The organism is Dyadobacter sp. AC419 (assembly GCF_979253085.1).
Map to the genome: position 1 here is coordinate 1 of NZ_CEEDCD010000025.1, position 57,671 is coordinate 57,671.

Annotated in this window: 49 protein-coding genes and 1 pseudogene; 40 read left to right on the plus strand and 10 right to left on the minus strand. The window is 45.2% G+C overall.

Annotated features, from left to right (window positions below; translation table 11 throughout):
* From AC0IYG_RS23835 to AC0IYG_RS23950, 24 genes are all read left to right on the plus strand, one after another.
* The coding region (locus tag AC0IYG_RS23835; RefSeq protein WP_471713571.1) for a TolC family protein at nucleotides 1-969 on the plus strand (969 nt) is incomplete at its 5' end.
* A 42-nt stretch (nucleotides 970-1,011) separates the two neighbouring features.
* Entirely contained in the window at nucleotides 1,012-2,061 is a 1,050-nt protein-coding gene (locus AC0IYG_RS23840; RefSeq protein ID WP_471713572.1) for an efflux RND transporter periplasmic adaptor subunit, read from the plus strand.
* Between the two features lie 21 nt (nucleotides 2,062-2,082).
* Nucleotides 2,083-2,529, plus strand: a complete 447-nt coding sequence (locus AC0IYG_RS23845) for an efflux RND transporter permease subunit (protein WP_471713573.1) — start codon at nucleotides 2,083-2,085, stop codon at nucleotides 2,527-2,529.
* A complete protein-coding gene (locus tag AC0IYG_RS23850) occupies nucleotides 2,483-5,230 on the plus strand; it encodes an efflux RND transporter permease subunit (RefSeq protein WP_471713575.1) in 2,748 nt (915 codons plus the stop codon). The genes AC0IYG_RS23845 and AC0IYG_RS23850 overlap by 47 nt, the downstream gene beginning before the upstream one ends.
* Nucleotides 5,231-5,679: 449 nt before the next feature.
* Nucleotides 5,680-6,885 carry a serine palmitoyltransferase gene (spt, locus tag AC0IYG_RS23855; protein WP_471713576.1) on the plus strand — a complete coding sequence of 402 codons (1,206 nt, stop codon included), beginning with the start codon at nucleotides 5,680-5,682 and terminating at the stop codon, nucleotides 6,883-6,885.
* Nucleotides 6,882-8,003: a hypothetical protein gene (locus tag AC0IYG_RS23860; protein WP_471713577.1), complete on the plus strand. Its 1,122-nt coding sequence runs from the start codon at nucleotides 6,882-6,884 to the stop codon at nucleotides 8,001-8,003. Before spt ends, AC0IYG_RS23860 begins: the two co-directional genes overlap by 4 nt.
* Nucleotides 8,000-9,016, plus strand: coding sequence for an NAD-dependent epimerase/dehydratase family protein (locus tag AC0IYG_RS23865; protein WP_471713578.1), 1,017 nt, complete (start codon nucleotides 8,000-8,002; stop codon nucleotides 9,014-9,016). The genes AC0IYG_RS23860 and AC0IYG_RS23865 overlap by 4 nt, the downstream gene beginning before the upstream one ends.
* Before the next feature lie 101 nt (nucleotides 9,017-9,117).
* A complete protein-coding gene (locus AC0IYG_RS23870; protein ID WP_471713579.1) occupies nucleotides 9,118-9,387 on the plus strand; it encodes a carboxypeptidase-like regulatory domain-containing protein in 270 nt (89 codons plus the stop codon).
* Between the two features lie 28 nt (nucleotides 9,388-9,415).
* A complete protein-coding gene (locus AC0IYG_RS23875) occupies nucleotides 9,416-11,686 on the plus strand; it encodes a DUF5686 family protein (RefSeq protein ID WP_471713580.1) in 2,271 nt (756 codons plus the stop codon).
* A gap of 27 nt (nucleotides 11,687-11,713) precedes the next feature.
* On the plus strand, nucleotides 11,714-12,427 hold the full coding sequence (locus AC0IYG_RS23880) for a nucleotidyltransferase family protein (protein ID WP_471713581.1): 714 nt from the start codon (nucleotides 11,714-11,716) through the stop codon (nucleotides 12,425-12,427).
* A gap of 63 nt (nucleotides 12,428-12,490) precedes the next feature.
* Nucleotides 12,491-13,360 (plus strand): hypothetical protein, encoded by an 870-nt coding sequence (locus AC0IYG_RS23885; RefSeq protein ID WP_471713582.1) that lies wholly within the window; start codon nucleotides 12,491-12,493, stop codon nucleotides 13,358-13,360.
* Nucleotides 13,360-14,331: a CDP-alcohol phosphatidyltransferase family protein gene (locus AC0IYG_RS23890; RefSeq protein ID WP_471713583.1), complete on the plus strand. Its 972-nt coding sequence runs from the start codon at nucleotides 13,360-13,362 to the stop codon at nucleotides 14,329-14,331. Before AC0IYG_RS23885 ends, AC0IYG_RS23890 begins: the two co-directional genes overlap by 1 nt.
* Nucleotides 14,312-15,328 (plus strand): lysylphosphatidylglycerol synthase transmembrane domain-containing protein, encoded by a 1,017-nt coding sequence (locus AC0IYG_RS23895; RefSeq protein WP_471713584.1) that lies wholly within the window; start codon nucleotides 14,312-14,314, stop codon nucleotides 15,326-15,328. The genes AC0IYG_RS23890 and AC0IYG_RS23895 overlap by 20 nt, the downstream gene beginning before the upstream one ends.
* A gap of 94 nt (nucleotides 15,329-15,422) precedes the next feature.
* The gene (locus AC0IYG_RS23900; RefSeq protein WP_471713585.1) at nucleotides 15,423-16,136 is read left to right on the plus strand and encodes an HAD family hydrolase; all 714 of its coding nucleotides are present in this window, start codon (nucleotides 15,423-15,425) and stop codon (nucleotides 16,134-16,136) included.
* A gap of 51 nt (nucleotides 16,137-16,187) precedes the next feature.
* The gene (locus AC0IYG_RS23905) at nucleotides 16,188-17,099 is read left to right on the plus strand and encodes a PfkB family carbohydrate kinase (protein WP_471713586.1); all 912 of its coding nucleotides are present in this window, start codon (nucleotides 16,188-16,190) and stop codon (nucleotides 17,097-17,099) included.
* A gap of 24 nt (nucleotides 17,100-17,123) precedes the next feature.
* Nucleotides 17,124-17,696 carry a DUF4833 domain-containing protein gene (locus AC0IYG_RS23910; RefSeq protein WP_471713587.1) on the plus strand — a complete coding sequence of 191 codons (573 nt, stop codon included), beginning with the start codon at nucleotides 17,124-17,126 and terminating at the stop codon, nucleotides 17,694-17,696.
* A 156-nt stretch (nucleotides 17,697-17,852) separates the two neighbouring features.
* Nucleotides 17,853-18,599: a carboxy-S-adenosyl-L-methionine synthase CmoA gene (gene cmoA, locus AC0IYG_RS23915; protein WP_471713588.1), complete on the plus strand. Its 747-nt coding sequence runs from the start codon at nucleotides 17,853-17,855 to the stop codon at nucleotides 18,597-18,599.
* A 1-nt stretch (nucleotide 18,600) separates the two neighbouring features.
* Nucleotides 18,601-19,329, plus strand: coding sequence for a methyltransferase family protein (locus tag AC0IYG_RS23920; protein WP_471713589.1), 729 nt, complete (start codon nucleotides 18,601-18,603; stop codon nucleotides 19,327-19,329).
* Nucleotides 19,330-19,430: 101 nt separating this feature from the next.
* On the plus strand, nucleotides 19,431-20,717 hold the full coding sequence (locus AC0IYG_RS23925) for an NAD(P)/FAD-dependent oxidoreductase (RefSeq protein ID WP_471713591.1): 1,287 nt from the start codon (nucleotides 19,431-19,433) through the stop codon (nucleotides 20,715-20,717).
* A gap of 84 nt (nucleotides 20,718-20,801) precedes the next feature.
* Nucleotides 20,802-23,198, plus strand: coding sequence for a GAF domain-containing protein (locus tag AC0IYG_RS23930; protein ID WP_471713592.1), 2,397 nt, complete (start codon nucleotides 20,802-20,804; stop codon nucleotides 23,196-23,198).
* A 36-nt stretch (nucleotides 23,199-23,234) separates the two neighbouring features.
* Nucleotides 23,235-24,464, plus strand: a complete 1,230-nt coding sequence (locus AC0IYG_RS23935) for a Pycsar system effector family protein (protein WP_471713593.1) — start codon at nucleotides 23,235-23,237, stop codon at nucleotides 24,462-24,464.
* Nucleotides 24,465-24,470: 6 nt separating this feature from the next.
* Nucleotides 24,471-26,507 carry a polyphosphate kinase 1 gene (gene ppk1 / locus AC0IYG_RS23940; protein WP_471713594.1) on the plus strand — a complete coding sequence of 679 codons (2,037 nt, stop codon included), beginning with the start codon at nucleotides 24,471-24,473 and terminating at the stop codon, nucleotides 26,505-26,507.
* Nucleotides 26,508-26,514: 7 nt separating this feature from the next.
* The gene (locus AC0IYG_RS23945; protein WP_471713596.1) at nucleotides 26,515-27,375 is read left to right on the plus strand and encodes an SdiA-regulated domain-containing protein; all 861 of its coding nucleotides are present in this window, start codon (nucleotides 26,515-26,517) and stop codon (nucleotides 27,373-27,375) included.
* Complete coding sequence (locus tag AC0IYG_RS23950; protein WP_471713597.1) at nucleotides 27,372-31,160, plus strand: metallophosphoesterase family protein; 3,789 nt, start codon at nucleotides 27,372-27,374, stop codon at nucleotides 31,158-31,160. The genes AC0IYG_RS23945 and AC0IYG_RS23950 overlap by 4 nt, the downstream gene beginning before the upstream one ends.
* Nucleotides 31,161-31,233: 73 nt before the next feature.
* Here the strand turns inward: AC0IYG_RS23950 and AC0IYG_RS23955 are convergent, their stop codons facing one another.
* From AC0IYG_RS23955 to AC0IYG_RS23965, 3 genes are read right to left on the minus strand one after another with little or no spacing between them, the layout of a single operon-like run.
* On the minus strand, nucleotides 31,234-32,295 hold the full coding sequence (locus AC0IYG_RS23955) for a YsnF/AvaK domain-containing protein (protein ID WP_471713598.1): 1,062 nt from the start codon (nucleotides 32,293-32,295) through the stop codon (nucleotides 31,234-31,236).
* 47 nt (nucleotides 32,296-32,342) lie between these two features.
* Nucleotides 32,343-32,726: a DUF2382 domain-containing protein gene (locus AC0IYG_RS23960; RefSeq protein WP_471713599.1), complete on the minus strand. Its 384-nt coding sequence runs from the start codon at nucleotides 32,724-32,726 to the stop codon at nucleotides 32,343-32,345.
* Between the two features lie 13 nt (nucleotides 32,727-32,739).
* Entirely contained in the window at nucleotides 32,740-33,270 is a 531-nt protein-coding gene (locus AC0IYG_RS23965) for a DUF4142 domain-containing protein (RefSeq protein WP_471713600.1), read from the minus strand.
* Nucleotides 33,271-33,470: 200 nt separating this feature from the next.
* Here AC0IYG_RS23965 and AC0IYG_RS23970 point away from each other — a divergent pair, with 200 nt between their 5' ends.
* The 5 genes from AC0IYG_RS23970 (at nucleotide 33,471) to AC0IYG_RS23990 (ending at nucleotide 39,710) form a co-directional block, all read left to right on the plus strand.
* Nucleotides 33,471-34,694: a PAS domain-containing protein gene (locus tag AC0IYG_RS23970; protein ID WP_471713601.1), complete on the plus strand. Its 1,224-nt coding sequence runs from the start codon at nucleotides 33,471-33,473 to the stop codon at nucleotides 34,692-34,694.
* Nucleotides 34,695-34,816: 122 nt separating this feature from the next.
* Nucleotides 34,817-35,236 carry a response regulator gene (locus tag AC0IYG_RS23975; RefSeq protein ID WP_471713602.1) on the plus strand — a complete coding sequence of 140 codons (420 nt, stop codon included), beginning with the start codon at nucleotides 34,817-34,819 and terminating at the stop codon, nucleotides 35,234-35,236.
* Between the two features lie 120 nt (nucleotides 35,237-35,356).
* Nucleotides 35,357-37,123, plus strand: a complete 1,767-nt coding sequence (locus AC0IYG_RS23980; RefSeq protein ID WP_471713603.1) for an ATP-binding protein — start codon at nucleotides 35,357-35,359, stop codon at nucleotides 37,121-37,123.
* A gap of 247 nt (nucleotides 37,124-37,370) precedes the next feature.
* A complete protein-coding gene (locus tag AC0IYG_RS23985) occupies nucleotides 37,371-39,020 on the plus strand; it encodes an ArnT family glycosyltransferase (protein WP_471713604.1) in 1,650 nt (549 codons plus the stop codon).
* A 75-nt stretch (nucleotides 39,021-39,095) separates the two neighbouring features.
* Nucleotides 39,096-39,710 (plus strand): hypothetical protein, encoded by a 615-nt coding sequence (locus tag AC0IYG_RS23990; protein WP_471713605.1) that lies wholly within the window; start codon nucleotides 39,096-39,098, stop codon nucleotides 39,708-39,710.
* Between the two features lie 333 nt (nucleotides 39,711-40,043).
* Here the strand turns inward: AC0IYG_RS23990 and AC0IYG_RS23995 are convergent, their stop codons facing one another.
* Nucleotides 40,044-40,340, minus strand: coding sequence for a hypothetical protein (locus AC0IYG_RS23995; RefSeq protein ID WP_471713606.1), 297 nt, complete (start codon nucleotides 40,338-40,340; stop codon nucleotides 40,044-40,046).
* A 159-nt stretch (nucleotides 40,341-40,499) separates the two neighbouring features.
* Here AC0IYG_RS23995 and AC0IYG_RS24000 point away from each other — a divergent pair, with 159 nt between their 5' ends.
* On the plus strand, nucleotides 40,500-41,546 hold the full coding sequence (locus tag AC0IYG_RS24000; RefSeq protein ID WP_471713607.1) for an aldo/keto reductase: 1,047 nt from the start codon (nucleotides 40,500-40,502) through the stop codon (nucleotides 41,544-41,546).
* A 34-nt stretch (nucleotides 41,547-41,580) separates the two neighbouring features.
* Here the strand turns inward: AC0IYG_RS24000 and AC0IYG_RS24005 are convergent, their stop codons facing one another.
* The gene (locus AC0IYG_RS24005) at nucleotides 41,581-42,219 is read right to left on the minus strand and encodes a response regulator transcription factor (protein ID WP_471713608.1); all 639 of its coding nucleotides are present in this window, start codon (nucleotides 42,217-42,219) and stop codon (nucleotides 41,581-41,583) included.
* A 643-nt stretch (nucleotides 42,220-42,862) separates the two neighbouring features.
* On the opposite strand from AC0IYG_RS24005, the gene AC0IYG_RS24010 reads away from it, so the two are divergent.
* The 4 genes from AC0IYG_RS24010 (at nucleotide 42,863) to AC0IYG_RS24025 (ending at nucleotide 46,752) form a co-directional block, all read left to right on the plus strand.
* Nucleotides 42,863-45,238, plus strand: a complete 2,376-nt coding sequence (locus AC0IYG_RS24010; RefSeq protein ID WP_471713609.1) for a putative Ig domain-containing protein — start codon at nucleotides 42,863-42,865, stop codon at nucleotides 45,236-45,238.
* A gap of 169 nt (nucleotides 45,239-45,407) precedes the next feature.
* Nucleotides 45,408-45,908 (plus strand): hypothetical protein, encoded by a 501-nt coding sequence (locus tag AC0IYG_RS24015; RefSeq protein ID WP_471713610.1) that lies wholly within the window; start codon nucleotides 45,408-45,410, stop codon nucleotides 45,906-45,908.
* A 101-nt stretch (nucleotides 45,909-46,009) separates the two neighbouring features.
* Nucleotides 46,010-46,384 carry a hypothetical protein gene (locus tag AC0IYG_RS24020; RefSeq protein ID WP_471713611.1) on the plus strand — a complete coding sequence of 125 codons (375 nt, stop codon included), beginning with the start codon at nucleotides 46,010-46,012 and terminating at the stop codon, nucleotides 46,382-46,384.
* A 158-nt stretch (nucleotides 46,385-46,542) separates the two neighbouring features.
* The gene (locus AC0IYG_RS24025; protein WP_471713612.1) at nucleotides 46,543-46,752 is read left to right on the plus strand and encodes a hypothetical protein; all 210 of its coding nucleotides are present in this window, start codon (nucleotides 46,543-46,545) and stop codon (nucleotides 46,750-46,752) included.
* Nucleotides 46,753-47,031: 279 nt separating this feature from the next.
* Here the strand turns inward: AC0IYG_RS24025 and AC0IYG_RS24030 are convergent, their stop codons facing one another.
* Nucleotides 47,032-47,604, minus strand: a complete 573-nt coding sequence (locus tag AC0IYG_RS24030; RefSeq protein ID WP_471713613.1) for a YfbU family protein — start codon at nucleotides 47,602-47,604, stop codon at nucleotides 47,032-47,034.
* A 134-nt stretch (nucleotides 47,605-47,738) separates the two neighbouring features.
* On the opposite strand from AC0IYG_RS24030, the gene AC0IYG_RS24035 reads away from it, so the two are divergent.
* Complete coding sequence (locus AC0IYG_RS24035) at nucleotides 47,739-47,957, plus strand: hypothetical protein (RefSeq protein WP_471713614.1); 219 nt, start codon at nucleotides 47,739-47,741, stop codon at nucleotides 47,955-47,957.
* On the opposite strand, the gene AC0IYG_RS24040 is transcribed toward AC0IYG_RS24035, so the two are convergent.
* From AC0IYG_RS24040 to AC0IYG_RS24055, 4 genes are all read right to left on the minus strand, one after another.
* Nucleotides 47,954-49,225, minus strand: coding sequence for a replication-associated recombination protein A (locus AC0IYG_RS24040; RefSeq protein ID WP_471713615.1), 1,272 nt, complete (start codon nucleotides 49,223-49,225; stop codon nucleotides 47,954-47,956). The two genes, AC0IYG_RS24035 and AC0IYG_RS24040, sit on opposite strands and share 4 nt — an antisense overlap.
* Before the next feature lie 102 nt (nucleotides 49,226-49,327).
* Nucleotides 49,328-49,909 (minus strand): RNA polymerase sigma factor, encoded by a 582-nt coding sequence (locus tag AC0IYG_RS24045; RefSeq protein WP_015815162.1) that lies wholly within the window; start codon nucleotides 49,907-49,909, stop codon nucleotides 49,328-49,330.
* Nucleotides 49,910-50,072: 163 nt separating this feature from the next.
* Nucleotides 50,073-51,716, minus strand: coding sequence for an adenine deaminase (gene ade, locus AC0IYG_RS24050; protein WP_471713616.1), 1,644 nt, complete (start codon nucleotides 51,714-51,716; stop codon nucleotides 50,073-50,075).
* Entirely contained in the window at nucleotides 51,713-52,615 is a 903-nt protein-coding gene (locus AC0IYG_RS24055; protein WP_471713617.1) for an AraC family transcriptional regulator, read from the minus strand. Before AC0IYG_RS24055 ends, ade begins: the two co-directional genes overlap by 4 nt.
* Before the next feature lie 156 nt (nucleotides 52,616-52,771).
* On the opposite strand from AC0IYG_RS24055, the pseudogene AC0IYG_RS24060 reads away from it, so the two are divergent.
* From AC0IYG_RS24060 to AC0IYG_RS24080, 5 genes and pseudogenes are all read left to right on the plus strand, one after another.
* Nucleotides 52,772-54,425: pseudogene (locus AC0IYG_RS24060) on the plus strand (UxaA family hydrolase).
* A 152-nt stretch (nucleotides 54,426-54,577) separates the two neighbouring features.
* The gene (locus AC0IYG_RS24065; protein ID WP_471713618.1) at nucleotides 54,578-55,351 is read left to right on the plus strand and encodes an SDR family NAD(P)-dependent oxidoreductase; all 774 of its coding nucleotides are present in this window, start codon (nucleotides 54,578-54,580) and stop codon (nucleotides 55,349-55,351) included.
* Nucleotides 55,352-55,450: 99 nt separating this feature from the next.
* Nucleotides 55,451-56,314, plus strand: a complete 864-nt coding sequence (locus AC0IYG_RS24070; protein WP_471713619.1) for a fumarylacetoacetate hydrolase family protein — start codon at nucleotides 55,451-55,453, stop codon at nucleotides 56,312-56,314.
* A gap of 3 nt (nucleotides 56,315-56,317) precedes the next feature.
* On the plus strand, nucleotides 56,318-57,148 hold the full coding sequence (locus AC0IYG_RS24075) for an amidohydrolase family protein (RefSeq protein ID WP_471713620.1): 831 nt from the start codon (nucleotides 56,318-56,320) through the stop codon (nucleotides 57,146-57,148).
* 9 nt (nucleotides 57,149-57,157) lie between these two features.
* Nucleotides 57,158-57,493 carry an L-rhamnose mutarotase gene (locus tag AC0IYG_RS24080; RefSeq protein ID WP_471713621.1) on the plus strand — a complete coding sequence of 112 codons (336 nt, stop codon included), beginning with the start codon at nucleotides 57,158-57,160 and terminating at the stop codon, nucleotides 57,491-57,493.
* Nucleotides 57,494-57,671 lie beyond the last annotated feature (178 nt).

A 57,671-nucleotide genomic window follows, 5' to 3' on the forward strand; every position in this document is an offset into this window, starting at 1 on the left:
ATGTTATGCCCTGTACTTCGTTCAGTTATGCAGCCGATATTAACCGAGCCTCTCATTGTCCGTTCTCTAGTTTTTCGCATTTATCGTGAAACACTTTCGCGTTTTTCGTGCGCCGCTTCAGTAACGGTGGTTCAGCAAATGGCTTTTCTGGATAGCAACCTCATTTCGCTGGATCGCATGTATAAAGTTTCAGACCTCCTCTATCAGAATAAATTAGGCCAGCGCGTGGATGTTGACAGGATCCTGATCAATAAAACCACAACCGAAACCCAGCTTGCAACATTGCGGGACAATTACAGCCAGCTTGTTAATCTTTTGAAATATTACACCGGAACGCCGCAATCAGATTCGATCCGTATAGCGGTTAACGTTAGCAATGTAACATTGCCTTCCCAGTCCGGAGATTCAGAAACAAGGCGGACGGATGTCGCTCTTTTGCAGAAACAGCGTGATTTGAACGAATTGCAGGACAAGAATATCAAGGCAGGATTTATTCCGACTGTAAGTGCTTATGGGACAGCGAATATGGCTTTTTATGCCAAAACGGGTGACAACTCGACATTCCAGGATGTGCCGGGTTACTGGGCGGGATTAACGCTTAACTGGAGTGTTTTTGACGGATTGGCCAGAAGGGCGAAAAGAAGTCAGAATCAGATCGATAATGAAAAACTGAATGTCCAGCTTCGCCAGGTGAAGGAATCCATTGCGATGGAAGAAGCGAATGCTAGGAACAAGTTCGCCGTAGAGCAGAGAAATATCAATGCTAAAAAAGACCAGGTTGCATTGGCTTCAAAGGTTTACAACCAGATCCAGTTGCAATTTAAAGAAGGAACTGTCTCATTAACAGACGTAATCCAGGCAGAAAACAGCAATCTCGACGCGCAAAGTAATTACCTGACTTCCCTCGTGCAGTTGCTGAAAGCAGAATTGGAATGGAAAAAGGCAACCGGCTCATTAATTCAAAAATAACATCACTCATTTACTCTCGTAACTACTATTAACATCAAGATTATGAAACGCTTACTTATATTTTTAGCCGTGATTGTGGTGATTGGGCTCACTGCTGCCAAGCTGCTTGATAACAAAGAAAAGACAGCCGAAAAAGTTTATGTGCCGGATGCAGACCCAAAAGTGGGTGTGAAAGTGGCAGTTGCCGAAATGCGTAAATTAGCGCAGGACGTTTCATTCCTGGGATCATTTACACCAAACAGAAAAGTGGAGATCAGACCACAGGCTGGCGGCGAGATTATCCGTCTGAACATTCAGGAAGGTCAATTTGTGAAAGCAGGCCAGCTGATTGCAAAGATAGATGATGAACAATTGCGCTATCAGGTTGAAGCATTGCAGGTTACATTGGAAGGTTATCAGAATGATCTGAAACGTTTTGAAGTGCTTGTAAAAGGTGATGCCGTTCCCGCAGTGAATCTGGAACGCACACAATTGAGCATCCGAAGCACAGAAGCACAGATCAAACAATTGCAAAAACAGATCAGCAACACGAGCATTATCGCGCCTTTTTCGGGCATAGTAACGGCTAAAATGGTAGAAAAAGGCTCAGTAGTGAGCGTAGGAACGCCTTTGGCAGAAATCACCGACATTTCATCACTTAAACTGGTGGTGAACATTCCTGAAAAATCTGTAAACGAATTCCGCAACGGCAAGTCGATCGCGATTAAAACGGACGTTTATCCCGAAGCGAACTTCAACGGAAAAGTGACAATGGTAAGCGCAGAAGGCGATGAAGCGCACAATTATCCGGTTGAGATCACGGTTCAGAATTCACAGAAAAATCCATTAAAAGCGGGCATGTATGGCACCATTGCCAATGCATCCGAAGTGAAAGGCGAAGCACTTGCCATTCCACGCCAGGCGATCACGGGTTCCGCAAAACAGCCCCAGATTTATGTGGTTGAAAATGGAAAAGCGATCCTGCGCGACGTGGCCATTGGAGCGACAACAAACGAATATTATGAAATTACAAAGGGCCTGAACGCGGGTGACAAAGTGGTTACCAGCGGCCAGATCAACTTACAGAACGGGACTTCAGTTATCGCGCAATAACCCACATTAGCCTGAGAAATCATGAAATTTATTGAAACCATATTAAAGCGCCCGTCCCTGATCATTGTGATGTTCGCGGTGCTCGTGTTGGGCGGACTGGTGTCTTACACGCAGCTCAATTATATGCTGCTGCCGGAATTTTCAGTTCCAACGATCACCATTACAACCGTTTACCCTGGCGCGGCTCCAACGGAAGTTGAGTCAGAAGTGAGCAAGAAAATTGAAGACGCGGTTTCCGGATTGGACAACATTAAGGAAGTCACTTCCAAATCTTTGGAAAGTGCGTCGCTGGTAATTGTCGAATTCAAAGCGGGAACAGACATTGACAAAGCATTGGAAGACGCGCAACGTGATGTAAATAACATGCTGAGCGACTTGCCTGACGATGCGGAAACGCCTTCGCTTTCCAAAATATCGCCCAGTGATCAGCCGATTATGCAGTTACTGGCGACTTCAGCTCTTGCCTAATGAAGTTTTTTATCAGCAGGTTGAAGACAAATATCTGCCCGTTTTGACGCAGATCGAAGGTGTTGCAGAAATTACTATGACCGGTGGCGATCAGCGTGAGATCCGTGTGAATGTGAATAATGATAAGCTGAATTTTTACGGATTATCACTTTTACAGGTTTCGCAGGCCATTAACCAGGCTAACCTGGATTTTCCAACGGGTAAAGTGAAAAGCACGAGCGAAAACATGACTTTGCGTCTGGCAGGAAAATTCACTTCGCTGGATGACATTCGTAATCTGGTAATTTCTTCGCCTGTAACCGGCAGCCCCATCCGCGTTGGAGACGTCGCAACAATAACCGACGGATTGACTGACGCAGAGAGTATTAGCCGTTACAATGGTGTGAATGGAATTGGTTTATTTGTGAAAAAACAATCCGATGCCAATGCGGTTGAGATCAGTAAATCCATCCAGGAAAAACTGGCTGAAATCGAAAAGACGAATGCAAAGGACAAAGTGAAATTTGCGATTGCTTACGACAGCAGCATTTTTACTTTGGAATCGGTTGAAGCCGTAACGCATGACTTGATCATTGCCGTGATCCTGGTTGCAGCTGTTATGTTGCTGTTCCTGCATAGTTTCCGAAATGCATTTATTGTCATGGTTTCGGTGCCGGCGTCGCTGATTGCAGCCTTCCTGTTTATGAATCTGATGGGTTACTCGCTGAACCTGATGACATTGCTGGCACTTTCGCTGGTGATCGGGATCCTGGTCGATGACTCGATTGTAATCCTCGAAAACATTCAGCGACACCTTGAAATGGGTAAAAATCGCTGGGATGCAACCATTGAAGGCGTTACCGAGATCGGTTTTGCTGCGCTTGCGATCACACTTGTAATCGTAGTGGTTTTCGTTCCGATCACTTTTGTAAACTCGGTTATCGCCGATTTGCTGCGCCAGTTCAGCTTAACCGTTGCATTTGCAACAATGGTCAGTTTGCTGGTAAGTTTTACGCTTACGCCCTGGATGACGGCCAACATGGCGCGCATTGAGCATCTTGATCCAAAAAATCCGGTTCAGGCGTTTCTGTTATGGTTTGAAAATGGCCTTACGAAGCTGACAAAATGGTATCACGGCAGTTTGCAATGGGTTTTGGGTCATAAGCTTGCATTCTCGGGCATCCTGATCGCCATTTTTGGAATGACGGTCTGGGTAATGAGCCTGGGAATCATTGGATCTGAGTTCGTTGCGGAAGGTGATCAGGGCAAATTCCTTTTGACCATGAAACTGGATAAAAGCGCTTCTTTGCAGCAGAACAACCTCACTTCCAGACAGATTGAAGATTATTTGAGGACAAAACCGGAGGTTAAGACGATTTTTGCAAACGTCGGCGGAGCCAGCACAGGACTTAACAGCTCGGGCCGTGGCGAAACAAACCGCACTGAGCTTACCGTAGAGTTGATCCCTGTTTCCGAACGCAAGAATGCGCAGCCTACGGAAGATTATATGCTTGCAGTTCGCAAAGAGCTGGAAAGGAAATTTGCGGGTGTCGAATTTAACTCGGCAGCGGTCGGAATGGTAAACTCAGGCACATCGCCGATTGAGATCTTCCTGAGCGGAGACGATCTGGACAAGATCCTGGTTTCCGCCAATGATCTTGCAAACAGGCTAAGAAAAACGCCGGGAGCGAATGACGTGAATGTGTCCGTAGAAGCTGGTAATCCGGAGGTTAGGGTTGAAATTGACCGCGAAAAAATGGCTAAGCTCGGACTGGACATTCAGACCGTGGGTGCAACCATGCAAAACGCTTTCGCAGGAAATGACGATTCGAAATACCGGGACGGCGGCGAAGATTATGAAATCCGCATTATGATGGACGCATTCGATCGCAAGAATCCGGACGACGTGAAGAACATTACTTTTTACAGTCCTACGGCCAAAAGATCCGTGCGCCTCGCAGAGTTCTCGAATGTAAGTCTGAGCAACGGGCCTTCTATTGTTGAGCGGAAAAACCGTCGTTCATCCGTAACAGTGACTGCAAATACTTTGGGCATCGGATCGGGAACATTGGTGAGCAACATTCAGGCAGGTCTGCTTGAAAAGCCGCTTCCTTCAGACGTGATCCTGACCTGGGGCGGTGACGCGAAAAACCAGAGCGAAGGCTTCGGATCGCTCGGTCTGGCCATGCTTGCAGGGTTAATTCTGGTGTACTTTATCATGGTGCTGCTTTACGACAGTTTTGTGTATCCCCTCGTCGTGTTGTTCTCAATTCCGGTGGCAGTAATCGGAGCGCTCTTGGCCCTCGCATTGTCGTCATCTAACATTGGTATTTTCGCCCTTTTGGGTATGCTGATGCTGATCGGTCTGGTGGTTAAAAATGCAATTCTGATCGTCGATTTTGCCAACCAGCAAAAGGAGGCAGGGGTGCCCTTCAGAAAGGCGATCTTGATAGCAGGTGAAGAACGGTTAAGACCGATCTTGATGACGACAATTGCGATGGTTATCGGTATGATCCCGATCGCAACTGCAACCGGCGCCGGCGCTGAATGGAAGAATTCACTGGCATGGGTTTTAATAGGTGGATTGACCAGTTCGATGATTTTAACCATCTATCTCGTGCCAATGATGTATTATCTGGTGGATAGAGCAGGAGAAAAGTGGGCATCTTTCAGATCCCGCTCTGGCACGACTTCCCGGCGTGTCGTAGTTGAGGAAGTTTAGCACCAATAAACGTTAACATGAAAAAATACCTGTTTTGTAGCTGCACCCTTTTAGGAATACTGAAATCAAAGTTGGCCAGAACTTGACATTTTAGCGACTGAGCAGGCAAAAAGTACAAAATAAATTTTTTCATGTTAACGGTAAAATGCAAAATGAATAGGGTTTTTGATGAACTAGTAATGCGGGTATCGGGTTTACCTTTTAACTTTGTTTACCGGTTGATCAAATCCGACCTTTTTTCTGATCGGGATAGTAATTTAGGAACAGGGTAATTGAAGGCGCATAAGGCGGAAACTGACAATTTTATCAAACTCAAAGTTCTAAAAAACATTAGCATGGAAGATAAAAACTACAATACCAACTGATCGCTCTGATCCCTCATCAAGCCCAGGCTTGAAGCCAACAGGCACCCCACTTAAAGAAGCTGTTGATTCTGACATTAATTACTTATGGGTAAAAAATTAAATAAGCGCATCGCCGAATTTAAAGACGCGGCCATCATTCGATCCAAAGGTCTTTATCCTTATTTCCGTCCCATCGAATCCGGGCAAGACACGGAAGTTATCATCAACGGTAAGCCGGTCCTTATGTTTGGATCCAACTCGTATCTGGGACTTACCTCGCATCCATACATTATCGAGTCTTCGCAGAAGGCCGTGCAAAAATATGGAAGCGGCTGTGCAGGCTCCCGTTTTCTGAACGGAACACTGGACATTCACGAGGAACTGGAAAGAAGACTGGCACAATACACCGGAAAAGAGGCTTCTGTGCTTTTCAGCACGGGTTACCAGGCTAACCTCGGTGCATTGTCGAGCCTAACCGGTCGGAATGATTACCTGATCCTGGACGAAAGCGACCATGCTTCCATCATCGACGGATGCCGCCTGTCTTTCTCGAAAGTGATCAAGTATGCGCATAATGACATGAAGGACCTGCGGAAGAAACTGAGCCTTTTGCCAGAAGAAGCCGTTAAGCTCATTGCGACAGATGGGATTTTCAGCATGGAAGGCGACATTGTTAAGCTTCCCGAATTAAATGCGATTGCAGCAGAATTTGATGCATCGGTTTTGGTTGACGACGCGCACAGCCTTGGCGTAATTGGCAAGAATGGTGCGGGAACGGCTTCCTACTTCGGCTTAACCGAAACGACCGACCTTATCATGGGAACATTCAGTAAATCGCTCGCATCATTGGGTGGCTTTATTGCCGGAGATGCAGCAACGATCGATTATCTTAAACACCGCGCACGTTCATTAATGTTCAGCGCAAGTATGACGCCGGCAGCCGTTGGCAGCACATTGGCAGCATTGGACATCATTGAATCAGAGCCGCATCACATTGAGCGCCTTTGGGCTAACACCAGATATGCGAAAGAATTGCTGCTCGTAAATGGTTTTGACCTGGGTAACACAGAAAGTCCGATTTTGCCGGTTTACATCCGCGATAATGAGAAGACTTTCCTGATGACCAAGTTATTGCAGGAAGACGGCGTATTTGTGAATCCTGTGGTGTCACCAGCAGTTCGTCCTGAACATTCATTGATCAGGTTCTCGCTTATGGCGACGCATACTTTCGGACAGATTGAGGAGGCGGTCGATAAAATGGCCAAAATATATCGTCAAATCTGCCCGGAGGCAATTACAGAAAAACTATGAAGCGCATTGCCCACGTAAACTCTCCCAAAGAACTGGAATTATTTATCGATTTTCCCCACGAATTATATAAGGAAAATCCCAATTATGTTCCGGAACTCTTTATCGCTCAAAGAGACATGCTTTCACCGAAGAAGCATCCTTTTTATGAACATTCGGAAGTGAAACTGTTTCTAGCGTACGACGGAGATAAGATTGTGGGTAGGGTTGCGGCGATTGATAACCGCAATCACAATGCTTTTACAGGAAGAAAAGACGGTTTCTTTGGTTTTTTTGACACAATCAATGACCAGGAAGTTGTAGATCTGCTGATAGGGCAGGCGGCAGAATGGGTTAAATCAAAAGGCGCTAACAACCTGATCGGGCCGGTTAACTTGTCTACAAATGACACCGTCGGCTTGCTGATTGAAGGTTATGACAAGCCTCCGATGGCCATGATGCCTTACAATGCACCTTACTATGTGCCTTTGCTTGAAAACACAGGACTTGTAAAAAAGACGGATCTGCTTGCTTACGAGATCAATGTTAATGAGGCAAATGACAAATCGGTGCGGCTGATTGAAGCATTGGAAGCAAGGCTGAAAAGAAGCGGCATTACGATTCGCAAGATCAACCTCAAAGATTTCAAAAACGAGGTTGTCAAGATCAGGGAAATCTACAACAGTGCCTGGGACAAGAATCTGGGCTTTGTTCCGATGACCGAGAAGGAGTTTGATTATCTGGCCAACGATTTGAAATTGGTCCTTGACCCGAACTTTTGCCTCGTTGCTGAGAAGGATAACAAGCTGGTTGGTTTCGTTTTGGGCATTCCGGACGTGAACCAGATCCAGATCAAGATCAAGCGCGGACGTTTGCTGCCAACCGGAATTTTCAAATTGTTGTTTGGCAAGAAAAACATAACCCGCATCCGCGTACTCACACTGGGCGTGATCGAAGGTTATCGTAAAATGGGTATTGAGGCGTGTTTATACGGCCACATTATCAAAAATACCTACGGAACAAAGGTCACAGGCGGAGAATGCTCGTGGATGCTGGAAGGAAATTACCTGATGAACCACGCCATTGAGCAGATCAATGGAAAGCTGTACAAACGGTACAGATTGTTGGAAAAAGCAATATGAAAGAAAGGGTATTCATTACGGGGGCAAGCGGCTTTATCGGGTTTCACCTGGTGGAAGCAGCATTGGAAGCAGGCATGGAAGTGCATGCCGCCGTAAGGCCAACCAGCGATCTCACTTTCCTGAAAAAGCTGCAAAGTGATTCAGAAAAGAAAAGCCAGGGCCCGCTGTCGTTTGTGAATACCAATTTTGAATCAAGAGATGCATTGACCGAGTTGCTGGAAGTTGGAGGTTACACTTACATAATCCATGCAGCTGGCATTACAAAGGCCAAAAAGCCCGCGATATACAACAAAGTGAATGCCGAATACACATTGCATTTGGCACAAGCAGCGATGTCGGCTAACATTCCTTTGAAGCGGTTTGTTTTCCTGAGCAGTCTGGCCGCTATTGGCCCGCTTGCTTACGCAGAACAGCAGCCGATTACGGAAAATACATTGCCGATTCCTGTGACCGATTATGGAAAAAGCAAATTGCTTGCAGAAAAATCTCTGGAAGAAGTGAGCGGCCTGCCATTGACGATCATCCGTCCGACGGCGGTATACGGCCCGGGCGAGAAGGATTTGTTTATTCTTTTCAAGACGCTGAGTAAGGGACTGGACGCTTACATTGGCAAAGGTCCGCAGCGGTTGAGTTTTGTTTATGTAAAAGATCTGGTGGCCGTTACCATGGCTGCCATGCGCGAAAATCAGCGCGAAACGGCGATTTATAATATTTCGGACGGACAGGCTTACGACCGTTATGCATTTGCAGACCGGTTCCGGGAAATCAGCGGTAAAAATATTTTCAGGGCACATTTGCCTCTGGCTTTGGTAAAAACGATGGCGACCGTTCTGGACTTCATCTATGGCTTTACTTCTGCTACCCCGGTTTTGAATAGGGAAAAATTGAAAAGAGCTCACAGCTTCAAACTGGATTTGCAGCATCGACGCCGCCAGGAACAGCTTGCAATACAAGCCGCAATACGATCTGAGGCAGGGAATGCAGGAAACGCTGATGTGGTACAAGGAGAATAAGTGGCTTTAAATATAAGAATGCAGATTTGATCATTATGCAGGGGTTCCGGCGTAAATGATACATTCATTAGGCATGAAAAAACACGTTATGAGTATCAAAAATGAAAAAGATATCTAAGTCGTTATGGTTTAAAGTTTTGCTGATAATCTGTCTCGTACAGGCTGTATCAGTAACTGCCAGAGCGCAAAGCACCACGATTAAAGGAACTGTTACCGATGCAAAAACAGGCGAAACATTGCCATTTGTATCAATCCTCATTCCCGGGACTACAATGGGAACTGCCTCCGATGCCGATGGAAAATACGCACTTACATTACGCGAAGAATACAAAACCGTCAAATTCACCTACGTAGGATATTTTAAGCATTGAAAAACCCATCACGCCCGGAATTGATCAGGTGATCAATGTTAAGCTGGCGGTGGATGCTTCGATGCTGAAAGAAGTTACCATTAAAGGAAGAGGCCGTTACAGAAACAAAGACAATCCGGCTGTTCAGCTGATCCGCGAGGTTATCGCACACAAGGATCAGAACAAAATGGCTGCCAACGACTTTGTGGAATACGAGCAGTATGAAAAGATCTCGTTCGCGCTAAGCAACCTTTCCGACAATTTTAAGGAAAAGCGCATTTTCAGGAATTACCAATTCTTGTTTCAGGATCAGGATTCAACGGCGATGGGTGGCAAGAGCTTGCTGCCGGCTTACATTCAGGAAAAGCTTTCACAGATTTACTTCCGCAAAAATCCATATACTAAAAAACAATGGGTGCTTGCCAACAGAAGAGCTGAGTTCGACGCGAAGTTTATTGATAATGATGGGTTAAGCGCCTATTTCAACAGACTTTACGAAGATGTAAATCTTTACGAAAATGACATTTCAATCGCGACAAACCTGTTGCTGAGCCCGATTGCGAATACAGCACCGACTTTTTACAAATTCTTTATCCGCGATACAATCAAGACAGAAACGCCTTGGTTGGTTGAACTTGGTTTTGTGCCAAGAAACAAAACAGACATGCTTTTTGAAGGCAAGCTGTTTATCACATTGGATGGAAATTATGGTGTGCAAAATGCTTATCTGACCGTTAATAAAGACATTAACCTCAACTTCATGCGTGACCTGGAAGCGCGCCTCGAGTATGAGAAAGGGCCAGACGGTCGTTACCACCCGGTTAAGACCACATTGGGAATGGAATTTGCGTTGGGTGAGAAAAATGCAGGATTTTACGGACAGCGCGTCGTTAATTTCAAAAATTACACGGTTAACCAAAGCCGGCCGGACAGTGTTTACAGAGGCCCGTCGGAGCAAATTGTTTTGACACCAAGCGCAAGTGCCGGAGAGGCTTTCTGGGCAAGCAAGCGGCACATGCCTTTGGAACCGATGGAGCAAAATATTTACAGGAATGTGGACACATTGCAAACCATTCCGTCATTCCGCAGGACCATGGACATTGCAACATTGCTTTTGTCGGGTTACAAGTCATTTGGCAAAGTGGAAGTGGGGCCGGTGAACACATTTTATAGTTTCAACCCGGTGGAAGGTTTCAGACTGCGTTTCGGCGGAAGAACGACGACGGATTTCAGCAAACGCGTTTATTTTGAAACTTATGCCGCTTATGGTTTCAAGGATCAGAAATGGAAATACTTTTTGAGCGGGACTTACTCATTCAATAACAAGTCTGTTTACCATTTTCCACTGAATTATATCCGCGCAAGTTACCAGCGCGACACCAAGATTCCGGGTCAGGATTTGCAGTTTGTGCAGGAAGATAACTTCCTTTTATCATTCAAAAGGGGAGATAACAACCGCTGGCTTTACAATGATGTTTACAAACTGGAATATGTCCGCGAATTCGAAAGCCGCTTTTCTTACAAAATCGGATTTACACAATGGCATCAAACACCTGCGGGCATCCTGCGCTACGAAAGATTGGGCAGGGAAGGTGAATTGGAGAATGTAGGTGGATTAAGCAACACCGAAACAAACCTCGAACTCCGTTATGCGCCGCATGAGCAATATTATCAGGGGAAATTGTATCGCACGCCGATCATTAACAAATATCCGATCTTCACATTCCGCTATAATGCAGGTTTGAAAGGCGTTTTTGAAGGCCAGAACCGTTACCATAACCTTTCGCTCAACATTGCGAAGCGTGTTTATCTGTCGCAGTTTGGTTATGCAGACGTGACGGCTGAGGGAAGCTATATTTTGGGTAACAAAATCCTTTTCCCGCTGCTGACGGCACACCGCGCCAACCAGACTTACGCTTACCAGCTCAACAGTTACAACTTGATGAACTTCCTGGAATTTGTCAGCGATCATTATGCGAGTCTGGACGTGCAATATTATATGAATGGGTTTTTGTTTAACAAAATCCCTTTACTGAAAAAACTGAAACTGAGAGAAGTGTTTAGCTTCAAAGGGCTGATGGGCGGGCTCAGGGATGAGAATAACCCTGCCAATAACCCGGGGCTTTTCCGCTTCCCGGTGGATGAGACCGGCAAACCGATCAGTTACACATTGTCGCGCGAGCCTTACATTGAAGGAAGCGTGGGTATAGCAAACATTTTCAAGCTGTTAAGGGTCGATCTGGTAAAACGTTTCACCTATCTCGACAACCCGAATGTTTCCGAATGGGGCATAAGGGCACGTTTCAGGCTTGATTTTTAATACAAATATAACGACACGAATTACGATATGAATTACGCAATCATTGCGGCTGGCGAAGGTTCACGTTTGGCAAAGGAAGGCTTCAAACTTCCAAAGCCAATGGTGAGTCTGCACGGTGAAATGCTGATAGACAGGCTGATAGGCATTTTCATGCGGAACAATGCTGAAAAGATCATGGTCATTATCAATGAAGAATCCGCTGCGTTGGAAAGTCATTTGCAGGAGCTTAGCCAAACATTGCCTATTAATATTGTGAAAAAGTCGACGCCAAGTTCATTGCACAGCGTGTATGAACTGCTGCGGACCGATCCGGAACTGGAAGCAGTTTGCCTCACAACAACGGACACAGTTTTCAAAGAAGAGGAGTTCGCAACATACATTAACACATTTGAAGAAAACAATGATCTTGGCGGGCTGATGGCGGTTACAAGTTTCATTGACGACGAAAGTCCATTGTATGTTACCGCAGACGAGCATGCCAACATTACTGCATTCACCGACGAAAACAGCACGCAAACGCGCTTCGTTTCAGGCGGCATTTACTGCCTCAGAAAAGATGCGATTGCACTCGTAAGTGAAGCGGTGGAAGGCGGTGTGAGCCGGATGCGGAATTTTCAGCGGCAGTTGCTGGAAAGTGGCATTGCGCTCAAAGCATATCCTTTTTCGAAAATTGTTGACGTGGACCACGTTCAGGATATCCGGACAGCCGAGCTGTTTCTGAGCCCTGAGGCTGCGGTCTGATTTTAAATAAATTGATTACTGACACCAATTAAAGGCAGGAAAGTTTGGCCTGCCGCCGCGTAAATGAGTGATTTGAACATATTGGGCGTACACCGAAACAAAAAGTTTTCGCCTAACCACATTGGAAACGACGATGCGATTTTTTCCCTGACGGCGAAGGAGCTGGAAAAACTGGGATGTAATGTGACGATTTGCTGCGAGGACGATTTCCTGGCGATGGAAGATGTTTCCCAGCAGAAAATTTTCACAATGGCCCGTCAGAAGGAAGTCGTGAAAAAGTTGCAAAAACTTGAATCACAAGGTGTTCAGGTGATTAACTCAGCATTTGGAATTGAAAACTGCTTTCGCACCAACCTGACCAATGCATTGAATTTGAACAACATTCCCGTTGCCGAAAGTTACATCGTGCCCACAAATTACAAGGACGACGAAGTTTTTGACAACATAAAAGGAAAAGGTTACTGGATCAAACGCGGCGATTTTCACGCCATTCATAAAGAAGACGTGTCGTTTGCAATGTCCAGGGAAGAAGCGAAGGAGATTTTGCGTGAATATGCATTGCGCGACATTCCTGATGCGGTGATCAGCAAGCATTTGATCGGTGACCTGGTTAAGTTTTACGGCGTGCGCGGAACGGACTTTTTCTTTTGGTTTTACCCATATGACAACAATCACCACAAATACTCGGAATACCAGAGCATTAACGGCGATTCGGTTTATTATCCTTTTGACGCGGTTCGTTTGAAAGACGTTGCAACGGACGCAGCAGGCGGGGTTGGAATAGATATTTATGGTGGAGACGCCATTGTAGGCAAGGACGGTAACTTCCACATTATCGACCTCAACGACTGGCCAAGCTTTGCGCCATGCCGTGATAAAGCGTCAGGACACATTGCCGCAATGATATTTGAGAAATTTACTAAAAGCAATTAATGGATCCAGTTTTAAAAGGTAACCCCAAGCCCATCTCAGAACCCGAGATTTCGACATTCGAAGCCTCACTCAAATCGAACGATACGGAAGAGCAGATTGACATCTGGTTTTATCGTCCGATTGGTTATCAGATTGCATTGTTTTGTGCCAAAATAGGGTTGAGGCCCAATCCGGTCACAATCATCAGCATCTTTTTTGGTGTGGCCGCAGGGATTCTTTTTTACTATCAGGAATTGTGGATCAATGTGATCGGAATGCTGCTGCTCGTGTTCGCCAATTCGCTTGACAGCGCAGATGGACAGCTTGCGCGGATGACCAATGATAAAAGCCGGTTGGGGCGCATTCTGGACGGCGCAGCGGGAGATTTCTGGTTTATCGCCATTCACATTGCCATCTGTCTCCGAAGCATGGAAGAAGGATGGAGCGCGTTAATATGGGTTCCGGGTGTGCTGGCGGGTGCTTCGCACGTGGTGCAGTCTGCTATGGCTGATTATTATCGCAATGTGCATTTGTATTTTATCAAAGGAACCTCTGGAAGCGAGCTGGATAACAGCCGCGACCTGCAAAAAGAATATGACAGCCTGAGCTGGAAATCGAACTTCGGTATGAAGTTCATCGCCCGCACTTATCTGAATTATACGAAGTTGCAGGAAAGCTTTTCACCGCATTTGCAAAAATTGCTGACGCTGGTTCGCGAAAAATATCCGAATGGTCTGCCCAAAGCATTGGTTACTGATTTTCGTGCGCATAACAAGCCATTGATGAAGTATACTAACATTGTCCAGTTCAACACGCGGGTGATTTTTCTGTTCCTATGGTTGTTTCTGGATCAGTCGTGGATCTATTTCTTCTTCGACATATTTGTTCTCAACCCGATCCTGATTTACATGATCGTGAACCAGGAAAAAGTGAGCCGTTATTTTTATCAAAAGATTTTGACTGAAAAAACGAATGAGTACCAAGGCGTATAAAGCCATTTTCATGGCAATCGGGATTATTTCACTGGGCTATATGATCTATGGCACAGGACCGATGGTCATTTGGGAAAATATCAACAGGACGGGAATCTGGTTTATTCCCGTGATAGGAAGCTGGCTGGTGATTTATTTGCTGAATGCGCTTGCTTTCCGGGCCATTATCAGAGAGCCGGGCTCGCCTGAAACAAACCTTTCGTTCTGGTCCGTTCTGAGGCTTACGGTTTCAGGTTATGCGATCAATTACATTACGCCATTTGTGGCATTAGGCGGCGAGCCTTACCGGATTTTAGAGCTGAAACCAGCATTAGGCATTCAAAAAGCCACTTCGTCGGTATTGTTATACAGCTTAATGCACATGTTTTCGCATGTTCTTTTCTGGCTGGCGTCTATTGTGCTGATCGTGGCAGTTGTGCCTTTGAACAATGTCATGCTGGCGGGTTGCGGCTTGCTGCTGATCACGGGTTTGGTGTTAGGTTATTGGTTTATCAATGTTTATAAAAAAGGATTTACCGTAAGCACTTTTCGGTTGCTCGGGAAGATTCCTTTCATCAAAGCCAAGGCGAATGCTTTTGCTGAAAAGAACGCTGAAAACCTGTACGAAGTCGACGAGCAGATCCGCATTTTATACGCAGAAAGGCGAAACATTTTTTACATCTCATTGTTCTATGAATTCACGGCACGCGTCATTGGCTGCGCCGAGATATTCTTCACAGCACACGCTATCGGCTTAGGCATGACATGGCCCGAAGCACTCATTGTCAGTTCCGGATCTTCGCTGTTTGCGAACCTGATATTCTTCTTCCCGATGCAGCTGGGAACCAGAGAAGGCGGCTTAGCGCTTGCATTGGCCAGCGTTGGATTTGCACCGGTTCAGGGGGTTTTTATCGGAATTGTCATGCGCATCAGGGAAATTGTCTGGATCATTATCGGATTAGCATTGATTAGTAAGAAGTCGAAAGTGAAGGAAGAAGTCGTTTTGGAGGAGCATTAGCATGTGGCTTTCGGCGGTCGGCTTTCGACGGATTGATTTAATATTTTAAAAATTACAAAGGGCCGACAGCTGAATGCCGAAAGCCGAAGTATCTATGATTAAAGGAATTTTATTTGATTACGGTGGTACGATCGATACCAACGGCCTGCATTGGGCCAATGTTTTATGGGAAAGTTACCAGAATAATCAGGTAAATGTGGATAGAGAGGCATTTTCGGGTGCGTACAAATATGGCGAGAGAGCCCTGGCGATCAAACCGATTATTGAACCGCAGCATGTATTTTATGATGTTTTGTTTCTGAAAATCCAGCAGCAGTTCAGTTTTTTGAAAGAGAACGGGTTCAGTTTAGACGAAGCAGGCATTGAATCCATAGCACGCGAATGCGACCTTTTTGCACGCACTAATGTTGAAAAAGCAGCGCCTGTTCTGGCACAGCTGGCGCAAAAATACCCGCTCGTGATGGTTTCCAATTTTTATGGGAACATCAATCATGTCTTGCAGGACTTTGGCATTGGAAGTTACTTCCAGGCTGTCGTTGAATCTGCTGTCGTTGGCGTCCGGAAGCCCGACCCGCAAATTTACCAGCTTGGCATTAACGCACTGGGCTTTGCTCCTGAGGAATGTGTGGTCATCGGAGATTCTTACTCCAAAGACATTCAGCCGGCCCGATCATTGGGTTGCAAGACAATCTGGCTGAATGTAAAAGGGTGGGAGGATGCCGGTGAAACGAAGATGGAAGTTTCGGACGCGGATGTTGAGATTACCGATTTTGCCCAAATAGCGGAAACAATAACGATTTTGGGTTAGTTGTCAACTTTTACCGGGCACTGACACAAGCCTTGGTAAAATTAAATTAAAATGAAGATGTACGACATTTGTACCATAGGGCACATCACATTGGATAAAGTGGTAACCCCTCAGTCTGTCAAATACATGCCTGGAGGCACATCGTTTTATTTCTCCAAAGCGCTGCGGCAGTTCGATGTGAACTATGTGCTGGTAACAGCTTTGGCAGAATCAGAAAACCACATTTTATCCGCATTAAGGGAAGAAAATATCGAGGTGTTCTCTCAGCCGAGCGAGCATACGGTGTATTTTGAAAATATCTACAGTGCCAACCAGGATTACCGCGAACAGAATGTGCTGCACAAAGCAGCGCCATTCACCACCGCGCAGATGCCTGACGTTGAATCGAGGATATTTCATTTGGGTCCGTTGCTTTCGGATGATATTACGGTTGATCTGTTGAAGTCGCTTGCTGAAAAAGCCACGGTTTCACTGGACATCCAGGGATTTCTCCGTTATGTGAAGGATCAAAAGGTTTTGTATAAAGACTGGGCCGATAAAAAAGAAGCGCTTCCGCATGTTTCTATACTCAAAGCAAACGAGTTTGAAATGGAAGTGGTTACCGGCACCAGCGACGTGCGCAAGGGCGCAGCATATCTCGCGGACCTTGGTGTAAAGGAAGTGATTATAACCTTGGGCAGCAGAGGCTCACTGATCTATAAAAACAATGATTTTTTCAGAATTCCGGCTTACAAGCCAACGGCGATCGTGGATGCGACCGGCTGCGGTGACACTTACATGGCCGGTTATCTGAACAAAAGAATACAGGGAGCAGGCGTGCAGGAAGCAGGTGAATTTGGTGCGGCCATGGCCACATTGAAAATACAGTCGTCCGGACCATTTTCGGGAAATGCCGCAATGGTTGAAGAAGTGCTTCAATATGGTGAATGTGACCGAGAAATGATTGCCCAGGCAATTTATTAATAGTAGTATTACTCAACAAATTTTATGAAAAACGCAGTCAGTATCATGTTGGCGCTAAGCCTGCTGCTGTGTTCGTATTCAGAGAGCCATTCTGCAGATAAAAACTCAATCGCGGCCGTTGCTGAGCCCGACGAGTTTCCCGTACCAAAGAATATCCCCGGATTACTTTTCTACATTCAGCGTGACCCCAATGCGAATACAATCATTTACCATCTTAACGTGGATGCACAGGGCCAGTTAAGCCGTAAGAATCCTGTTGATGCGTTCTGGATCAAGTATGCCGACGGCGGCAAAAAATCGGATCTCAATTATCTGCAGCGCAAGTTTGCTTACGGGATCAATTCCAAGTCAATCGGCAATTCCGCATTCGAACTGCGGTCGGTGGCTTATTCCAAATTGCCGCTTTTATTAAAAAAAGACAGCAAGAACGAGTATCACGTTTACGCCAATATTGATAAAAAGGAATGCATCCTGAGCCGGGTTTTTATCCGGATCGACGGTGGAACGTTCTGGTCTCCCAATGTACTTTATATTGAACTGAAAGGAGTCGAAACGGCGACCGGCAAAACGGTCGTGCAGCGGATTAAACCTGTGTAGATTGCAAAAATCTTCGGGTAATGCTTTTAGCGGCTGGATTTTGTGTTTTATTTGTCAAATGATAAAGACGAATTCCGTGTCAGTGCTTTAATGGGCTCATGGCAGGGTTTTTGATCAGACGAAATAAAACCATATCCCGAAAAACCTAACCCAAGCATGGCCGAATCACCGCATCCCGAACAGGACAATGTTTTCAAAGATGAGATTACCAAAGTATCGGATTTCAAATTCGGTACGACAGTTGTAAAGGTTTTTGACGACATGGTCAGCAGATCCGTCCCGTTTTATAATGAAATGCAGCGTATGCTCGGGGAGATTGCAGCGGACCACGTCAAGGAAGGAAGTTCCCTTTATGACCTCGGTTGCTCAACTGGCACCACCATGATAGAAGTGGACAAGCTCATCCCGTCCGATATCCGGTTCATAGGGATAGATGAGTCCACCGAAATGCTTGACAAATGCGATATCAAACTTAAAGAGGCAGGTTTTGTTCGCCCTTACGAGCTGGTGACCGGTGATCTGCACGAGCCGCTTCCAATTAAGAATGCGTCGGTTGTGATCCTTTGTCTCACATTGCAATTTGTAAGGCCGCTTTACAGAGAACGGCTTTTGCGCAACATTTACGAAGGATTGAATCCGGGAGGAGTTTTATTGCTGGTTGAAAAAGTGCTTGCGGAAAGCACCGTATTCAACCGGGACTTTATCAAATATTACTATAATTATAAGCGCCGTAACCATTACAGCGAAATGGAAATTTCGCAAAAAAGGGAGGCTTTGGAAAACGTTCTGATCCCTTACAAGCTGTCCGAAAACTTGCTTCTGTTGAAGGAAACGGGTTTCGGAGACTGTGAGACTTTCTTTAAATGGTATAACTTTTCAGGACTAATCGCTTATAAAAAATAAAATGGTAACTATCGGTAATTTCTTTTTCAGGTTCAGAAACATCTTATTCATTTTTCTTTATCTGTTGCTTTTCCTTCCGTCGCCGATGTTGTTCAAGCCAGAGCATTTCGGAGAAAAATATTACTTGTTTCCAATCATTCTGGGTTTGCTGGTAACATTCTCGGGAGAAATTATCCGCGGGATCACGATCGGGCTCGCTTACATTATCCGCGGCGGGCGCGACAGAAGGGTTTATGCAGAAAAGCTTGTGACCGAAGGGATTTTTAAACATTGCCGCAATCCGCTTTATGTAGGCAACATTCTCATGCTGCTGGGTGTAGGAATTTTGTCCAATTCGTTGGTATATGTGGGCATTGTTATGCCATCTTTCTTGTTTATATATCAGGCGATCGTGCTTGCAGAAGAAAACTTTTTGCGCAACAAGTTCGGGGCCGATTTTGACAATTATTGTAAAAGAGTAAACCGGTGGCTGATCAATTTTAATGGCATGTCTGAGACATTTAAAGACATGCGGTTTAATTATAAGCGATGGATTTTAAAGGAATATAACACTTTGTTCGTCTGGTTAATGGGGATCACGGCGATCATTTTGTTCAGATACCCGGAACTTACGCCTGACAGCGATACGCGTGTGAAGCTTTTTATAGGCATCGGCGTATTTCTTGGCCTGGTTTATGGATATATCAAATATTTGAAAAAATCCGGAAAAATGACCGACAGCCTGGCCTAGCGTGCCTCTTGAGTTTCTTACCGGGGAAAAGCTAGCAGTCAGTTGCCGACACATTTCGGAGCGAATAACTAATGATAACCCCCTATAAAAAGTAAGAAATTATGAAGATCGTAATCGTTGGAGGCGGCTTTGCTGGCGTCAATCTCGCAATTGACCTCGCTAAAAACAGCAAGTTCGAAATAACACTGGTTGACAAAAACAACTATAACTTTTTTCCACCACTGATTTATCAGGTTGCCACGGCTTTTCTTGAGCCGTCCAGCATCAGCTATCCGTTCCGCAAGCTTTTCAGAGGCAAGCAGAACTTTACGTTCCGCCTCGGCGAGCTGCAGCGTGTCGTAACCAACGAAAACAAGATCATTCTTTCGAACGGGGAACTCGAATACGACTTCCTGGTTTTTGCCACCGGCGCAGAGACAAATTTCTTCGGCATGGAAAACGTGAAGCGCAATGCCACGCCCATGAAAACGCTCGAAGATGCCATCGGCATGCGCAATAAAATGCTGCAGCAAATGGAGCTTGCCACGATTTCCGAAGATCCCGACGAAGTGAGAAAGCTCCTGACCGTTGTCATAGCAGGCGGCGGGCCAACCGGCGTTGAGATCTCCGGAATGTTTGCCGAGATGCGCAACGGCATTTTAAGAAAAGAGTATCCGCAGCTTGCCGGAAAAGGAAGCGAAATTTATCTCGTGGACGGCGGCGACGCATTGCTATCTCCCATGAGCGAAGCTTCCCAAAAGGATACTTACGAGGCCTTGAGAAAGCTCGGCGTCAAGATAAAACTGAACACGCACGTTTCTGATTTTGTTGATGATAAAGTATGTTTCAGCGAAGGCGAATGCATTGAGGCAAAGACATTGATCTGGGCCGCGGGCGTAACAGGTAAGGTGTTCGAAGGCGTTCCGCCGGAAGCTTACGGACGTGGACGACGCATGCTCGTGGACGCACACAACAAACTGATCGGCACTTACAACATTTATGCAATCGGCGACGCAAGTCTCCAGCAAACCGACCCGAATTTCCCGAACGGACATCCGCAGGTGGCGCAGGTGGCGATTCAGCAAGGCAAGCTGCTCGCTGCCAACTTCTCACGGATTGCAGAAGGTCAGCCTTTGAAGGCATTTACCTATAAAGACAAAGGCTCGATGGCCATTATCGGTCGCGCGAAGGCCGTGGTGGACATGCCGGCACCGAAAGTGCATTTTAAAGGAGTAATTGCATGGCTTGCTTGGTTGTTTATCCACCTTGTTTCGCTGATTAACCACCGCAACCGGATCACGACGCTGTACAACTGGATGGTGGCCTATTTTACCAAAGACCAGTCTTTGCGTATGATCATCAAGCCATCTGTCACCGAAAAGGCCAAAGAAGTGATATTAAAAGAGTAACTTAAAGATTTAACATTGGAGTTTAACAAAAAACGCGGACTTTTGATGACCGTCAAAAGTGAGCGCGTTTAACAAAAAATAATAATGGAACCGACTATTATTGATGTAATCCAAGATGCACCATACGGTCTCCAACAAATCGATTCTTCCATCTCTTTCAGAAATTTTATCAACTTTCTGGAAGAGAAAGCAGAACAGGAAAAAACAGTCAAAAAAACATTCTTCTCCATGGTGCTGGACCGGCTTCGGTCTAATCCGGCATTCTCCGCAGACATTGAAATTAATAATATCTCGGACTTCAAAGAGGAACTAAGTTTGGTGTATGGCATGCTCATGCCACCCGTTACGAACGAAGATGACGTTTTTTGGGCACTCAGTACACCCGTTAGCCCAGTTGTATTTTACGGAACGTCAGGCTTTTACAAGCTGATGACGGATAATTCGGGCTGTGTCCGGTGCGAGATCGCAGATAAAACTGTGGTCAATGTAAAGCAGAAGATGAAAAAGATCTATTCGTTTATCCTCGAACGGCTTTATCATTTTCCGCCTTTGCATGAAAGTGACATGATCATCGGGCTTAATGACGAAAGGACAGGCCTGAAAAGATTTTACCGGGCCAATCTGGACACGCGTTTTGCTGACGTATATGCCAAAGGAAGTCTTCCCGAACTCGACCTCGAAGAGATTCGGAAAGAGTTGCAGGAATCGAACGATATTTCCGTGCTTACGCGCCTGCTGCCTTTATCGTTGTTCCGGTTTGAGGGCTTTTCAGTCATCACATTCACCGATGTAACAGCCGAACACGCTGTAGATAACATTAAAAGTGCGATCCTCGATCGTGCTTCCCAGGATTCCGGTTCTTATTTCCGAAATGTAACGGATGCGCTTAAAATGCTGGCGTGCAATGCCGACATTGATTTCGGCTTGCTTCCCGTTTTGCGCGTGAACAATAAGCTTGTATTTGACCGGAGCACCGTGCTTTTCAGTAAGCTGATGACCGCCGCACTGAAAGATGACAAGGCGGAAGACATGTATTTGTCAATGGCAAATCAGTATTTTCAGGCGCCTAAGATCGTTTTCATGCGGAATCTGGCAATCGAAGATGAAACCAAGCAGGATTTTATCCGCGTACTCAAAGCCGATGGCGTTGAATCGTATGCATTGCTTCCTGTTTATTATGATAGCAAAGCCATTGGTGTGCTGGAAGTTTATTCCAAATCTCAGAAGGCGATTGACGAGCGCGTGCTGACGAGGCTCGATGCGGCCCTTCCTTTTATCGGCCAAATGATGAAATACTACATTGACGAGTTCAATGTGGAGATCGATAATGTGATCAAGGATAAATTCACCTCGCTGCAACCAGCCGTCCAATGGCGGTTCCGGGAAACGGCATGGCATTATCTACGCGACAAATCACCTGCTATGCCTTCGCCCACAATTGAAAACATCCAGTTCCGCAATGTATATCCGCTTTACGGAGCCATTGATATCCGGAATTCCACATTAGAAAGAAATGCAGCATTAAGAGATGATTTGCACATTCAATTTGACTTATTGATTGAAACCTTTACGATTTTAAAGCAGAAACTGGGATTCGGGCTTGCCGATGAAATGATCTACAAATGCAAAAAGTGGATTGAAGAAATCAACAACGACAGCACTGATAATGATGAAGTCCGCGTGCGTGATTTCCTGGAAAACGAAGCGCATCCGTTTCTGATCCATTTTAAGGAAGCTCGGGCATTTCAGATGGCGTCAGACATTGACGATGATGAGAGTGAGGAACTGGTGGATGTGATCGACCGGTATTTTGAAATTACAGACGAGCAAAACGGCGCCGCTTACATCAACAGAAGGGCGCTGGAAGCTTCTATGCAAAAGATCAATTCATCCGTCAATCTTTATCTTGACCTTTTCAGGAAAGAAATCCAGCAATCGTATCCCTGCTATTTTGAGAAATTCCGCACCGACGGGATAGAATACGACATTTACATTGGTCAGTCCATTGAACCGGAGAAAAAATTCAGTGAGCTTTATCTGAAAAATATCCGGCTGTGGCAATTGACTTCCATGGCCGCCATCGCAAAAATCACCAATTCGCTGATTCCGCAGATGGATAAGCCACTGGAAACAACGCAGCTGATCTTTATCCATTCCAGCAGCATTGACATTAGTTTCCGCGACGATGAACGCCGTTTTGATGTAGAAGGCGCGTATAACATTCGTTACCAGGTGATCAAGAAAAGGATTGATAAAGTCCACATCAAAGGCACCGGCGAGCGGCTTACCCAGCCTGGAAAGATTTCGTTGGTTTATTTTAATAGTAAATCCGCCGAAGAATATGTGGGTTATATCCGGTATTTGCAGGAAAAAAAGACTTTAAATGATGATCTTGAATTCCTTGACCTTGAAGAATTGCAGGGAGTTACCGGATTGAAAGCCCTGCGGATAGGAGTGAACCTCGAATCCGAATGGAGCTGATATAATAAGAAGCGCTACTCAAAATTTGATCATTATATGAATTACAACCATCGGCTCGACAAGGTAAAGCATCATGTGCACCATTTTTTTGGAACGAAAGAACTGGCGCAGCTTAGTTACCACAATCTGGTGCATACCGAGGCCGTCGTGTCGAATGCTGTAAAAATTGCCAATCATTACAGGCTGGAAGATAAGGAGACATTCATTGTTGTAACGGCTGCATGGTTTCATGACACGGGTTACAGCAGCGGCGACGCTCCGGGTCATGAGCAGCGCGGTGCCGAGCTGGCAGGCGCATTTCTTGAATCCGAAGGCATTGATGAAAGCGTTATCGCAGAAGTCAAAGGTTGTATACTGGCCACCATATGGCCTCAGAATCCCAAAAATTTTTTGCAGCAGGTCGTTTGTGATGCCGATCTCTTCCATTTTGGAACATCCGAATTTTCGGATTGGAACAAGCTCGTTCGTAAAGAAGCCGAGCAGCGTTCGGGTCGGAAAATTGACAAAGCCGAGTGGCGCAGAAGCACCATTGCCTTGCTGGAATCGCACCGTTTTCACACCGATTACTGCCGCGATCTGCTGGATAAGCAAAAGCAGAAAAACCTTGACAAGCTGAGGGAAAAAGAGGTGGAAACTGCTGAGGTTAAAGAGCATGCCGTAAGTCCGGCAATGGCAGAATCTGTTTTGGAACTGGCCGCTCCCGAAATAATGGAGGCCCGAAAGCCAAAAAATGACCGCCCTGATAAAGGAATCGAAACCATGTTCCGGATCAGTTCCAATAACCATCAGCGGTTAAGTGATATGGCTGATAATAAGGCACATATCATGATCACCACGACATCGATCATTATTTCCGTTTTGCTGAGTATCCTGATCCGGAAACTGGAAGACAATACATATCTGATCATTCCGACCATGTTGCTGCTGACCGTTTGTATGGTCACAATGGTGTTTTCCATATTATCGACGCGTCCCACCATTCCGCACGGCACATTTACGCAGGAAGACATTGATACGAAAAATGTGAACCTGCTCTTTTTCGGTAATTTTTACAGAATGTCATTTACCGATTATTCCAACGGCATGCAGCGCATGATGAACGACCGCGATTTTCTTTACGGAAGTTTGACCAAAGACGTTTACTCGCAAGGCGTGGTGCTGGGCCGGAAATACAGGCTGTTGCGCATTGCTTATAATGTCTTTATGTTCGGGATCGTGGTTTCGGTGCTTGCTTTCCTCATTGCCTCCATTGTAGTCGAGCATTGATCAGTCATGGAAAAATACCGCTATTTTAACCGGGACATCAGCTGGCTCACCTTCAATGGCCGGGTTTTGCAAGAGGCTGCCAATGAAGCGGTTCCGCTGATGGAGCGTATCCGGTTTCTTTCCATTTACTCATCCAATCTGGACGAATTTTACCGGGTAAGGATGCCTTATCTTCGAAAAAAATCTATTCAGGATGCCAATGAAGATGCATATAGCAAAGCCAGTGACATGATTGATGGACAGCTCGATGCATTCGGGGAGATTTTGCGCGAATCGGTGATTCCGGAATTGAGCCTCTTGGGTGTTAATTTCTGTTACACCAATGGCATTCCAGCCAGCATATTAAGCTTTGTCAATCAGTATTTTTTCGCGCAGGTTGCGGGTTTTCTGCAGCCTATTTTTTTAACCAAAAACGCGCCTTTCTTTCCTGAAAACAATCAGCTTTATCTGGTCGTCATTCTCCGTTTTCCACCTGACGAGGAGCACGTTGCGTTGGTTAATGTGCCCACTGGCAATCTCAACCGCTTTTTGAAAATCAAGCAGGAGAATCAGGATCACATTGTTTTCCTGGAAGACATTATCAAGCATAATCTGAAAAGTCTTTTTCCCGAAGCCATCGAAATCCAGTCTTTCAACATTAAAGTTACCCGTGATGCGGAGCTGGATATGATGGACGAGGATGGTGAAGATGTGGCAGAAAAATTTGAAAAGCAATTGCAAAAGCGCGACCTCGGATTTGCAACCAGATTGTTGTTCGAACCGGGTTTGCCCCTGCGTCATCTGCAAAACATTGTAACAACATTTGATCTCAAAAGTGCTTCTGTGGTTCAGGGAGGGCATTATCATAACCTGAAAGATCTGGCCTCACTCCCCGTAAGTCCACCCGCGCAAACCTATCCTGCATGGCCGCCTGTCCCAGCAACAGCAAGCATTAATGAAAATACGACCCTTTTTGACGCATTAACAAAGGAAGATTTGATGGTGCATGCTCCTTACCAGAGCTATGACACCATTTTGCGGTTTTTTAATGAAGCGGCCATCAATCCCATGGTGGAGGAGATTTACACGACCATGTATCGTGTTGCGCATGACTCTAAGATCGCTTTTGCATTGATCAGCGCTGCCAAAAATGGGAAAAAAGTGACTGTGCTGGTTGAGTTAAAGGCCAGGTTTGACGAAGCTAATAACATTCGTTGGGCTAAAAAAATGAAGTCGGCCGGTGTCAAAATCGTTCATAGTGTGAATGCGCTGAAAGTGCATGCAAAGCTTGCATTAATAAAACGAAAACACCCTGAATTTCCCTATCTGGGCCTTTTAGCAACGGGAAATCTTAATGAAGGCACCGCGCGATTTTACACAGATCATATCCTGCTAACCGCACATCAGCCCATGCTTACGGAAGCGGAAACGCTTTTCCGGTTCCTTAGCAAAAAGAAAAAACCCGACGCTTCGGACCTCATTGCATTCCAGCATTTATTGGTCGCGCAGTTCAACTTGCAGGGAAAATTTTTACAGCTTCTGGATCGGGAAATAGCCAATGCCCGCAACGGCTTGCCGACCGGCATTACCATCAAGCTGAACAATCTGGAAGAAGAAGTGCTGATCAACAAACTTTACGAAGCTTCCAATGCGGGCACTAAAATCAATCTGATCGTCCGCAGCATTTGCAGGATTGTGCCCGGCGTTCCCGGACAAAGTGAAAACATCACCGTAAAACGGATCGTCGATCGCTTCCTTGAACACGGCCGCATTTTCATCTTCCATAACAACGGCCAGCCCGAAGTTTTTATGGGCTCGGCAGACTGGATGAACCGCAACATTTACCGGCGAATCGAGGTTTGTTTCCCGATTTATAACCAAAAATTAAAAGACAAGCTGATCGAGATCATCGCGCTGCAATGGCAGGACAATGTGCAGGCCGTGTACATTGACAGTGCATTGAACAATGTGCCGGTTGAAAAATCAGTGCCATTAGTCCGCTCCCAGGAAGCAATTTACAGGCTGTTGTCTCAACCAACGGCCGAATTAAACACCACATTTTAACAACATTATGGCCACATTTTTACAGCAACTATGCTTTCTGGCTCTAATGGGTTTCTCCCTGACGGGGTGTGACTCAACGAAAAAAGAAAAGGTAGTTTACAAAGATTACGACCTCACTAATCCCGACAAATTTAACATGCCCGAAAGCCTGTTTGAAATCTCCGGAATCGCTTTCAACCAGCACAATGCGGACACCGTATATGCCGTGCAGGACGAAGATGGGAGACTATATCGGCTGGGCTGGGATAATCCCAAGCAGCATAGCGCAAAATTCGCTAAGAAAGGTGATTACGAAGATGTTGCGATTTTTCGTGACAAAGTAGTCGTCCTTAAAAGCAATGGTTTTTTATACACTTTTCCCTTGTCGGAAGCCATTTATGAAGATCCCGAGCAGATTCTTGAATACAAGAAAATCCTGCCGAAAGGAGAATATGAAGGCATGTTTGGCGAAGAAGAATCAGGGAAGATATACATTCTTTGCAAAAACTGTCCGCAGGACGATTCCAAGATCAGCGTAACGGGTTACATTGTTGAGCTGGACAAAGACTCGACGCAGGCAACGGGCACATTTGCCATCAATGTAGACGAAATCAAGGCGCTTACGGGCAAAGTTGCGCGCGGTTTCAAGCCATCCGGTCTAGCCAAAAATCCAGTGACCAATGACTGGTATATTATATCCGCAGTGAATAAAATGATGGTGGTTACGGACAGCAAATGGAAGGTGAAAGAAGTTTTTCCGCTAAACGGAAATATGTTTATCCAGCCCGAAGGAATTGCATTCGACAAAGCCGGAAACCTGTACATTTCAAACGAAGGTGATGATTTGTTCTCAGGAAATATTTTGAAGTTTAAAAAGATGAGCCGATGAAAAAAGTGCTTTCTTACATTGCAATCGGCCTTTTTGCAACATTCAATTTCTCTTGTGCGAGTTATAAGACGCAGTTTTCAAAAGAAAGCGCAAATTGGGAAAAAGACGCGCCCTCGCCCGACCTGGTGTTGAAACACACCATGTATTTGATCGGTGACGCAGGAAACGATTCCCCAAAAAGCCGCGCTCCGGTTTTGGAATATCTCAAAACCAAGCTTGAAACAGAGAGTAAAAACAGCTCAGCAATATTTCTTGGTGATAACATTTATGAATATGGGATGCCGCCAGCCGAAGATTCATCGGACCGGGAAGTGGCGGAATTCCGGATAACGTCGCAGCTGGAAACGCTCGATAAGTTCAAAGGAAGGCCTGTGTTCCTGCCTGGCAATCACGATTGGCGTGGCTGGGGTGTGAAGGGTTTGAAGCGGCAGGAAAAGTTTGTAGACAAGTATATCAATGAAAAGCGGGGCGTAAAAGAGAAAGAGGATTACGAAAACTATTTCTTGCCGCTGGACGGTTGCTCAGGTCCCGAAGTGATCGAACTTAATGATAATGTGGTGATTATCGTTGTTGATTCGCAATGGTGGCTTACGGACTGGGACCGCGATTCCAAAATAAATGACGGTTGCGAGATCAAAAACCGGGAGCAGTTCCGATTTGTTTTCGAAAATGTGGTGCGGAAATACCGCAACAAAAATGTGGTGTTCGCCATGCACCATCCGCCTTACACGTACGGCCCGCACGGAGGCCGCTTCACGATCAAGCAGCACATTTTCCCGCTCACCGAGCTAAATCCGGACCTTTGGATTCCGTTGCCCGGTTTGGGAAGCATCAGCGCATTGTTCAGGGCGACGATTGGTTCCAAGCAAGATATGGCCAATAAGCATTACAAAGACCTTCGCACAGCCGTGATGGCAGGCGCAAAGAAAAATGGCAAATTTATCTTCGCAAGCGGTCACGAACATGCATTGCAGTTTATAGAAAATGATGGTCAAGAGTTTATTGTAAGCGGCAGCGGCTCTAAAAACAGCCCCATCAGCCTCGGAAAAGGCTCTCAATTCGCATCTCCCAAATTGGGTTACTCGACATTAAACTTTTACGAAGGCGGCGAAACCTGGACCAATTTCTGGGAAGTGACGCCTGACGGGAAGGATGTTAAATTGATTTTCCGAAAAAAAATTAAAGACAAACAGACCATCGAAATTCCCGATTCGAGCATTGCTTTTACAGAACATAACGAGCATAGGGACTCCTCGACACATTATGTGACCAGTAATGTGGTCAAACCGGTCGGCAGTTTTCACAATTTCCTGTTTGGGAAGCATAACCGTGCTTTATATGTTGAAAAATATCCTTTTCCGGTTCTGGACCTCGATCAGTTCAAAGGCGGTGTTATTCCTGTAAAGCAGGGTGGGGGCAACCAGACCAACTCATTGCGATTGCGGGACAGCGAAGGAAAGGAATATGCATTGCGCGGGCTTACCAAAGATGTGAGCCGGTTTCTGCCGTTCCCATTTAATCAAATGATTGCCGCAAAATATCTGGTTGAAGACAATTTCCTTTCAACCAATCCCTTTGCGCCACTTTCGATGCCGGTGCTAGCCGAGGCTGTGAAAGTTTACCACACCAATCCAAAGCTTTATTATGTGCCCGCGCAACCTGCCCTGGCGACTTACAATGCACTTTTTGGCGGAACAATGAACTTGCTAGAAGAGCGCCCGGATGGCAAAAAATGGAAGCAGGCGGCGTTTTTCGGTAATCCGGATAAAATTGTGAGCACACCGGAACTGGTCGAAGAAATGCTCGAAAATGCCAAGAATAAAGTGGACGAACCTTGGGCGATCCGGACACGGCTTTTTGATTTTGTGATTGGGGATTGGGATCGGCATGATGACCAATGGGCGTGGTCGTCGGTCAAACAAAAGGACGGCACGACGCTTTATCGTCCGATTCCAAGAGACAGAGATCAGGCTTTTTCAATGTATGACGGCGTGCTGACGGGCGTTGCGCGACTGACTTTGCCGTTTTTAAAACAATTACAAAGTTTTAGTCCGGAGATTCAAAGCATGAAATGGACGACTTGGAGTGCGCGGCTTTTTGACCGGACTTTTCTAACGCAACTCAGCTGGGAGCAATGGGAAGAGCAGGCCAAATTTATCCAGCAAAACCTGACGGACGAGGTCATCAGCAATGCTTTCGCCAGCTGGCCCGACAAGGCGAGGGAAATATCCTCACCGGCGTTGATCCAAAATATGAAAGTCCGCAGGGATGATCTGCTGAAAATTGCCAGGACACATTACGAATTCCTGAGCGCGCATGTCAATGTGATCGGCACAGAAGAAGAGGAGCGCATTGTTGTAGAAAGGCTTGATGAGAAGCGCACCAAAGTTTCTGTTTATGAAAAGGGAAAAGATGGCAAGATTAAGCACCTGAATTATGAACGCACCTTCGATTCGGACATTACCAGGGACATTAACATTTACGGAAATGGTGACGATGATGAATTTATCGTAAAAGGCGATGTCAAAAAAGGCATTAAACTCCGGCTGATCGGCGGATTGGGAACCGATGTGTTTGCAGACAGTTCGCGCGTAAGTTCAGGCGGGAAAAAGACATTTGTTTACGACGACCTGCGCAATAACACAGTAATTTCCGGCCCGGAAACAAAAGATAAACGCTCGGGACTTTATCGTTACAATGTATATGATCGCAGAAGTGCGGATAGCAACTACGATATAACCATTCCGTTCCCCATTTTGGGGGTTAACCCGGACGACGGCTTCCTCATTGGTGCCAGTGCCAGCATGACACGTTATGGTTTTAAGAAGGAACCTTATGCATCCAGTCACATATTCGGTGGCAGCTATGCCTTTGCAACAAAGGGATTTAAGCTGAATTATACGGGTGATTTTATCAATGCATTCAAAAAGTTTGACTTTTATCTGGACACTTATTATCACGGCCCTACTTATGCATTCAACTTCGCGGGCATTGGCAATACAACCGAAAGAGTTGTAGATGATGCGGACTTTTATCGCGTGCGGCAAAGCGCTTTTCACATTTATCCTGCGATCAAAAAGCGCTTCGGAGGCAATGCTGGCTTTATTTCGCTCGGTCCATTCTTTGAAATCTCTGACATTCAGCCAACAGGCGGAAGATACATTACCAGCCCTGAGAACGGATTGCCGGGTGATATTTTCAAAACCAAATCGTTCACCGGCGCAAAATTGCTGATTGATTTCAACAGTGTCGACAATATTTTTTCGCCGCACACGGGAATTCGCTTCAGCGCAGGATTTAACTGGACGACGAATCTCGACAACAAGCAGGATTTCAGGTCATTAAGGGCGCGTTTTGCTTTCTATAATAGTCTGGATGCTAATGAGAACATTATCCTGGCGTCACAAATTGGGACAGGAATTAATTTTGGCAATGGTTATGAATTTTTCCAGATGCCTACTCTGGGTGGAAAGCAGGGGTTGCGCGGTTACAGGACGGAACGCTTTTACGGAAAAAGCACACTTTGGCACGATACGGACTTGCGAATCCGCCTAGGAAGCAGTTATAACCCAACATTGCCGCTAACTTACGGCGTGTTCGGAAGCTTTGATTATGGACGCGTATGGCTGGAAGATGATCCGTCAAAAAACTGGCATTACAGTTATGGCGGCGGCGTTTGGCTCGCCCCTGTGGATATTCTGACATTTGCCGTAGGCGCGTTTATTCCAAAAGAACAAAAGGAGGAAAAGCCTCGTATTGCATTTCAGATCGGTTTTTGGTTTTAGAAATCATTGGCCAACAAACGAAAAAGGCCCTTATCGCATTGACAAGGGCCTTTTTTATATTATTAACTTATTCTCACCAAGCATCTCTTTCTCTTGATGTAAGTCTTTCTCTGTCGTCATCCACATCCAATGTGCGGTCTGTCACATCTTCACTGGTAACCTCTGTGCTGCGCACTGTATCGCGGATAATTTCATCCTTTTCCTCCACATTGCGGTTCACGCTTACTTCTTCCACTACACGTGCATCTTTGCTGACCATTGAAACTTCGGCGTGTTCCACCATTTCAATGGTGCCTTCTTTGAAATTTGCAAAATCAGCTTCTGTTGCCTCACGGTTCACAGGTCTGCGGTTAACATCAATGTGTTCTTCACGCAGACGGATTGTTTCCTCCACCGGCCTTTCGATAATGCGGCTTCTCAGGCGCACGCCACCCGTTGTAACTTCGCGTTTGCCCACATTAAGCGTTTCTTCAATTACCGGAATAGAATCAGATGTATTAATATCCGCATCCGCTGTTGTGCTATAATCAGCCGTCGTGCGGTATTCATCTGTGTCGTCATAATTTCTCGTTCTGTTCAATCTTTCCAGATCATCCGCATCATCCCTCACCGCCGAAGCTGTGCCAGGATTGTTTGTTGGTGTGGAATAGACTTTATCAGGCAGAAAAGATGAGTTGCCGGAAGTGTAAAGCGGATCCACCGTGCCGGTTTCTGCGCTTGAATAAGTGTCCGTGCCTAATGTGCCAGCTTGTGATCCTGTGTATGAATCAACATCCGAAATGCCCGATTGTGATCCTGCAAATTCATTTACATCCACTGCGCCGCAATCGTCCAGAATGTCCGCTGCTGCTAATGCTTCCTGTTCAGTTACTGCATGCACCGTAACAATCGATCCGCGGCTTCCTGCTCTTGTATATCTGTCAGACTCGTCCTCGTCATCGAAAAGACGGGAGAAGAAATTGCTGATCTTTCCACCAGTTTCCGTACGCTGCCCGTCCGTAGTGCGGTCATCATCTGCGTCTACATTATGGTTTACATCTATCTGGCTCAGATCAAAGCCATTTGAAATCAAAGTTTGTTTCGCTTCCTGCGCGTCTGCACTTTTTTCAAAGATTCCTATTACTGTCTGTGACATGGTTTCTAACTTTTAATGGTTTAAAAATAGTTGTTGATAAAGTGTAATTATTCTTCCGGATCCAGCTTCTCAATTCTATTGATGGTCACTTTCTCCTTCCTTACTGTATGCTTGCTTGAATGCATTTCCTGTGAAGTGTTGCGGGTAACATGCAATTCCTCCACCAGAACGATCTTTTTAACAATCACTGCTTCTTCGCGCACTACGGAGATGATCATGGTGTCTCCTTCGTAGCGCACTGCGGGCGGCGCCGTCTCGACATATTGATTGATTTCTTTCTTTTCAATGTTAATGTGCTCCCGGTTTAGCGGTAATTCCAGCAAAACCTCTTCTTCTGTGACTTTTTTGTCAAATGTGTAGCGGGCTTTTTCGATTACTTTTTTATCGACTTTAAGCTGCTCCTCAATTACCGGGATGACGGTCTCTTCCATAGCAATGCTTGGTTTAGTTACCCGTGGAGTCCTTCAAAGAACGTGCCATTTCAAGGTGATCCCTTAGAGCCGGCAATTTATCCGATGCCCAGCTTTTCAGTTCCGTATTTCTTCCGCTGGTCGCCTGTGTTTCAAAAAGATTCACCGTTTCCATGTGCGAGGTAACCATCATGTTTACATAAGTTGAATCAAAAGCCACTCCCGAAAGTCCGGAAAGTGAATCGAGCCTCTGCTGCATTTTATTGGAAAGTGTTGTTGGTAAATCAACATTGTTCTTGTCAGCAAGCGACATCAGTTCTTTATTCACATCTGTGTGATCATCGACCATTTCCTGGCCATAATCCTTGATTGCGTCAGTCGTTCCTTTTGCAGAAGCAACTTGTCCTGCATTCACCTCAAACAATCCGCCATCTGCGGCGGATAGCATAAACTGCTTGTCCAATTCGGCGACAACATCTACACTGCCGTTGTCATCATTGTCGTCGCATGCGGCGGCAGTTAACATCATTGCCGCAAACAAAAAATAAATTCCTCTTCTCTTCATAATGGTGTGTTTAAGGTTTTAGCGTTTGTTGATGAAGTTTTCCGGGGATGAATAATAATTATGCCAGAAGCGTTTCGAGAATCCGGCGACATTACCATCAGGTTTGACAAATATTTTTGGTAATATTAATTCTACGATATTGGAAAATTATATTAGATTGCCGTTTTTACGGTTGAGAACCGGACAAATTAATCCCCTTCATGAGTATTTACGAACAGGCTGGAAAGGAGAAGAGTGGCTTTGGTTCTTCTGAGGTGTCATATCGGGATTTGTTTCAGTATAATCCGCAGCCCATGTGGGTTTATGATGTGGAAACTTTTCAAATATTGGATGTGAATGAAGCAGCAGTTCGTCATTACGGATATGGCAGAGACGAATTTTTGCAGTTGACGATCAAAGACATTCGCCCCAGCAACGATGTTCCGATGGTGGAAGCGGCTGTGGAAGCGGTGCGGCAGCATGACAAACTTTACACGTCTGGTGTTTACCGGCACAAGAAAAAGGACGGCTCCATTATCTACGTCACATTGCAAAGCAATATCATTTATATAAATGGACGGAAAGCCGAGCTCGTGCTGTCAAATGATATCACAGAAAAGCGCAAGGCCGACGAGAAATTCAAAGCGATCTTTGAGCACACCCGTGATGCGATCTTCATTTGTGATGACGGCGGCAATTGCATGGATTACAATGATGCAGCGCTGGCGCTTTTCGGTTATTCCAAAGTTGAGCTGAGCAGCATGAGCATTTTTGACTTTGTCGTTTTCCGCGAAGGGCAAAACTCATGCGAAGTGTGGCAGCAGTTTTTGAATGGGGAAATATTAAATGGCTTGATGCAGGTGCGGCATAAGTCGGGTAACATCATCATTGGCAGCTTTAATGCGCAACCGAACATTCTGCCGGGCATGCACCTTTGCATACTGACCGACGTGACGGACCTTAAACTGAGCAACGAACGTTACCGCCTGATTTTGAATGCAGCGAACGAGGCGATTTATGACTGGGACATTCAGCAGGATAAAGTTGAATGGGGAACCGGATTTAAAGATATCTTTGGCTACGATCTTGACGTGTACAACAACCATCTCTGGTCGGACAACATTTACGAGGAAGACAAGCTTCGGGTTATCGATGAAATTCTGACTGCAAGAAGCAATCCTGAATGTGAAATGTCTGTTACGGAATGCCGTTATGTGCGTTGTGACGGAAGCGTGGCGCTGGTGGAGCACAGGATCATTTTTTTACGTAATAATAATGGGGCGGCGATCCGGGCAGTAGGCTCAGTGCGGGACATTACAGACTACAAGCAGAACTTACATCGGATTCAGCTTCAAAACGAGCAATTGAGGGATATTGCATGGATTCAGTCGCATGTGGTGCGCGCACCATTGACGCGGATGATGGGTTTGGTAGAGTTACTTTAAGATTGGGGAATATGGGGATTTGGGGAAAGAAGCGATCCTCAACCTCGTCCATGAGTCAGCCGCTGAGCTGGATACGGTTATAAAAGACATAGTGAGTAAGGCAGATAAAGTTCAGATGAGACATGAAGAGTGAACTGAAAATTCTTTTGGTGGATGACGATAAGATCATGCTCTTTCTGCACGAAATGTTTCTCAGAAAAAGCGGGATCTATTATGACACCGTCTTATGCTATAATGGATTGGAAGCCCTGGAATATCTGGACGCAAATGCTTCGGAGGAAACAATTTTTCTGATCCTGCTGGACATTAATATGCCCGTTATGAACGGATGGGAATTCCTAAATGCGATAGGTGACCGGTCATATCTGGATCGTGTTAATGTGGTCATGGTCAGCTCCGCAACCGAGGAATCAGAGATGCGTAAGGCGCACGCATATCAGCAGGTGATCGATTATCAGCAGAAGCCGTTAAGCGTTGAAATGTGCAAGAAGATGATGGAATGTGAAATGTTAAAGCAATTTTTTCAGGATTTAACCGCTTAATAAATAAATTAAGTTTATCCGAACATTTGCTGTAAGCCGGACAGACACGTTGAAGACAATGTGCCTGTCGTTTGCTACATTTAGTCAAGCAAATTAACGGTCCAGAAAACATTTCCATTTTTGAAAAACATCGAATACACAGAGTCTTTTGAGCGGCTTTGGGAAAGTGAAGTCGAAGCGGGAGGCACCTTTAATAACAAGCTTTTTTGCATTACTTTCCTGATTTGCAACCCCGCTTCCTGCATCGGTTTTTACCTTGCGGAAGATCCATTCTTTTTTACGCTGCTCTGCACGCATTTTATTTCCAGCAGCATTATCCTTTTCCTTTTAGTTTTAAATCATAAAAAGCTGATTTCGGGTCAGCGCATGAGCTTTTATACGCAGGTCGTGCTCATCGGTTTTTATTCTTACTTGCTTGCGCAACCGCATGTTTCTTATGCCCAATCGTGCCTTAACCTTACATTAGGCGTCATTTTTGCAGGGTTAATTTTGCGCTGGCCACTTCGATATGCGCTGATATGCAGTGCTTTAAGCATTGTGCTTTATCCGCTGGCCATTTATACGGGCGCGACCACTTCCTTAAAGGCCTTTTTTGAAGACGGCGGCATTTTTCTGCTCATCACGCAAATACTTTTTCCTTTTGTCATGAAGCTGAGCGTGGCAAAGGATAAGCGGGAGTTTTACTATCGCTATAATCTCGAACAGCAAAATGAAAAACTGGAACGCCAAAAAACCATAGCAGAGAATGCTATGCGGGCAAAATCCGATTTCCTATCCATTATGAGCCATGAAATCCGCACACCGTTGAACGGGATTGTCGGCCTTGTGCACATTATGATGGAAGATTCCGGTAAGGCGGAAAACCAGCAAGAGCTTTTGCAAACCTTGAAATTCTCTTCGGACCACTTAATGAGCGTCGTTAATGATGTGCTGGATTTTAACAAGATTAACTCCAACCATGTGCATCTCGATCCGGTGCCATTTGACCCGGGACTGCTCTTTGAAAATCTGCGCAAAACGTTTGTTCCCCGCGCTGATGAAAAAGGCCTCGCACTCATTTTCGACATTGACAACAAGCTGCCCGCGCGCATCACCGGCGACGCGATCCGTCTGAACCAAATTCTTAATAATCTCATCCATAATGCAATCAAATTCACTTCCAGGGGGCATGTGAAGCTTACTGTGAGAGAAAAACGGAGAAATGATGCTTTGATACAACTGCACTTTGCAGTGGAGGACACGGGGATCGGGATCGCCAAAGAAGAACAGAAAAGTGTTTTTGAAATTTTCACCCAGGTCAAACCAAAAGTGCAGCAGGATAACACCGGAACCGGGCTCGGACTGGCTATTTCCAAAGAGTTGCTCCGGCTTTTCGGAAGTGAAATCGTGTTAAGAAGCGAAGCCGGCAAGGGTGCCGTTTTCTCATTTGATCTGAGTTTGGCTTATTCAAACCATGCGGTGGTTTCCAAACCTTTGCAAAAACACATTGTTACTGCGGTGGCTTATCCGCAGCCAAAAGTGCTCGTAGCGGACGACAACAAGACAAATCTGACGCTCGCAACGATGCTGCTGCAACGCCGAAACATTCTTTTTGAGATAGCCGGCAATGGGCAGGAAGCTTACGAAAAATTTGCCGAAGGCGGCTTCAATCTGGTGCTCATGGATTTGAGAATGCCCATTATGGATGGTTTCGAAGCCACCGCGCTTATCCGCGAAATCGACCAGGAAATTCCGGTGATCGCATTGACTGCTTCTGCCTTTGAAGACGAAAAGGAGCGTGCAATGGCCAGCGGATTTACAGGTTATCTGACCAAACCATTTATTCCCGAAGATTTTTACAATTACATTTTCCCATTCCTAGGCATTCAGACGGCGAAAGTCCATTAACTATCAGGCAATTGGGCTGGACGCAATCAAAATCCTTATGCCGTTCAGGTGTCTCAATGATAGAGGTTTGCTAACGTTTATTGCTGACCGTTCCAATGTGCATATCCTTCTCGAAAAGCACCTCACTGCCTTTTTGTTTGGCACTTAAAATCGTTTTGATATTCTGGTCACAAATAAGCCGGTGTTTTGTAAGTTTGCCCCATCCCCTGAAACGCGAATTAGGCAGGGTTCATGAAAAAGTAAGGATATGCATGATGTTGAGCCGGGATTGAAACATTATTTTCCATGGTTGTTGCTTTTAGGAATTGCATTGAACCTGCCCGGATTATGGCTGGAAATCATTGAGCCCGACGGAGCACTTTACGCCACCATTGCCAAGCATATGGTGCTTCATCATGATTATAGCAACTTATGGCGCGACGGAGAGGACTGGCTCGATAAGCCACATTTTCCGTTTTGGATGGCCGCATTCAGCTACAAAATATTCGGCATCACAAGTTTTGCCTACAAGTTTCCCTCATTCCTGTTCTGGCTCCTCGGGCTTTATTACACGTATCTGACAGCCCGCGACCTTTTCAATATTTCCGTTGCCCGCATTTCAGTATTGATTTCAGCCGTTGCGCTGCACAGCACATTAGCGAATTTCGATGTGCGCGCCGAGCCATATCTTACCACTTGCATTGTGGCCGCCGTGTGGCATATGCTTTGTGTTTATCAAAATAAGCATTGGATCCACATTGTTGCAGCAGCCTTTTTTGCGGCTTGCGCTATCATGACAAAAGGCATTTTTGTGTTACTCACCATTGCCGGTGGCTGGGTGCTTTTCTGGGTTTTTACAACGCAATGGAAGCAGTTTGTCAATTATCGCTGGTGGTTAATGCTGCTGCTCTGTTTCATTTTTATCCTGCCCGAATTGTACAGCTTGTACACTCAGTTTGACTTGCATCCGGAAAAAATAGTATTCGGAAAAACAGGCGTTTCGGGCTTGAAATTCTTTTTCTGGGACAGTCAGTTCGGCCGCTTTTTTAACACCGGGCCTATTAAAGGAAGCGGAAATGTGACCTTTTTCATGCATACGACGCTTTGGGCATTCTTACCCTGGTCTCTGGGCTTGGTTGCAGGCATTGTTTATCTCATTCGTTTTGATACAAACAGAAATCCCATCCGCTGGATCATTTACGGAAGTACATTGCTGACATTTGTTCTCTTTTCACTTTCGCGGTTCCAGCTGCCGCATTACATTGTGATCCTGTTTCCTTATTTTTCTATCATAACAGGTTATTTTTTATTCCAACAGGCAAAACACATTAAGCTCGGTTGGCTGGCAAGGATCCAGCAAGTGCTCGTCGTGTTATTCGCATTGCTGGTGATCGGGCTGCTTTATTTTATGGGTTTGCCAAATGCGTTGTGGGCCATTATCGCGACTGTTATACTCGTTATCGCCGTTAATGTTATTCCAAATCAAAGTCCTTTACAGCGGATCTTGTACAGTGGTTATGCGTCGGCCGCAATCATGTATGTCTTCCTTTTTTTCTATTTTTATCCATTCCTGTTGCATTATCAGTCGGGCCGCTATGCAGCGAAGACAATCTCGACGACCAATGCCGGTGCACCGGTTACAGTCTACAAATCGTTATCTCACTCATTGGAATTTTACGCACCAGGTCACGTGCAACTCACGAATACAAGCGAACAGCTGGACACATTTTTGGAAAAAAAGCCCTGCTTCATTTACACTTCTCCCGAACTGGCGGACAGCCTGCTAAAAGCCGGGTTGCCCGGAAAAGTTATTGCAACGCCCGACTATTTCCGCATTACCAAACTGAAAGGGAAATTCTTAAACCCAAAAACGCGGAGCAGCGTTACTGAGAAGCGGTCGCTATTATACGTTCAGTAGCAAGCATTAGGGGAAATCGGCTGGAACAATTATTGATATAATGGTGACTATCATCATCAACGAAAAATCAATAATATGAAAAAGCTAAAAATTACTGCTGCTGCATTGATGTTTGCATTATGCGGCACAGCATATGCCCAGACGACCAATCAAAGTTCGAAACCATCAACTACGGTGAAGGACTCTACACAAACCCAGGGAAACAGTGCGCAGGGAACTGCTGCATGGCCACAAGCCACGGGAACATCCGGCAGCACGACGCAGTCTCCCGCAATGGACACGACGGGCAAAACGTCTAAAACCCAAGGTGCGGGCACCAGCGAAAATACAGGTCAGACACAAGGCACTGGTCAGGGTAACGGAACGACAACTTCCGGAACTCCATCACAGCAAGCGCAGGGAAACAGTTCACAGGGAACTGCTGCATGGCCGCAAGCAACCGGAACATCGGGCAGCACAACAGAGTCGCCTGATCCTACAATGAAGTCCGGAACAACGGGAACAAGCAAGTCTTCAAGCGCAACATCCAGCCAGCCATCTGAACCGCAAGCGACTGAACCGGCAACAGGAGTAAGCGCTACGGGACAAGGAACGAGTGGTGAAATGAGCGATAATTCGAAGTCGAAGAAGAAAGATAAAAAACGCAAGAACAAAGAGAGCGAAGGCAAGAATGCCTCAGATCCGAGATAAAAATCTGGCAATAAGATCAATCACACACTTGACATTTGTTAGAACTAATTCTAAATTGTAATTATAATAGATTGATTAGTAAGTGTTAATGGTTGTGAGAAGATATTATTGTTATGAAAAGGTTTAACAGTTTGATGGCTTTGAGGTGGTTTATATATCTGCCAATTATTTTTCCCTTATGTGTTTTCCTGGGTGCTTTTAAAGGCATTTTCGAAACGACAGGAAAGGTTTTCAGAAGAATGTTGCTCGATGTTGAGCTTTTATAGGGAAGAATGAGCAAAGGATTAAGATGGCGTTAGGGAGGACGCCATCTTTTTTGTGCCGGCAATAATGTTAGCGCCAGTCTGGTTTTGAAATCAAAATCACTATTAAATAAAGCATCGTGAATGCTGAAAATATCAGGATCGGCGTGCCCGGAATCCAGAGTATAACATTTGCTACGGAAAGCTTACCCGAGTTTTTCATGCTGTAAGCGATAGCGACAACGATCGCAAGCACGATGCCGATCAGATTAACAAAGCCATTATGCCCTGATGCGTATTTTAATGTAACCGCATCATAAACTGCATTCACGATCACCAGCACAATGGCGATACAATTGACGATAACTCCCGCTGTGAACCAAAACATAAAATGAGTTTTAAGAGTGTGAAATGGCGCAAGTTATCGGCCGCATCTTGCTGATTCATAGTAACAATTATTTTAAGGTTTGAAGGATTAGGTAACGGTTCCTTTTAGATTTAAGGCATATTTCAATAATTTTCCAACAGAACATAACGGACTTCAAATATGGAATACAGACAATTAGGCGCATCGGGATTACGCGTGCCTGTACTGAGCTTTGGAACAGGGACTTTTGGCGGAGGCGGCGATTTTTTTAAAGCATGGGGGAGGACGCAAACGGATGAGGCTGCGCGTCTGGTGCATCTGTGTATGGATGCGGGCATCACATTTTTCGATACAGCGAATGTTTATTCCCAGGGACTTTCTGAGGAAATTCTTGGCAAAGCGATCATAGGCTTGCGTGATCAGATCATTCTTTCGACCAAGGCAACATTCAAAATGGGGAGCGGTCCTAATGACTTCGGCTCATCCCGCTTTCATTTGATTAAGTCTTGTGAGGACAGTTTGAGACGACTGAATACGGATTATATAGACATTTACCACATGCATGGTTTCGATGGCGTCACACCTGTCGAGGAAACTTTAAGTGCATTGAATGATCTTATTACGAGCGGAAAAGTGCGTTACATTGCCTGTTCCAACTTTTCGGGCTGGCATCTTATGAAATCACTTTCTGTCTCTGAAAGATACGGCTGGGCCAAATACATTGCACATCAGGCACATTACTCGCTGATAAGTAGGGAGCTGGAGTGGGAATTGATGCCGCTTGGCCTGGATCAAAACATCGGGACGATTGTATGGAGTCCGTTGTCGGCCGGTCGGTTGAGTGGAAAATACCGGAGAAATCAGCCTATTCCGTCAGATGGCCGCATTGCACAAGGCGGGGGAGAAGGACCGGAAATCCCGGAGGAGTTTTTCTTCAACCTCATTGACGTGCTGGATCAGATCGCCGCAGAAACAGAAAAGACGGTTGCGCAGGTTTCCCTTAACTGGCTTTTACAAAGACCAACTGTCAGCAACATTGTAGTAGGCGCAAGAAACGAAGAGCAGCTCAAACAAAACCTCGGTGCGGTGGGCTGGAACCTGACATTGGAGCAGGTTAAGCGGCTTGACGAAGCGAGTGAAAAGTCTCCGGTTTACCCCTATTGGCACCAGCGCAAAAACCCTGCTCTGAATCCGCTGCCGGACTTTTACGCAAAACTAAGTCGTTAATATCTTCATAAGCTGGCGTGTGAACCATGCAAGCTTATTTTAATTCAGGAATGTATAATCCGTGCTGCATAGCGTAAACGATGAGGTCGGTTGTGCGTTTCACCTTCAATTTTTCCATGACGCTCCTGTGATAATATTGTACAGTATGCGCGCTCAATTTGAGATCATAAGCGATTTCCTTGATCGTGCGTCCGCTGCAAACTTTTCGCAAAACCTCTTTCTCACGCGGCGATAAATGCAGTACGATCTGCTCTTCTATAAAGACGCTGTTGATCAGGTTGTCACGAATCCCTTTGCCAATGTATTGCTTACCCGAAATCACCTGTGACAATGCTTCTTTGAGCTCGTCGAGCGAAGTGGATTTGGGAAGGAAGCCATTTGCTCCTCTTCTGATCGCGTGCTTGATCGTTTGCACGTCTGTTACATGCGAGAGAACAATGATTTTCATTTCTTTTGGCATCCTTGCCCTGGCGAGGTCCAGCAGTTCCAATCCCGTCAATCCGTTCATAGTCCAATCCATGATCAGGATTGTTGGTGGGCAATTGGATCTTTCAGCCAGAAATTCATTTCCATCACAATAGGTTACAACATCCCGCACTTCGGGCATTTGCTGCAGCAGCGCCTGGAGCGCATCGGTGAGCAGTACAAGCTCATCCACTAAAACAATGTTCATACAACTATTTTTGAGGCTGCTCAAAACATAGTTTGAGCGTAGCTCAGGTTCTTTCGATTTACTTTCCATACCAGAGTTGGCCATCACGGGCTGATTTGTCGAGACTTCAAGACGGAGGGTTTAGGAAGCAGATCTTATAAGTTACTGTAATTTAAGTTAATACGTTGAGAAATATCATCATAAATCCGATGCAATGGCAATTTAATAATAATAAATATAAAAAAGGTGTGGCTAAAATTAATTCTACACCCGCTATTATTTGGGGGGTTCGGAGTAGTACTATTATGCGGGGAAAACTTGATATATTAATAGATACATTTGCAAACAACTACTATTTGCAGGTGCTGAAAGTATAATTAGCAAGGCCAGTAATGCAATGATGTAGCCGATTGTTGACAAAATTCATTACTCACCTTTAAACCCCATTTTTTGAAAAAAACTTATACATCCCCAGGTATTTGATACCCAATTTCTAACACAACTTCCAGCTGTTCACCAGCCAGAAATCCTCCATAAAAAAAATCACAATCAGAGTTACGAAAAAACGCCTGCAAAATCGGTGGGTGACACACTATGCCCTAAGAAAATCAAAGTCTATTATTCACATTAACGGTCCTTTATATCTATCTAAATTTCTACACTTATGAAGCGTTTTACTATTAATTCTAACCAAGCCGCGGCTAGTAAAATAAGAGCAGCGGCTGTGCTTGCCAGTCTTATTTTATTTGCAATCGTCGGGCTATCTAATGAAGCCCTCGCGCAGAAATACCGCCGGGTTTATGCGTCATCTCAAACCAATAGTGGGGGAGGAGACGTTGCCAATCCTTTGGCGGCCATTGATGGTACTTTAACCACCGCGAGTTCGCTGGAATTTCCAACATCGGTCCTTTCTAGTCGGAATTTCCAGCAGCTAACATTTCCATCAACTCCCACCACTGACGCTCCGGTTTCAACCGATCAAGTTCACATCAAATTTGGCATTGACGCAGGTATTTTGGGTCTTGGTGGTGAGATTGAAATCCAGGCATACAATGGCGGGACGGCCGTAGGTACACCAGTGGAAATACAGAACCTTTTAAAAGCTCTTGGCGGTAATGCGCTTTTTGATTATGTATTCACACCGGGCGTGGCTTTCACTAGCATTAGGATTACTACAGATGCTATTCTGGACCTGGGCGGAGATATTGATATCTATGAGGCATACATTAACAAAGCTGCCACTGTTGATATTAATTGCAGTGGAGTAGCAGATATTCTGGACGGAAATGCGGGAACGCTTGTCGGTGGTGTCAATGGTGTTTTGAATCCTGCTGCCGCAGCAGATGGAAATGATGGTACGGCCGCAACTCTTACGGCTGCGGTTTCAGCTGTAGGTGCTAAAACATACGTAACGTCAATTTTTAACTCCGTATCGCCAGCGGGTGACTTTGTAAGAGTGTTGGTGGGCGTTACAGGGTCGCTTTTGGATGTTTCTGTGCTATCAGAAAAATTAGCAATCAGAACCTATCTAGGCAACACTTCAACCAACATATTATCAAACAATCCCGTTATTTCCGTTAACATCCTTGGAAACGGAACATTGACAGAATTTTTAATTCCGACCACAACCGCCTTTGATCGGGTAGAGGTCTCACTGGCCAATGGTTTGGTTCAGGCATTGTCAACGCTGAGTGTTTACGAAATCGGAACACAAATTCCACCGCCAACAGTAACGACGTCAAATGTTACCATTTATACAGGTCAAACTGCTCAACTTTCAGCCACTACAACCGGCAATGGCGTATTGTGGGAAAATCCCAATTATGCTTCAAGCACCGCTAATCCATATACAACTCCGGCGCTGACTACAAACACAGCTTTTACTGTTAAAACAAGCCGCACGGGTTGCACCAATCTTTCAGCAGCGGCTGTCGCAAATGTTACAGTCCTTCCTTTGACTGTTGCCATATTGCCGTCCGGTGTTGTGGGTGCATCTTATCCATACGCATTACCAGTTGCAACTGGTGCTAACGGTCGTGATTTGTCATTTGAACTGGTTGCCGGCCAGGGTAATTTGCCAACTGGTTTAACGCTTGATCAGGCAACAGGCGTTATTTCAGGAACACCTACGCTGGCGGGGACATTTCCTTTCAAAGTTACAATTACAGATGTAACCGGTCCGGGCACAATTCCAGCAGGAACTTACGATTTTAGCATTACCATTGACAGTGCGCCGGCTCTTACATTTACGGCCGGAAGTTATCCACCTGCGAATATTGCAACTCCATACGGTCAAGCGATTCCTCAGGGTGTGGGCGCAGCTGGTGGTGTAGGGCCATACACTTATGCATTGGTTGGGCCTTCACAATTGCCAGGAGGGTTAAGCCTTGCTGCAAATGGCACGCTTTCAGGAACGCCGACAGTTAGCGGTCTCTATTCATTTACTGTACAGGCTACCGACGCTCAATCAAATACTGTGCAGGGTGTGTTGTCGATCGAAATTGGTTCGTTGCCAGTAACATTGATCAGCTTCAAAGCCACTTCTGAAGGACCGGTTGCATTGCTGACATGGTCAACTGCTACTGAGGTGAACAGCGATCGCTTTGACATTGAGCGCAGTCAGAATGGTAAGCAGTGGGCGATAATTGGTACAGTACAATCCAACCATGAAAGTGCGTCGCAACGTTTTTACGATTTCAAAGATGCGCAGCCTTTGGACGGACAAAATCTTTACAGATTGAAAATGGTGGACAGAGATGAAACATTTGCTTACAGCCACATTGAAAATGTAAAAATCACAGGTTCGGCATTTATTTATCCAAACCCTGTTGTCAATGCAGAAAATATCAACCTTAACCTGACCGATTGGTCGAAAGTTAAGCTTGTGAAAGTGGTTAACGCACAAGGTAAAACTGTTTTCGAAGCTGCAAATGCTTTGACGACGGGCATCAGCACCAAGAATCTGAGCGCAGGTTCATATGTTGTGCAGGTTCTCCATACCAATGGCACCGTTTCTGCACACAAATTTGTAAGACAATAGTCCTGTTCAACACGACACACATGCAAACCGCTGACATTCGATCAGCGGTTTGTTTTTGTTTATACGATTATCGTTGCAAAAAAAAGTGAAGGCAATGAAATGATGCTGCGGATCGGTATATTTGCGTTTAACAGCATCACAAAAACTTACCAACGTTAACGAAATACATATGCCAGGAAGAAGAGGCAAAAAGGCCAAGTTCAAAAAGTTCTTTATTCCTTTATTAAAGTGGATCAGTGCGATAGTCCCAGTTTGTGCATTTATTTATATCCTCTACTATTACGGCCAATTCGATTTCCTCAAAGAAAAGCCGGTTGTTAAGTCAAAAACAGAAGTGCTCAGCCAAGCCGATTCGCTAAGTGCCCTCAACAGCGAAAACAAGGAAAAGCTGCTTGGTAAAATCAAAATCCTCGAAAATGAATGGCATTCCGTAGGCGGAATTGCAATCCATAGCATGGTCATTGAAAACAGCTCACCGACAACTGTAAAAAACATTGAAGTTGAATTCAAATATCTTTCAGAAACGCAATCGGTGATCACATCAAAAATCGTCACGATCAAAACGCCGCTTCCAGCCAAGAAATCAACCAAGGTTTCAGGCGTAAGCGTGGGCTACGTTAACAATTCAGTTGTGGGTTGTGATACGAAAGTGGTTAATGCTACAATCTGATTAAGTTTCCGGATTCTCTCTAAGGTTAATGTTCAGCGTCTTTTGCCGAACAAGGCATGGTTTTATTGATTTGTAGCGCAATGCTCTACTAATATAAAATCATGACGAATCCAGAGGAAACAAAGCAGCATCTTTACAAAATTCAGGACTTCCTTTTTCAATATGAAGGGATCGAAAAGCACCCGGAATATAACGAGGATCAACAAGTGTATCTGCGGGTGCTGAAACTGCTCGCGGAAGAGAAGGGCCTCGATTTTATCAGTAAAGAATTCAGCGATCCGGACGTCTCTTTTCAAAGCACCTTAAACAGGTGGAACCCCATTCTCACCTTCCTTGTCACGGACGCGCTTTCCGAGCTTGAACCGGATAAAAAGCATAAGCTGTTTCAGAAAAAGCTCACCGATATGACGGGTTATGAATTCCGGAAATATCTCGGCTATCTGCAAGATGAGAAGCTGTTAAACAGGCAGTTATAGCGACTTATATTCCACACTTTTCAACATTAATCCATTTCAGTTCTACAAAATCAGCTCTGAAATAGCCTTGAAAAGCCCTTTGAGCCCGCAGTTTGACTGGTACGATATTTTTTCTTTGTGATAAAACTACTACGACAACCTGACTAAACTGGGTAATCATGACGCAGCTACTTCAAAGTATATATACTATCGCACCTTATCTGTTTGTAATGGTGCTTTTGGGAGCCACATTTTGCGGAGTTTGGCTGATAACCCAGTTGAAAAAATCATCAGGAAGTAATCGTTACGAGCAGGAGCGCTATTCAGTTGCAGACCGGATGTTCATTAAACGCAATGCGTCGAGATTGAGAAACGTGGAGTTTCATTGATTTTCATGCACTACATATATACTTGCAATTAACACCACTATGAAATGCACCTTCGAGGTGCATTTTTTATGATGGGCATAAAAGAAAACATCCCAAATACAGTGTATCCGGGATGTCTGATTTTACTCAACGTTATTTGATGATCAGTCGCCTGGGCATCATTAACAAATTTAATACAATCTTAATTAAAAACGTCATTTTTTATTCAGGAAATTACATTTTTTATAGAGATTTTAAGTAAATCTGCTTCACGTTTCGCTTTATTATGTCTTCTTCTGCTCAATGTGTTTGTGAAGGCGCATTTGATTCCTGCCTGGCCAGCACGGCATCAATGAATTTCTGCAAATCGGTCAATGCATATTTTTCTTGCTTATCCGTCTCATAATCAGAGAAAACCGACAGCATCCTGTTGTATTTCACCATGCATGTGCTGTTGTGCGATTTGAGTTGCCGGCCTTTGTAATCGCCATGTTCATCCATGCGGTCAACCAGATAAGACATCATATAATAATGCATTCCGCTGTCCTCGTCGAAGCCTTCAAATTCCAGTGTGGCAAGATCGAGCAGTTCTTTTTCATCATCGGAAAGCAGCTTAATAGACTCATTGATACGGCCGTACATTTTCATAATGTCCGAAATTTCCGTGTATACGCTGATCGGGACTTCTTCGTAAAGTGAATTGAAAACCTTGGGATAAAGGCCGGTGTATCCTTTTTCTAAAATCTCAATGCGCCGCTCGTTCAGCTCTCTTTCTTTTTCGTCGCTGATCAGCGATAATATTTTACATTGATTTATTAATAATTGCCTCTCTATCAATGGTATACTTTCAGGGATCATAGAGTTATTGTTCATCGTATTTGTATTTTTAAGCGCATGCATCCAATTTTGCTTATAAAGTTTACCAATGTTTGTGATATTTCACGTATCCAAGGCATCTTTACATAATTTAAACGCCATTTTTCGCAGTTGCTGTCGACGCTCAACCCATGAAAAAGAACACACCTAAAACTGACCGTTCGGTGAAGCAGGCGCCGGTGCAAATGCAGTCGCCGGACAATGCATCGCTTGCGGAAAAAGAAACGGATGAAAATCTTGAAAAAATGGCTGAAAAGCTGACAAAGGAGTGGAACAAGCCAGTTAAGGCTGGTAAAAAGCCAGACCTGTCATTTGCCAAATTTGCCGAAAAACTGCGTAAAAACCGTTAGTAACCATACCAGTCACCCCACCAGTGTTGCAGCTTTTTGCGTATTTCTTCCTCCCGCGCATTCAGTCCCGGCTCGAATATTTTTTGCCCTTTCAGGTCATCAGGCAGGAAGTTTTGTTTGGCAAAGCTGCCCTCAAAATCATGTGAATATTTGTATTCCTTTCCGTAGCCGATCTGCTTCATCAGCTTCGTCGGCGCATTGCGTAAGTGCAGCGGAACGGGCAAATGAGCAGTGTTTTTTGCCAATTCAATTGCATCCCCGATCGCCATATAACTCGCATTGCTCTTCGGCGAAGTTGCCAGATAAATCGCCACTTGCGAAAGAATAATGCGGCATTCCGGATAACCGATCACATTTACGGCCTGCATGCAGGCATTGGCCATAATCATCGCCGTGGGGTTTGCATTTCCAATGTCTTCTGAGGCCATAATGAGCATTCTGCGCGCAATAAATGAAGGATCTTCACCCGCGACGATCATGCGCGCCATCCAGTAAACGGCCCCATTCGGGTCGCTTCCGCGTAAGGATTTGATAAATGCAGAAATAATATCATAATGCTGCTCACCGGATTTGTCGTAACGCGCAATGTTCTGCTGCGCCACTTCGGTTACCCATTCGTCGGTGATCACAATGTCTTTTTCCTCTCCTTTTCCCAGAATCACCAATTCAAGCAGATTGAGCAATTTACGGCCGTCACCCCCAGAGAGGCGCATTAATGCATCATAGGAAGTGAATGTGACGTTCTTTTCTTTTAAAAACTGATCTTTTGCCAAGGCACGCTCGATCAGTTGCTTTAATTCCTTTTCCCCAAATGCTTCCAAAATGTAAATCTGACTTCTGGACAAAAGTGCAGAATTGATTTCAAAAGAAGGATTTTCGGTCGTCGCACCGATCAATGTAACCTGTCCTTTTTCGACTGCACCGAGCAATGCGTCCTGCTGGCTTTTGTTGTAGCGGTGAATCTCGTCGATGAACAATATGGCTGGAAACAATCCGGAAGGACGCGCGAGCACTTCCCGCAAATCCTTCACACCCGAACTGATCGCGCTCAGGTTGTAAAATTGTCTTTTTGTGGTTTCGGCAATGAGCAATGCCAATGTGGTTTTTCCGACTCCGGGCGGTCCCCAGAAGATCATCGAAGGGATCGTGTTTTGCAGGATAGCCCTGCGCAAAGGGCCGTTTGGACCTAATAATTTTTCCTGGCCAACAAAATCATCCAGGGTTCTCGGGCGCAGGCGTTCAGCTAATGGCGTGGAGTTCAGCGACATTCAAATGGTCTTATTTCTGTTTGTTAATGATATGCATATTTAACAAAAAAAGCGTGGCTTAGTTCGCCACGCTTTTCTGCTCCAAAGGGAAGTAAGTTATAATCAGAAGGTCAGCCTGTCAAGCGTCATTTGCTTTTTAAGGTTTCCTAATGCACCAAAAACCAGGTTATAAACAGACTGAATGTTGATTTTCATCAGATCTGCAATTTCGTGGTTATTCAAATTCATGTAAAATTTTAAGAAAATGGCTTCCCGCTGACGACGTGGAAGTCCGTTGATCGCTACGTTTAAATGTTGGTTAGTCGATTCAAATTCTTCTTCCGAAATCAGATGATTTTCGTGAGAAGGCGTGTTGATATGCCAGTATTCTACCGGAATATCTTCATTGCTTGTATGCTTTTGCTGCGCATTCAGGTGGCGAACCAGCTTTCTTTTGATTGACGCCATAAGATAAAACCGAACGGAAGTGGTGTCACCCAGCGTCATTCGGTTTCTCCACAGTTCTACGAACAAGTCGTGAATGCAATCTTTAATCAGCGGTTTGTCAATTGTAAATTGTGAACAATACTGATAAAGAATGTGCACGTAAGAGCGGTAAAGGCATGCATAGGCATTTTCATCGCCTTTTCTGAACTGATCCCAAAAACAGAGTTCTTCTTCTTGCTTGTAGCGTAGGTGAGCCATTGTTTGGAAAGGATTTTGATTGGGGTTAGGAATTGATATAGAATAATAAGGGTCATTATTACACTTGTAAATATATTTATAAAAAAACAGATTAAAAAAATATTTTCGTCAGAAAATTATATTTCAAAGGTCAATGTTACCATTTTGTTAAAAATGTAACTTTTCAGACACTTAATGGGGTGAATTTGAAGTTTTGCCCGTCAAAAAGTCCCTTATCACTTAATTTGAGTGCGGGAATTACCAGTAAAGCCATGAAAGACAGCGTCATAAAGGGCGATTGCAACGTGGAAAGAAGCTGATCCTTAACAAAAAGATCAAGTAAGGTGTAAGAAGCGGCAACTTCATAGCCGTCCACATCCGTCATAATTCCAGCAATCGGAAGCGGCAGTAAATGCGCTTCACCTTTGCCTGCCGCCGAAATGCCGCCCTTCGCCTGAATGATGAGATTGACGGCTGTCGCTATACTTTCATCGTCACATCCCACACATATTATATTGTGCGAATCGTGGCCAACACACGAAGCGATAGCACCGGATTTGAGACCGAAGTTTTTGATAAAAGCGATGGCGGGCCGGTCGGCCGGAGACGCAGATTCATATCGATTAATCACAACCATTTTCAGAATGTCCCGATCCGGATCTGAAACGATTTCATTGCCATTCTTTTTTGCAGCAAAAATTAGCTCATTCGTAATCAGCTGACCTTCCAATGCTTCAATCACCCGGATCTCAGATTCGCCTGCATGTTCTGCCAGACATTTAAAATCAGAGGCCGTTTTCGGTTTGCAAACAAAATGATTGGGATGTGCGCTTCGGAGATCGGGGATAAGGGAAACGCCGTTTTTGGCAACAAGCTCACCATTGATCCACGTTTCGAGAATGTTAAAGGCTTGTAAATTATCGACCAGAATGAAGTCCGCTTGATCATCATTTCTCAGCAAGCCAACAGGCAGGCCATAATGCAGCACCGGATTAATGCAGGCCGCGCGCAACACAGCCCAAGTGTCATAGCCAAGCCCAACCGCCCTTTTGACTAATACATTAATGTGCCCCGCAACCAGATTATCGGGATGCTTATCGTCTGAACAAAACATGATCTCTTCCGGGAATTCAGCAATCAGCGGAATCAATGCATCAAAATTCCGTGCTGCACTTCCCTCACGAATCAGGATTTTGACACCATAATCGATCTTTTCGCGGGCTTCATCATATGTAAAGCATTCGTGATCCGTGCTGATGCCGTGCGAAGCATACTTTCTTGCAGCCTCACCGCGCAGGCCCGGCGCATGGCCGTCGATCACCTTATTATAATGTTTCGCCCAATTGATTTTCGCTATCATATCAGGATCTTCGTTAATCACGCCGGGGAAATTCATCACTTCCGCGAGATAACCAATGTCTTCACTGGCAAGCAGCTGGCCCACCTGATCCGCATCAATGACAGCTCCCGCGGTCTCAAATGTCGTCGCCGGAACACACGAAGGCGCACCGAAACAAAATTTAAACGGCACGCGCTTGCCGTCAGCGATCATATATTCCACGCCTTTAACGCCAAGCACATTGCCAATTTCGTGCGGATCCGAAACCGTCGAAACCGTCCCGTGCACGACCGCCAGCCGGGCAAATTGCGCAGGTGTAAGCATCGAGCTCTCTATATGTACGTGCGCGTCCGTGAAGCCGGGCAATGCGTAAGGCAAAGCTGGATTTTCGGGGCCTTTGATCACGATGTTTTGAATCCGTCCGTCCGCAATGTGCAGCTCCGCTTCTGAAATGGTTTTTTCAAATATATTGACAATATTGACGATCATAATGTTGCGGTTAAATTCGGCAGGTGATTCGGGATTTTCCGGAATTCTTTCTGATAAACCAAAGGACTTTTGCCCGTATGGAGTTTAAAATATTTATTGAAATTGGCAAAGTTGTTGAACCCACTTTCGTAACAGATCTGCGCCACGGGAAGCTTCGTTTCCGACAACAACTTGCAGGCGTGTCCGATCCTTAATTCGAGTAAAAACTGTGAATAGGTTTTCCTGCTGCGACTTTTGAAATAACGGCAGAATGAATGCGGGCTAATGTTGGCTATTTCGGAAATCTCTTCAATCGAGATTTTTTTCTGGAAATTACTAACCGAATATTGGTAAATGTGATTGAGCCGCTCCGTGTCAAACTGGTCATATTCCTGCTGATAATGGGTGTGTGACAATGTCTTGATCTCGCCGCAATGTGCCAGGTTTTCAAGGATTTGTAACAAAGAAATAACCGGGTTTCCGCTTTTCTGATCAAGCAGTTCCTGCAAAAGCATTTTCACTTTTTCAGTCCCTTCGCCCAATAGTTTCATGCCAAAGTGCGCTTTGAACAACAGTTCACGAATGGACTTGTTTTCGGGCAGATCCAGGAAAGCGTCGCCAAAAAGATCTAGCGAAAAATGCACGACCGTTGCCTGTGCATAAAGCTGACTTTCGCGCTGGAAATATTTCTCATCGCAGCGCCAGTAATGTGGCAAATTGGGCCCTATGAGCAATAAATCGCCGCTTTGAAAATTCTGAATGTTGTCGCCTACAAATTGAGTGCCCGAGCCTTGCTCAATATGAATGAGTTCGAGTTCTGGATGATAATGCCATTTGTTATAAAAGTAAAGCACAACATCACGGCGGATACTGAAAGATTTTTGCAAGCCTTTCGGGACTTTCAGTAATTGCGGTTTCATAAATAATTACAAAAAGAATCTATTAACAGGAGATATATGCCAATATAGTTGAAAATTTTGCCATAATTGCGAATCAATGTATTGAAATATTTCTGTTCATTTGTTGATAAATTCTATTTACACAGCCTTCGATTTAAAACTTATTCAAAGCAGACTATGGCGTCACAGCTTTTAAAAATACATCCTTCTGATAATGTGATTGTTGCCTTGCGCGATTTGCCTGTTAATGCCGATGTGGCGTGGGAGGGAAGTCATTATGCATTGCCTTACGGCGTTTCTGCCAAGCATAAGTTTGTTACAGAAGACATTGAAACCGGCGGCGCGATCATTATGTATGGCGTGCTCGTAGGCCGCGCATCGCAGCCGATACGCAAGGGCGAGCCAATCACGACATTCAATCTCAAACACGATTCACAAGATTACAGCACGGCCAACCGCCAGCCATATTCTTATATACAGCCGGACGTTTCGAAATGGCAAAACAGAACATTTAAAGGATATCACCGTGAAGATGGCAGGGTAGGAACATATAACTATTGGCTTGTGGTGCCTTTGGTTTTTTGTGAAAACCGCAATGTGCTCATTATGAAAGACGCTTTCGAGCGTGAGCTGGGTTATGCGCAAACGGACATTTACAGAGAGCAGGTCAGGGACTTTTTGCATTTATATCAAGCCGGAGACCTGCGGACCATTAAAAGCATGGAAGCTTACACGGAACGCGAGCCTGTGAGAAGAAAACCAGAACGCGCGTTCCAGAATGTCGACGGCGTTAAATTTTTGACGCACGAAGGCGGCTGCGGCGGGACGAGAACGGATGCAAATACATTATGTGCGCTTTTTGCGGCTTATGCAGTGCACCCTAATGTGGCTGGAATCACGGTTCTGAGCTTAGGTTGCCAGAATTCAGAGTTGAAAACATTGGAAGACGAGATCAAAAAACGTGATCCGCATTTCAACAAGCCATTCTTTGCATTTGAGCACCAAAAAGGAACAGAATATTCCTTAATGTCCGGCGCGATCAAAGAGACATTTATGGGGCTTACCAAAATCAATGAGTTTGAGAGAAGTGACGCGCCTTTGTCCAAACTTTCTGTGGGATTGAAGTGCGGCGGCTCGGATGGTTTCTCGGGAATATCAGCTAATCCGGTTCTTGGGCATCTTTCTGATCTGGTTGTCGGCTTGGGCGGACAAACGTTATTGGCAGAATTTCCGGAGCTGAACGGCGTTGAGCAAGAATTGATCAACCGCTGTGTGACCGAAGAAAAAGCTGCAAAATTCGAGAAATTAATGCGGGATTATGCAGGTAAAGCCGAAGCAGTTGGTTCTGCGTTTGCATTTAATCCATCGCCAGGAAATATCAAGGACGGCCTGATCACGGATGCTATTAAATCGGCAGGAGCGGCCAGAAAAGGCGGTAATGCATACATTTCTGACGTCCTTAATTACACAGAAAGGGCAAACAGAATCCGGCTTGCAGCTTGTGTGCACACCCGGTAATGACGTGGAAGCAACCACAGGCCAAACGGCAGCAGGTGCAAACATTATCCTCTTCACCACCGGACTGGGAACACCGACTGGAAACCCGATCTGCCCCGTTGCGAAAGTGGCAACAAACACAACATTAGCGAACCGCATGCCCGACGTGATCGATTTCGATTGCGGCCCGGTGGTAGACGGCGCGCAAAGTCTGGAACAAAATGCAGAAGCATTATTGGAATATGTAATCCGCGTCGCGAGCGGCGAACAAACCAAAGCCCAGCAATTAGGACAAGATGATTTCATTCCCTGGAAAAGAGGAGTTTCACTATAATTCTAATCAATTGCCGGCGGCTAAGCCGCCGGCAATCAAAAAGAATAGCAATACAATTTGCCCCGGACTTCAGTCCGGGGACTTAGAATAGAAGAAATTGCAAGTAAAGACTTATAAGATGGCTCTTTCTTTTTTATAACAACAAAAAATTCATGTTTGATTTAAGCGGAAAAACAGCATTGGTAACAGGAGGAGCGAGCGGAATTGGCCTTGCGATTTCTCAGACTTTTGCAAAACAGGGCGCATTTGTCCACATTCTTGAACTCAATTTTGATCTTGCACATCAGATTGTAAATCAGATCATTGCTGATGGCGGACAGGCAGAAGCGCATGCATTGGATATTTCCAAACAAGCCGATGTTGTGAACGTGATTAATGCCATTGCAGCAGATAAGAAGATCGATATTCTGGTAAATAATGCTGGAATCGCTCATATAGGAAAGGCTGACACGACCACTGAACTGGATTTCGACCGGGTAATGAGCGTCAATGTCAAAGGCGTTTACAATTGTCTGATGGCTACAATCCCGCATTTGAAAGACAATGGCGGCGGCGTAATCCTGAACATGGCATCCATCGCAGCCACAGTCGGCATTCCCGACCGGTTTGCATATTCGACGGCGAAAGGCGCGGTTTTTTCCATGACATTGTCCGTTGCCCGCGATTATCTGCATGACGGAATTCGTTGCAACAGCATTTCGCCAGCACGTGTGCACACGCCATTTGTCGACGGATTTATTTCAAAAAATTATCCGGGGAAAGAAGAAGAAATGTTTGAAAAACTGTCAAAAACGCAGCCTATCGGCAGAATGGCAAAACCCGAAGAGGTCGGTGCGCTTGCATTATATCTCTGCTCAGACGAGGCCGGGTTCATCACCGGATGTGATTATCTAATCGACGGCGGATTTGAAAAACTGAATAATTAGGAAGCTTTCGGCAGTCGGTTATCGGCTGTCAAAATATTGGGAAAAAATTTATCAAATAAAAAAGGCTGAAAGCTGACCGCTGAAAGCCGAAGTCAACATATGAAACTATTCCGATTCGGCGCTTTTGAACAAGAAAAACCAGGTGTAGAACTTGCAGACGGCAGGAAACTGGACGTGTCCGCTTTTGGCGAAGATTATAATGAGAAATTTTTTGCAAAGGAAGGCTTATCACGCCTCACCGAATGGCTGGCCGCCAATGAGGCAAGCTGTCCGGAAGTTGCGGCAGGTTTCAGATATGGTTCCTGCGTTGCGCGCCCGTCAAAGATCGTTTGTATCGGGATGAATTACGCGAAACACGCTTACGAATCCGGCGCAACCGAGCTTCCGAAGGAGCCAATCGTATTTTTCAAGTCCACTTCTGCATTGTGCGGTCCTAATGATGAGGTGATCATTCCAAGAGGTTCTGAAAAGACGGACTGGGAAGTTGAATTGGCTGTAATCATTGGAAAAAGAGCAAGTTATGTTGAGGAATCCGACGCATTAAATTATGTGGCCGGTTATGCCGTGCATAATGATTACTCTGAGCGCGCTTATCAAATGGAGCGTGGCGGACAATGGGTTAAGGGAAAAAGCAATGACACATTTGCACCATTAGGGCCTTATTTGGTCACTTCCGACGAAGTTGGAAATGCAAATGACCTTAATCTGTGGCTGAGCTTGAACGGAAAGAAAATCCAGGATAGCAGCACGTCTGATATGATTTTTCAGGTGGCGTTTTTGGTGAGTTATTTGAGCCAGTTTATGACGCTGCTTCCGGGGGATGTGATCACAACCGGAACGCCTGCGGGTGTAGGTTTGGGCATGAAGCCGCAAATGTATCTGAAGGCGGGCGATGTTGTAGAGCTTGGCATCGAAAAATTAGGTGTTCAGAAACAAGAGGCAGTTGCCTGGAAGCCACTTTAAAATATGGTAATCGACGCCCATCAGCATTTCTGGATATTTGATAAAGCGCGAGATGCATGGATAACGCCGGAAATGTCGGTGATCCAGAAGAATTTCCTGCCCGCTGATCTGGAACCGGTTTTGAGAACAAATCGTGTGGATGGATGTGTGGCTGTGCAGGCATCGCAATCGCGTTCGGAAACGGAATTTTTGCTGCAACTAGCTGAGGAGCATGATTTAATAAAGGGAGTTGTGGGCTGGGTCGATTTGCAGGCAGCAGATTTGTATGACCAGCTCGAAAAATATTCTCAGTTTGAGAAATTAAGAGGATTCAGGCATGTGGTGCAGGGTGAGGCGGAAGGTTTTATGCTGCAACCCGGTTTTATCAAGGGCGTCGGTCAGCTGGTTGCATTTGATTTTACTTATGACATTCTGATTCGTCAGGACCAGTTAAAAGAGGCTTTCAATTTTGCCGTCAAATTGCCGAACGTGCATTTTGTCCTTGATCACATTGCGAAACCATTGATCAAAAACGGGGCAATACAACCTTGGGCAACCGACATTCGCGAACTTGCGGAACTGTCTAATGTAAGCTGCAAAGTTTCCGGAATGGTCACCGAGGCAGACTGGAAAAATTGGGAAAAGGCAGATTTTCGCCCTTATCTCGACGTCGTTTTCGAAGCATTCGGAACAGAGCGGTTAATGTTCGGATCCGATTGGCCGGTTTGCCTGGTTGCTGCTGAGTATGAAGGTGCAAAAGGAATTTTAACCGATTATCTCAGCATGTTTTCGGATGGCGAATTGCAGAAAGTGATGGGAAAAAATGCCGTCGAATTTTATAGTCTTGACATTTAATCCAATGCTATGAAAAAATATTGTATGGCCGTCGATCTTGTAGATGATCCTGTAATGATCGCTGAGTATGAGGCTTATCACAAAAAAGCACGACCTGAAATTGAGAAAAGCATTCTCGATGCCGGCGTCACCCAAATGGAGATTTACCGCATTGGCGACCGCCTTTTCATGATCATGGAAACGGAGGATGATTTTAGTTTTGAAAATAAAGCGCAAATGGATGCTGCCAATCCGCAAGTTCAGGAATGGGAGCAGCTGATGTGGAAATATCAAAAGGCCATGCCTTCCGCTAAGCCGGGAGAAAAATGGGTTTTAATGGATAAAATATTTGCCCTCAAAGAATAATGAAAAGATCCGTGAATTAGCATTCTAAAAGGTTTGAGTAAATTAATTTATCTGTTATCAATTGTCAGTTTGTCTTGCACATTACTCAGCTCGCAGCCCCGAAAGGCCGTTGAAGTTAAGGTGATGAGTTTTAACATCCGGCATGGACTGAACAACGCGGAAGAGTCGAAATCTGAGG

Bases quoted from the DNA above. Each gene is read 5' to 3' on its own strand.
- AC0IYG_RS23840 (WP_471713572.1), top strand. From the start codon at position 1,012: ATGAAACGCTTACTTATATTTTTAGCCGTGATTGTGGTGATTGGGCTC.
- AC0IYG_RS23845 (WP_471713573.1), top strand. From the start codon at position 2,083: ATGAAATTTATTGAAACCATATTAAAGCGCCCGTCCCTGATCATTGTG.
- spt (WP_471713576.1), top strand. From the start codon at position 5,680: ATGGGTAAAAAATTAAATAAGCGCATCGCCGAATTTAAAGACGCGGCC.
- AC0IYG_RS23860 (WP_471713577.1), top strand. From the start codon at position 6,882: ATGAAGCGCATTGCCCACGTAAACTCTCCCAAAGAACTGGAATTATTT.
- AC0IYG_RS23865 (WP_471713578.1), top strand. From the start codon at position 8,000: ATGAAAGAAAGGGTATTCATTACGGGGGCAAGCGGCTTTATCGGGTTT.
- AC0IYG_RS23870 (WP_471713579.1), top strand. From the start codon at position 9,118: ATGAAAAAGATATCTAAGTCGTTATGGTTTAAAGTTTTGCTGATAATC.
- AC0IYG_RS23880 (WP_471713581.1), top strand. From the start codon at position 11,714: ATGAATTACGCAATCATTGCGGCTGGCGAAGGTTCACGTTTGGCAAAG.
- AC0IYG_RS23885 (WP_471713582.1), top strand. From the start codon at position 12,491: ATGAGTGATTTGAACATATTGGGCGTACACCGAAACAAAAAGTTTTCG.
- AC0IYG_RS23890 (WP_471713583.1), top strand. From the start codon at position 13,360: ATGGATCCAGTTTTAAAAGGTAACCCCAAGCCCATCTCAGAACCCGAG.
- AC0IYG_RS23895 (WP_471713584.1), top strand. From the start codon at position 14,312: ATGAGTACCAAGGCGTATAAAGCCATTTTCATGGCAATCGGGATTATT.
- AC0IYG_RS23900 (WP_471713585.1), top strand. From the start codon at position 15,423: ATGATTAAAGGAATTTTATTTGATTACGGTGGTACGATCGATACCAAC.
- AC0IYG_RS23905 (WP_471713586.1), top strand. From the start codon at position 16,188: ATGAAGATGTACGACATTTGTACCATAGGGCACATCACATTGGATAAA.
- AC0IYG_RS23910 (WP_471713587.1), top strand. From the start codon at position 17,124: ATGAAAAACGCAGTCAGTATCATGTTGGCGCTAAGCCTGCTGCTGTGT.
- cmoA (WP_471713588.1), top strand. From the start codon at position 17,853: ATGGCCGAATCACCGCATCCCGAACAGGACAATGTTTTCAAAGATGAG.
- AC0IYG_RS23920 (WP_471713589.1), top strand. From the start codon at position 18,601: ATGGTAACTATCGGTAATTTCTTTTTCAGGTTCAGAAACATCTTATTC.
- AC0IYG_RS23925 (WP_471713591.1), top strand. From the start codon at position 19,431: ATGAAGATCGTAATCGTTGGAGGCGGCTTTGCTGGCGTCAATCTCGCA.
- AC0IYG_RS23930 (WP_471713592.1), top strand. From the start codon at position 20,802: ATGGAACCGACTATTATTGATGTAATCCAAGATGCACCATACGGTCTC.
- AC0IYG_RS23935 (WP_471713593.1), top strand. From the start codon at position 23,235: ATGAATTACAACCATCGGCTCGACAAGGTAAAGCATCATGTGCACCAT.
- ppk1 (WP_471713594.1), top strand. From the start codon at position 24,471: ATGGAAAAATACCGCTATTTTAACCGGGACATCAGCTGGCTCACCTTC.
- AC0IYG_RS23945 (WP_471713596.1), top strand. From the start codon at position 26,515: ATGGCCACATTTTTACAGCAACTATGCTTTCTGGCTCTAATGGGTTTC.
- AC0IYG_RS23950 (WP_471713597.1), top strand. From the start codon at position 27,372: ATGAAAAAAGTGCTTTCTTACATTGCAATCGGCCTTTTTGCAACATTC.
- AC0IYG_RS23955 (WP_471713598.1), bottom strand. From the start codon at position 32,295: ATGTCACAGACAGTAATAGGAATCTTTGAAAAAAGTGCAGACGCGCAG.
- AC0IYG_RS23960 (WP_471713599.1), bottom strand. From the start codon at position 32,726: ATGGAAGAGACCGTCATCCCGGTAATTGAGGAGCAGCTTAAAGTCGAT.
- AC0IYG_RS23965 (WP_471713600.1), bottom strand. From the start codon at position 33,270: ATGAAGAGAAGAGGAATTTATTTTTTGTTTGCGGCAATGATGTTAACT.
- AC0IYG_RS23970 (WP_471713601.1), top strand. From the start codon at position 33,471: ATGAGTATTTACGAACAGGCTGGAAAGGAGAAGAGTGGCTTTGGTTCT.
- AC0IYG_RS23975 (WP_471713602.1), top strand. From the start codon at position 34,817: ATGAAGAGTGAACTGAAAATTCTTTTGGTGGATGACGATAAGATCATG.
- AC0IYG_RS23985 (WP_471713604.1), top strand. From the start codon at position 37,371: ATGCATGATGTTGAGCCGGGATTGAAACATTATTTTCCATGGTTGTTG.
- AC0IYG_RS23990 (WP_471713605.1), top strand. From the start codon at position 39,096: ATGAAAAAGCTAAAAATTACTGCTGCTGCATTGATGTTTGCATTATGC.
- AC0IYG_RS23995 (WP_471713606.1), bottom strand. From the start codon at position 40,340: ATGTTTTGGTTCACAGCGGGAGTTATCGTCAATTGTATCGCCATTGTG.
- AC0IYG_RS24000 (WP_471713607.1), top strand. From the start codon at position 40,500: ATGGAATACAGACAATTAGGCGCATCGGGATTACGCGTGCCTGTACTG.
- AC0IYG_RS24005 (WP_471713608.1), bottom strand. From the start codon at position 42,219: ATGAACATTGTTTTAGTGGATGAGCTTGTACTGCTCACCGATGCGCTC.
- AC0IYG_RS24010 (WP_471713609.1), top strand. From the start codon at position 42,863: ATGAAGCGTTTTACTATTAATTCTAACCAAGCCGCGGCTAGTAAAATA.
- AC0IYG_RS24015 (WP_471713610.1), top strand. From the start codon at position 45,408: ATGCCAGGAAGAAGAGGCAAAAAGGCCAAGTTCAAAAAGTTCTTTATT.
- AC0IYG_RS24020 (WP_471713611.1), top strand. From the start codon at position 46,010: ATGACGAATCCAGAGGAAACAAAGCAGCATCTTTACAAAATTCAGGAC.
- AC0IYG_RS24025 (WP_471713612.1), top strand. From the start codon at position 46,543: ATGACGCAGCTACTTCAAAGTATATATACTATCGCACCTTATCTGTTT.
- AC0IYG_RS24030 (WP_471713613.1), bottom strand. From the start codon at position 47,604: ATGAACAATAACTCTATGATCCCTGAAAGTATACCATTGATAGAGAGG.
- AC0IYG_RS24035 (WP_471713614.1), top strand. From the start codon at position 47,739: ATGAAAAAGAACACACCTAAAACTGACCGTTCGGTGAAGCAGGCGCCG.
- AC0IYG_RS24040 (WP_471713615.1), bottom strand. From the start codon at position 49,225: ATGTCGCTGAACTCCACGCCATTAGCTGAACGCCTGCGCCCGAGAACC.
- AC0IYG_RS24045 (WP_015815162.1), bottom strand. From the start codon at position 49,909: ATGGCTCACCTACGCTACAAGCAAGAAGAAGAACTCTGTTTTTGGGAT.
- ade (WP_471713616.1), bottom strand. From the start codon at position 51,716: ATGATCGTCAATATTGTCAATATATTTGAAAAAACCATTTCAGAAGCG.
- AC0IYG_RS24055 (WP_471713617.1), bottom strand. From the start codon at position 52,615: ATGAAACCGCAATTACTGAAAGTCCCGAAAGGCTTGCAAAAATCTTTC.
- AC0IYG_RS24065 (WP_471713618.1), top strand. From the start codon at position 54,578: ATGTTTGATTTAAGCGGAAAAACAGCATTGGTAACAGGAGGAGCGAGC.
- AC0IYG_RS24070 (WP_471713619.1), top strand. From the start codon at position 55,451: ATGAAACTATTCCGATTCGGCGCTTTTGAACAAGAAAAACCAGGTGTA.
- AC0IYG_RS24075 (WP_471713620.1), top strand. From the start codon at position 56,318: ATGGTAATCGACGCCCATCAGCATTTCTGGATATTTGATAAAGCGCGA.
- AC0IYG_RS24080 (WP_471713621.1), top strand. From the start codon at position 57,158: ATGAAAAAATATTGTATGGCCGTCGATCTTGTAGATGATCCTGTAATG.